Source organism: Variovorax sp. GW458-11-26-14-LB1 (assembly GCF_059423965.1).
In genome coordinates this window covers 1-55,846 of sequence record NZ_JBWKYW010000009.1, presented here as the reverse complement: position 1 = coordinate 55,846, position 55,846 = coordinate 1, and the positions used below count along the sequence as shown (strand labels likewise).

Genomic DNA, 55,846 nt, shown 5'->3' with positions numbered 1-55,846 from the left:
CCCGCGATCTGCAGGCCGATCGGCAGGCCGTTCTTTGCATGGCCGCAGTTGATCGAGGCGGCCGGTTGTTCCGACTGGTTGAACACCGACGTGAAGTGCGAGTCCTTCAGCAGGTTTTCCGAGCCGCTGTTGATGGCGTCCGCCGCGAACGGCAGCACCGGCGACACCGGCGACAGCACGTAGTCGAAGGGCTGCGTGGCCGCCACGGTGGCCGCACGCAAGGCCTGCATGCGCGTGAAGGCGCGGAAGGTGTCTTCGGGCGTGAGCGAGGCGGCGAACTCCGCCGCCTGGTGGATGTAGCCGGCCGCGAGCTTCGCGCGTTCGGGCGCCATCGCGGCCAGGTCGACGCGGCAGCGCATGGTGAAGAAGTGGGCCATGCCCATGCGCATGTCCAGCGTGGTCCAGTCGGCCAGCGGTTCGACGATGGCGCCGGCCTGCTCGAACAGGCGGGCCGCGGCCAGCACCGCCTCTTTCACTTCCGTATCGATCGGCCACCCGCCCATGGTGTCGGTCCACAGGCCGATGCGCAGGCCCTTCACGTTGCGTTCGAGCCGCTGCCACGCGAAGTCGTTCGGCGGCAGGCTCATGTAGTCGCGTGCGTCGGGGCGCGTCACCACCTGCATCAAGAGCGCGGCGTCGGCCACGGTGCGCGTCATGGGGCCGATCACGCGCGCCGCGGCGGGCGGGTCGACCGGAATGCGGCCGTGGCTGGGCTTGAGGCCGAACACGCCGCAGAAGCTGGCCGGAATGCGCACCGAGCCGCCGATGTCGGTGCCCAGGTGCAGCGGGCCGTAGCCCGCGGCGGCGGCGGCGCCGGCGCCCGAGCTCGAGCCGCCGGTGTTGCGGCCCAGGTCCCACGGGTTGCGCGTGAGCGCGTGGAAGCTCGACGGCGCCGCGCCGAGAAAGCCGAAGTCGGGCATCGTCGTCTTGGTCACGATCACCGCGCCGGCTTCGCGCAGGCGCGCGGCGGCGGGGGCGTCGGCCGCGGCGGGCGCCAGCACGGTGGCGGCGCTGCCGATGGGCGTGGGCGTGCCGCGCGTGGCGATGTTCTCCTTCAGCGTGACCGGCACGCCATCGAGATCGCCCTGCGGCTTGCCCTGGGCCCAGCGTGCCTCGGAGGCGCGCGCCGAGGCCAGCGCGGCTTCGGCGTCCAGCCCGTAGGTGGCGTGGATGTGCGGCTCCCAGCGCTCGATGCGCGCGAGCACGGCCTGTGTGACCTCGACCGGCGACAAGGCGCGGTCACGGTAGCGTTCGAGCAACTGGAGGGCACTGAGTTCGTACAGGGGTGTGGTCATGTCTTCGTTTCTTCTTGGGGTGGTGGGATGAAGGTGGGTTGAAAGAGGGGAAGAGGACGGCGCTCAGCCGCCCCCGAACGCATAGCCCTGGCCCGGCGCCGCGGCCAGCAGCGTGCGCGTGTAGGCCTCGCGCGGCGACAGCAGCACGTCGTGCGCGCTGCCTTGCTCGACGATGCGGCCCTTGTGCATCACGATCAGGCGGTCGCAGATCTGGCTGGCCACGCGCAGGTCGTGGGTGATGAACAGGATGCCGATCGACAGCCGCTGCTGGATCTCCGCGAGCAGCTTCAATATCTGGTCCTGCACCGACACGTCGAGCGCCGACACGGCCTCGTCGGCGATCAGCACGCGCGGCTCGCAGGCCAGTGCGCGCGCAATGCACAGCCGCTGGCGCTGACCGCCCGAGAACTCGCTCGGGTAGCGGTGCAGCACCTCGGGCTGCAGCCGCACCAGCGCCATCAGCTCCTCCGCGCGCTGCCAGGCCTTGGCATGCGGCACGCCGAAATTCACCGGCCCCTCGACGATCGACTGGCCCACCGTGCGGCGCGGGTTGAGCGAGCGGTTCGGGTCCTGGAACACGACCTGCACCATGCGCCGGAACGCCGAGCGCTGCGCGCCGCGCGAGCCCTCGATGCCCGGCACGCGGATGTCGCCGTCGGTCGGCTCGATGAGCCGCGCGATGCAGCGCGCCACGGTCGACTTGCCCGAGCCCGATTCGCCCACGATGCCGACCGTCTCGCTCGCATGCAGCTTCAGCGACACGTCGGCCGCCGCATGCACCGCGCGGCGCTTGCCGGGCCAGCTGCCCGTGCGGTAGACCTTGCCCACGCCGCGCGCATCGAGCAGCGGCGCCCGGGCGTCGATGGGCGCGCGCAGCACGGGCGCCAGCCGCGGCACGGCGTCGAGCAGCATGCGCGTGTAGGCCTCCTTCGGGCGGCGCAGCACTTCGTCCTTCGGGCCGCTCTCGACCTGCCGGCCCAGCTGCAGCACCACCACCTGGTCGGCGATGTCCGCCACCACGCCGAAGTCGTGCGTGATGAACAGCACGGCCGTGCCGTTCTCCTGCTGCATCTCGCGGATGAGCGCGAGGATCTCGGCCTGCGTGGTCACGTCGAGCGCGGTGGTGGGTTCGTCGCAGATCAGCAGGGCCGGGCGCAGGATCAGCGCGATGGCGATCACGATGCGCTGGCGCTGCCCGCCCGAGAGCTGGTGCGGGTAGGCGTCGTAGATGCGCTGGGGCTCGGGCAGCCTCACGCGCTCGAAGATGGCCAGCACGCGCGCGCGGCGCGCGGCGGCGCCCAGTGTCGTGTGCTCGGCCAGGATCTCGTCGACCTGCGCGCCGCAGCGCATCACCGGGTTGAGCGCGGTCATCGGCTCCTGGAACACCATCGCCATGCGGGCGCCGCGCAGGGCGCGCAGCCGCGCCGGGCTGGCCGCGAGCACGTCTTCGCCCTGCACCTCGATGCGCCCGGCCGAGGGCCGCAGCGACGCGGGCAGCAGGCCCATCGCGGCCTGCGCGATGACCGATTTGCCGGAGCCCGACTCGCCCAGCAGGCACACGACCTGGCCGGGCATGACGTCGAACGAGATGCCGTGCACCGCGTGCGCGCGGTCGGCGCCGGCGGGCAGGTCGATGGCGAGGTCGCGCACCACGAGGCAGGGCGCGGCAGACGTTGTGGAAGGGGTGGATGTCATGCTCAGCCTCCGCGTGCCTTGAACTTGGGATCGAGTGCGTCGCGCAGGCCGTCGCCGAGCATGTTCACGGCCAGCACCGTGAGCGCCAGGAAGAGGCCGGGCAGCAGCACGGTCGAGGGGTGCGAGGTGAAGTGCGTGCGGCCTTCGGACATGATGTTTCCCCAGGTCGGCACCTCGGACGGCAGGCCGATGCCGAGGAAGGACATCACGGCCTCCACCAGCATCGCCGCCGCGCAGATGAAGGTGCCCTGCACGATCAGCGGCGCCACCGTGTTGGGCAGGATGTGGCGCAACATCAGCTTCCAGGTCGGCGTGTCGAGCGCCACGGCCGCCTCCACGTACGGCTCTTCGCGCACCGACAGCACCACCGAGCGCACCAGCCGCGCCACGCGCGGCGTCTCGGGCACGACGATGGCCAGGATCACCGTGAGCAGGCTGGGCCGCCACACGGCCACCAGCACGATCGCGAACAGGATGCCGGGGATGGCCATCATCCCGTCCATCACCCGCATGATCACGCCGTCCAGGCGCCGGAAGTAGCCCGCCACCATGCCGACCACGAGGCCGAACGCGACCGAGCCCAGCGCCACCGCCACGCCCACCGACAGCGAGATGCGCGCGCCGTAGGCCGTGCGGCTCCACAGGTCGCGGCCCATGCTGTCGGTGCCCAGCGGGAAGAAGCGATCGAAGCTGTCGCCCGCCAGCGTGGTGAACTCGGCGCGCGCGCCGGGCGGCAGGTGCGAGTTCGCGGGGTCCATCGCGTTCGGGTCGATGGTGCCGAGCCAGGGCGCGGCCACTGCCAGCAGCAGCATCGCGGCCAGCAGGACGCCGCCGATGCGCACGCCGCCGTTGGCGAGCAGGCGGCGCAGCAGCGAGCGGGCCGGGGCCCGGGGTGCGGCGGGCGGAACCGCGGCAGAGGCAGGCGCATCGTCGCGCAGGGAGATCGAAGTCATGGCGGGGCTTTCGAAGGAAGGTCAGTACCGGATGCGCGGATCGAGCAGCAGGTAGCTCAGGTCCACCAGCAGGTTGACCACCACGTAGACGAGCGAGAAGAAGAGGGTGATCGCCTGGATCAGTGGGTAGTCGCGCGAGAGCACGGCGTCCACCGTGAGCTGGCCCAGGCCGGGGATCGCGTAGATCGTCTCGGTGACCACCACGCCGCCGATCAGGCCCGCCACGCTCAGGCCGATGACGGTGGCGATCGGCACGGCCGCGTTGGCCAGTGCGTGGCGCAGCAGCATGCGCCACTCGGCGATGCCCTTGGCGCGCGCGGTGCGCACGTAGTCTTCGGTGAGCGCCTCCGACACCGCCGCGCGCGTGACCCGCGCGATGAGCGCCGCGTACATCACGGCCAGCGTGACGCAGGGCAGCGCCAGGTGACGCAGCCAAGGGCCCACGCCGTCGCCGATGCGCTGGTAGCCCTGCGAGGGCAGCCAGCCGAGCTGCATCGAGAACAGCCAGATCATCACGTAGCCGGCCACGAACACCGGCACCGAGAAGCCGAGCACCGAGGCACCCATGATGAAGCGGTCGAGCCGGCCGCCGCGCCGCGAGGCCGCGAGCACGCCCAGCGGCACGGCGATCAGCACCGTGAGCACCACCGTCACCGCCGCCACCGAGAGCGTGGGCTCCAGGCGCTGGCCGATCAGGTCGGTCACGCGCATCCGGTAGAAGAACGAGTAGCCGAGGTCGCCGCGCAGCACCTGGCCGAGCCAGTGCACGAACTGCGTGACGATCGATGCGTCCAGGCCCAGCTGGGCGCGGATGCGCGCGATGTCCTGTGCGCTGGCCGCGTCGCCGGCGATGGCCGCCGCGGGGTCGCCGGGCGTCATGCGCAGCAGCAGGAAGACGATGACGGCCACGATCAGGAGCACGGGCGCGGTGGCCAGTCCGCGGCGCAACAGGAAGTGGAGCATGTGAATCAGGTCCTTGACGAGGGGCCGGGCGTGTGGCGCGGGCAAAGGAAGTCCCGCCCGGCTGCCGCGCGAGGCGCAGCCGGTCAGGGGTGGCGATCAGAAAGGGGAGAGGGGCGGGCGCGCGGGCCGGCCTATGTCGCGGTCATGGCGATGGTGCGGACGTCTTGCGCACGTTCCAGTACAGCACCGCCGGCGACGGCAGCAGGCCGGTGATGGTGCCGCGGCGCACGGCCGTGGGCGCCTTGCCTTCGCCGAGCGGGGCGAGCACGCCGTGTTCGAGCACGACCTGCTGGATCTGCGTGGCGATCTCCTTGCGCTGGGCGAGGTCTGCGGTGGCGATGAACTTGGTCTTCAGCGCCTCGAGCTCGGGCACGACGGGCCAGCCGAAGTAGCCCTGGTCGCCGTTGCCGGTCAGCGGGCTGTAGCCGATGGGGCTGCTCGCGTCCACGCCGCCCCAGAAGGTGATGAAGGCGTTCCAGCCGCCGTTCTCGGGCAGGTCCTTCTTGGCGCGCCGGGTCACGAGCGTGGCCCAGTCGGTGGTCTGCACGTCGACGTTGAAGCCCACCTGCTTGAGCAGCTGGCCGTACACCGCGGGCAGCTTGTTCAGCGCGGGCGCATCGCCCGGCAGCAGGATCACCACGGGCTTGCCGTCGTAGCCCGATTCCTTGAGCAGCTTGCGCGCCTCTTCGAACTGCGGCTTGCCGGTGTAGAAGCCCGTCTTGTCGCTCGCGTAGAGCGAGCCGCACAGGTAGATCGAGGCGCAGGGCTTGTAGAAGTCGCGGAAGGTGACCTGCGCGCGCAGCATCGCCTCCTGGTTGATGGCCAGCATCGCGGCCTTCAGCGCCTTGGGGTTGTTGAAGGGCGGCACCTTGTGGTTGTAGAGCACGGTGAAGGGGCCCGCCGGCATCACGTCGACCAGCTCGATCTTGTCGTTGGTGCGCATGCCGGTGTAGCCCGACGAGGGCACGGTCTCGAGCATGTCGACCTCGCCGTTGAGCAGCGCATTGGTCTGCGTCTGCGGGTCGCGCAGCATCACCCATTCGACGCGGTCGACGTGCACCACCTTGCCGCCGGCCAGGCCCGAGGCGGGTTCCTTGCGCGGCACGTAGGCGGTGTTCTTGCGGTAGATGACGCGGTCGCCCGGGCGGAAGTCTTCCTTGGCGAGCGTGAAGGGGCCGGAGCCCACCAGCTCGTCGATCTGCTTGTCGGCGGGCGTGTCGGCCACGCGCTTGGGCATGATGAACGGCACCAGCGGGTTGGGCTTGCCGAGCGCGTCGAGCACCACGCCGAAGGGCTGCCTGAACGTCATGCGAAAGCCGTTGGGGCCGTCGGCGGCGATGCTGTCCATCGCCTCGTACATCTTCTGGCCCAGCGTGTCGCGCTTGGCCCAGCGCGCCAGCGAGGCGATCACGTCCTGCGAGGTGACCGGTGCGCCGTCGTGGAACTTCAGGCCCGGGCGCAGCGTGAAGCTCCACACCTTGTTGTCGGCGCTCGCGCTGTACTTGTCGACCATCTGCGGCTTGATGACGCCCTTCTCGTCCATCGCGAAGAGGGTGTCGTAGATCATCAGGCCGTGGTTGCGCGTGATGTTGGCGGTGGTCCAGATCGGGTCGACGATCTTCAAATCCGACGAGGGCACGGTGCGAAGCACGGTCTGCGCGGACGCGGTGGCGGCGAAGCACAAAGCGAGCGCCGACAGGGAAGCCGCCGCGACGCGGCGCGGTGAAAGGTGGATTGCCATGGAGCCTTACTTCTTTCGGGAGGGAGCGGAAGAACCGGGGGAGGAAGGGGGCGATTCCTTGCTTTCGCGCAGCTGCACCAGCAGGAATTCGAAGATGTCGCGCGAGCCTTCTTCGGCGTCGATGAGCTTGTGCATGATGCGGCGCAGGTTCTCGATGTCGGCGACGCTCAGGCAGTCGAGAAAGCGCGCTTCCATCTCGTGCCCGATGGGCTCGGCGCGCAGCACCATGTCGATGCCGGCCGGGCTCAGGCACAGACGGATCTGCCGCGCGTCCTCGGCGCCGATCTGGCGCTCGACCAGCTCGCGCTGCACCAGCGAACTCACCAGCTTGGAGACCAGCGTCTTCTCGATGGCGCAGGTCTGCACCAGCTGGCCCATGGTGATGCCGGGCGCGGCGCCGATCATGCGCAGCAGGCGCACGTCGCGGATCGACAGGCCGAGCTCGATCTCGTAGATGCGCGAGCCGCGGTCGCGCGTGCGCTGCGAGGCCAGGTCGAGCAGGACGTTGAGGTAGTCGTCTTTCAGGCGAAGCGGGGCGTGCATGGCGGGTTGGTAGAAGTCTTCAATAGTTGAAATGTTCAACTATGTGGGCAAACTACGCAAGCTCCGGGCCAGCTGCCGAGGGAAATCCCCTAGGCACGCACTGCCAGAGGGAAAGAGCGCAAGGGAGAAAGAAAAGCCGGGCCCATGAGGCCCGGCGTGTTCACCGATCCGGTGCTGCGCATGCACCAGGATGCGAAGGCCGGCGCCATGCAGGCGCCGCCGGGGTGCGAGGTGTCAGGCCGCGTCCTGGCGCACGATCACCTGCCCGTTGCGCGCGCCGCTGTGCACGCCGTGGCGCCAGGTGACGGCGCCGTTCACGATCACCGCGTCGATGCCTTCGGCCGGTTCGGTCGGCGTTTCGTAGTTCGCGGTGTCGCGCACGGTGGCGGCATTGAAGACCACCACGTCGGCGTGGTGCCCGACCTTGAGCGCGCCGCGTTCGTGCAGGCCGAAGTTGCGCGCCGTGAGCCCGGTCATCTTCCACACCGCCGTCTCCAGCGGGAACAGCCCCACGTCGCGGCTGTAGTGCCCCAGCACGCGCGGGAAGGTGCCCCACAGGCGCGGATGCGGCTTGTCGCCCAGCGGAATGCCGTCGGAGCCGATCATGGTTTCGTCGAAGGCGAGCACGCGCTGCACGTCGTCCTCGTCCATCATGAAATAGATGGCGCTGCCGGGCGACAGGCGCAGCGCGGCCTCTTCGCCCGACACGCCCCATTCGGCCGCGATGTCCTTCAGGTCGCGGCCCGCGCATTCGGGGTGCGGCACGCTCGAAGCAATGAGCACGCGGCCGTCCATCATTCCGCGGTCGGTGCGGATCATGGTGGAGCCTGCGGTGTACGGGTAGCAGTCGAGGCCGATGCACTGGTGCTTCATCGCTTCCTGGATGAAGGGCAGCGTCACCTTGGTCTTGCCGAAGTTCTGCGTGTTCTGCACCTTGTGGTGCGACACCACCACCGGGATGTCGAGCGCGCGGCCGATGTGGAAGGTTTCTTCCAGCGACTCCATCACGCGGTCGCTCTCGTCGCGCATGTGCGTCACGTACAGCGCCTTGCGCGCCGTGAGCGGGCGGCCGACCTCGATGATCTCCTCCGTGGTCGCCTTCACGGCCGGCGGGTAGAAGGTGCCCGTCGACAGACCGATGGCGCCGGCCTGCATCGCTTCTTCGACCAGCGCCTGCATGGCGGCGATCTCCTGCGCGGTGGCGGGGCGGTCGAGGTCGGACATGGTCACGGCGCGCAGGGTGGAGTGGCCGACCATCGCCGCCACGTTGACCGACGAGGGCGTGGCGCGCAGCGCGTCGAGGTAGGCCGCGAAGGTCGTGAAGCGGTCTTCCGGCGGCGTTTCGAGCAGGCTCAGCGGCATCGGCAGGTCCATGTCGGCACGCAGCGGTGCGGCGCTGATGCCGCAGTTGCCCGCCACCACCGTGGTCACGCCCTGCGACACCTTGAACGGCATCTGCGCGTGCGACAGCACGGCCTGGTCGTCGTGCGTGTGCGAGTCGATGAAGCCCGGCGCGACGATGCGGCCGGTGGCGTCGAGCGTCTGGTCGGCCGTGTGGCCCGTGAGCTTGCCGATGGCGGCGATGCGGCCATTGACGATGCCCACGTCGGCGTCGAAGCGCGGGGCCTTGGTGCCGTCGATCACGGTGCCGCCGTGGATCAAGAGGTCGTAGTGGGGTGTCTTGTCGGTCATGAGGGCAGTGCTTTCAACGGAAGTGGCAGGCGACCCAATGGCCGCCCTGGGAAGACGAAGGGCGCTCCGTCAGTTCGGGCGTCTTCTCCTTGCACACGGCCTGCGCCATCGGGCAGCGCGTGTGAAAGCGGCAGCCCGAGGGCGGGTTGGCCGGGCTCGGCGGGTCGCCCTGCAGCAGCAGGCGGCGTGCGGGCGTGCGCGGGTTGGGCACGGGCACGGCCGACAGCAGGATCTCGGTGTACGGATGGCGCGGCGCCGAGAACAGCGTGTCGCGGTCGGCGATCTCCACGATGTGGCCGAGGTACATCACGGCCACGCGGTGGCTGATGTGGCGCACCACGGCGAGGTCGTGTGCCACGAAGAGGTAGGCGATGCCGAACTCTGCCTGCAGGTCCATCAGCAGGTTGACCACCTGCGCCTGCACCGACACGTCGAGCGCCGACACGGGCTCGTCGCAGACGATGAGCTTGGGGTTCAGCGCCAGCGCGCGCGCAATGCCCAGGCGCTGGCGCTGGCCGCCCGAGAACTCGTGAGGAAACTTCTTCGCCGCCTCGGGTCGCAGGCCCACGCGCGAGAACAGCCACTGCACGCGCTCGCGCCGCTCGGCCAGAGACACGTCGCCGAAGTTGCGCAGCGGCTCGGCCACGATGTCGCCGGCCGTGAGGCGCGGGTTCAGCGAGGCGTAGGGGTCCTGGAAGATGATCTGCAGGTCGCGCCGGCGCTGGCGCATCGCGTTCGCGGGCAGGGTCAGCAGCTCTTCGCCGTTCAGTCGCACCGAACCCGAGGTGGGCTCGACCAGCCGCATCACCGACTTGGCGGTGGTGGTCTTGCCGCAGCCCGACTCGCCGACCAGCGACAGCGTTTCGCCGTGCCCGACGTTGAACGACACGCCGTCGACCGCCTGGATGGCCGGCCTGGTCGGTCGCAGCCAGCGGCGTGGCGAGGTGTAGTGCTTGCGCAGTTCGCGCACCTGCAGGAGCGGTGCCTTGGCGGATGTTGTCGTTGTCGTCGTCATGCGCTCACCTCGGCAGCCTCGTCGGTCCATTGTTCCTGCACTGCGAAGCAGGCGACCACGTGCCCGTCGCCCTGCGTGGACAGCGGCGGTGTCTCGCGGCGGCAGCGTTCGCGTGCCTGCGAACAGCGCGCGGCAAAGGCGCAGCCGCGCCCGAGCTCGTGCGCGGCGGGCACCATGCCCGGGATCTCGTGCAGCCGCGCGCTCGACGTGCTCATGGCGGGCATCGAGGCCATCAGCGCGCGGGTGTAGGGGTGCAGCGGGCGGTCGAACAGGTCGACCACGTCGGCCTCTTCCACCTTCTTGCCGGCGTACATGACCACCACGCGGTCGCAGCTCTCGGCCACCACGCCCAGGTCGTGCGTGATCATCACCACGCCCATGCCCAGTTCCTTCTGCAGCCGCTTGATGAGGTCGAGGATCTGCGCCTGGATGGTCACGTCGAGCGCGGTGGTGGGCTCGTCGGCGATCAGCACCTCGGGGTTGCAGGCCAGGGCCAGCGCGATCATCACGCGCTGGCGCATGCCGCCTGAGAGCTGGTGCGGGTACTCGTTCACGCGCCGCTCGGGTTCGGGGATCTGCACCAGGCGCAGCATCTCGACCGCGCGCAGCAGCGCCTCGGCGCGGCTGGCCTTCTGGTGCAGCTGCACCGTCTCGGCGATCTGCCGGCCCACGGTGAGCACCGGGTTCAGCGAGGTCATCGGTTCCTGGAAGATCATCGAGATGCGGTTGCCGCGGATCTGCCGCATCTCGCGTTCGCTCAGCTGCATCAGGTCGGTGCCGCGCAGGCGCACGGAACCCATGTGGCGGCCGGGCGGCGTGGGCACCAGCCGCAGGATCGAGAGCGCGGTCACGCTCTTGCCGCAGCCCGATTCGCCGACCACGCCGAGCGTGCGGCCCGCGCGCACGGTGTACGACACGCCGTCGACCGAGCGCACCGTGCCCGCGAGCGTGCTGAAGTAGGTGCGCAGGTTGTCGACCTCGAGCAATGGCTCGCCGGGGGCGAGGGTGGCCTGGGACATGGGGATGGTCATGGCGCGTTCCTCTTCACAGCTGCCGCGCCAGGCGCGGGTCGAGCGCATCGCGCAGGCCGTCGCCGAGCAGGTTGATGGCGAGCACCGTGGCCGCCAGCAGCAGGCCCGGGTACAGGATGATGTGGAACGCCACGGTCACGAAGTTGCGGCCCTCGGCCATCATGTTGCCCCAGCTCGGCGTCTGCGAAGGCACGCCCACGCCGAGGAAGGACAGCGCGGCCTCGGTGAGCACGGCGGCGGCGGCCACGAAGGTGGCCTGCACCACCAGCGGCGCCACGATGTTCGGCAGCACGTGCCGCACGAGGATCACCGGCAGCCGCGTGCCGACCGCATGCGCGGCCTCCACGAACAGCTGCTCGCGCAGCGTGAGCGCCAGCGAGCGCACCAGCCGCACCACGCGCGGAATCTCGGGCACGGTGATGGCGATGATCACGGTGGTGAGGCTGGCGCGCGTCACGGCCATGAGCGCAATGGCCAGCAGGATGCCGGGGATGGCCATGAGGCCGTCCATCACCCGCATGATCGGGCCGTCGGCCCAGCGCACGAAGCCCGACACCAGGCCCAGCGCGATGCCGAAGAAGGTGGCGAGCACGGCCACCGAGGCACCGACGATCATCGACACGCGACCGCCCCACACGGCGCGGCTGAACACGTCGCGGCCCAGCGCATCGGTGCCGAACCAGTGCTCGGCCGAAGCCGGCTGCATGCGCGCCAGCGGGTCGATGTCCTGCGGGTCGTGGGTGGCGATCCAGGGCGCGGCGATGGACAGCGCGGCCACCGCGATGAGCAGCAGCGCACCGACGATCAGCGTCGGGTGCTTGCGCACCCAGCGCCAGCGCGGCGGTACGAAAGGAGGGTCTTCGGCGGCGTCGGCAACGGCGGTGCTGGGCACCGGCGCATCGACCTCACGCAAGGGCAGGGCAGTGGACATGGCGTCGTGGGGCTCGTTCGTTGTTCTAGTACTGGATGCGCGGATCGAACAGGCGGTAGCTCAAATCGATCAGGAGATTGATCAGCACGTACACGCCCGCCGACAGCAGCAGCACGCTCTGGATCACCGGGTAGTCGTGGCGCTGCACCGAATCGATCACCAGCCGGCCCACGCCCGGAATGGCGAACACCGTCTCGGTGACCACCACGCCGCCGATCAGCAGCGCAATGCCTGCGCCGATGGTGGTGGCGATGGGAATGGCCGCGTTGCGCAGCGCATGGCCCAGCACCGGCAGCACGCCCAGGCCCTTGGCGCGCGCGGTGCGGATGTAGTCCTCGTGCAGCACTTCGAGCACGGTGGCGCGGGTCATGCGCGTCACCAGCGCGATGTACACCAGCGCCAGGTTCACGCAGGGCAGCACCAGCGCGCGCAGCCAGGCGCCGGGGCCTTCGGAGAAGTTCACGTAGCCCTGCACCGGAAACCACGGCAGCTGCACCGCGAAGGTGTAGACCAGCAGGTAGCCCACGAGGAAGACCGGCACCGAGAAGGCCAGCACCGCGAACAGCATCACGAGGCGGTCGACCCATGTGCCCGCGCAGTAGGCCGCGAGCGTGCCCAGCGGCACGGCCGTCACCAGCGTGATGAGCATGGTCAGCGCCGCGATCGACACCGTGGGCTCCAGCCGCTGGCCGAGCAGCTGCGTCACCGGCACCTGCGTGAAGATCGAGGTGCCCAGGTCGCCGGTGAAGATCTTGCCGATCCACAGCCCGAACTGCTGCCACAGGGGCAGGTTCAGGCCGAGCGCGGCGCGCAGCTTGTCGATGTCCTCGGTGGTGGCGAGGTCGCCCGCGATGAGCGCGGCCGGGTCGCCCGGCGACAGGTGGATCAGCAGGAACACCACCACGGCCACCACCGCCATCACCGGCAGCGTGGAAAGAAAGCGTCGAACGATGTAGCCCATGGCGGTGCGCGTGGCTTACTTGTCGAGCACCCAGACGGTGGGCATGCCGGCCCACATCTTGTCCAGCCCCTTGATGCTGGCGCGCGCAGCGAACGCGGCCGAGTACTGGCCGGCGTTGATGTACGGCACGGCCTCGTAGGCGCGCGACTGGAAGGCGTCGAGCAGTTCCTTGCGCTTGGCCGGCACGGTTTCCTTCAGCCAGGCGGTGCGCAGTTCGTCGAGCTTCTTGTCGCAGGGCCAGCCGGGCAGCGTGTTGCCGCAGGCCGCGCCCAGGTAGGCGTTGCTGATGGGCGAGTTCACGTCGAACTCGCCGGCCACCGTGACGTACATGTTCCAGCCGCCGGCGTCGGACGCGTCGCGCTTGGCGCGGCGCGCACCGATCGAGGCCCAGTCCATGGTCTGCGCATCGACGTTCAGGCCGATGCTCTTCATGGTCTGCGCGGCCATCAGCGCCTCGGCGTTGAGGTAGGGCACGTCGCTGGGCACCATCAGCACCACCTTCTCGCCCTTGTAGCCGGCGTCGGCGAGCATCTTCTTCGCCTTGGCGACGTCGGCCTTGCGGAAAGGCTCCGCGCCGGCCGAGGTGTCGTTGGGGCTGCCGCAGATGAACCAGGTGGCGCAGTAGGCCATGCGCATGTCCAGCGGGAAGCCCATGGCCGCGACGAAGCGTTCCTGGTTCACGGCCTGCAGCAGCGCCTGGCGCACCTTCGGGTTGTCGAAGGGCGGGTGCAGCTGGTTCATCACCAGGAAGCCCTGGTAGGCACCGCCGGAGCCGATCTTGATGTTGCTGTCGGTGCGCAGCGGCGTGATGTAGTCGGGCGCCAACTGCTCGATGTAGTCGACCTCGCCGCGCTTGAGCGCCGAGATCGCGCTGTTGGCGTCGGGCAGGTAGAGCCATTCGACGCGGTCGAGGCTGGTCTTCTTGCTGCCGGCCAGGCCGCTCGGCGGCTCGCTGCGCGCCACGTAGTTCGGGTTGCGCACGAACACCGTCTTGTTGCCCGGCACCCATTCGTCACGCTTGAAGATGAAGGGCCCCGAGCCGACGACCTCGGTGAGGGGCGCGGTGGCCGGCAGCTTGGCGATGCGCTCGGGCAGGATCACCGGCGGAAAGCCCGAGGGCTTGGCCAACGCGTCGAGCACCATGCCGAAGGGCTCGTTGAGCGTGAGCGTGAGGGTGCGCGCGTCGGTGGCCTTCCACTCGGCGCCGACGGCCGTCATGGCGCGGCCCAGGCTGTCGCGCGCCGCCCAGCGCTGCAGCGAGGCCACGGCGTCGGCCGAGGTCACGGCGGCGCCGTCGGAGAACTTCAGGCCGGGGCGCAACGTGAAGCTCCACTGCTTGCCGTCTTTCGAGGTCGTGTACTTCTCGACCATCTGCGGCTGCGGCTTGCCGGTGGCATCCTGCGCGAACAGCGTGTCGTACACCATGTGGCCGAAGTTGCGCGAGATGTAGGCCGTGGTGAAGGTCGGGTCGAGGATCTTCAGGTCGGCATGCGCCACCACCTTGAGTGTCTTGGGCGGCGTCTGGGCGAGCGCGGGAAGGCTGGCGGCCGAAAGGGCCAGGGCAGCGAGGGCAGCAAGCGTTCGTCGGGTCATCGTCGGTTCTCCGGTCGGTGGGGCGAAACAAAAAAGAAGAAGAGGGAGTTCAGGCGGCGACGCCGATGGGCCACTTCGGCAGGCGAGCCTTGCGGTACGGCAGGGTGGTGAGATCGAGCGTCACGGCGCCCGGTGCGCCGGCGTAGATCACGTGCTTGGCCACCTGGGAGTACGACGCGTAGAAGTGCTGCGACGACTTGACCACGACGATCTTCTTGGCCGCCAGGTCGCAGCCCAGCTGCGTGAACATGTCGGTGCCCATCGCCTGGTTGCGCCGCGTGATCAGCACGATGTCGATGCCGTTGACCTCGACCAGCGCGCAGTCGCCCATGGCGGTGGGCGTGTTCGACAGGCCCGTCATCACCAGGTCTTCCTGCAGCGCCTTCACGGTGCATTCGAGGTCGAGCGGATCGCCCGACAGCGGGCTGATCTTGCCGCCGATGCGCATCTGCAGCCTGGCGCCCACGCCGGCGTCGAAGGCGATGCGCACGGCGATCGGGTCCCACATCGGGCCCAGCGCGGCGTTGGTGATGCCGCGCTCCAGCATGCGGCGCAGGATGAAGGTGGAGTCGCTCGCCGCGCCGCCGCCGGGGTTGTCGGCGCCGTCGGCCAGCACCACGGGGCCGCCATCGAAGGCCAGGGCCTCGTCGAGCGAGTCGTCGATGCTGGGGTAGTTGACCGTGAGGCCGTCGCGCATGGCGATGACTTCGTCGGCCAGCTGGCGTGCGAGTGCATTCGCCTTCGCTTGGTCGCCGTCGGTGTAGACCAGCACCTTGGTGCCCATCTCGGGCACGTCGCCCCACGAGAAGCCGTGCGTGAGCGAGACCGAGAGCACGCCGTCCTTGCCTTCGAGCGCCTGCATGCGCTGCACGAAGCTGCGCGCCGGTTCGCGCGAGGTGTGGACGGTGACGATGATGTCGCAGTCGACCATCGCGACCACCGGCTTGACCTTGCCTTCGACGGCCGCGGCGCAGATGTCGACCAGCTCCAGCCCGCGTTCGAGCACGTCGGTGTGCGGGTACTCCTTGAAGGAGACCATCACGTTGGCGTTGTCCACCATGGCGGGCGTGAGGTGGTTGTGCGGATCGAGCTCGGCGCCGATCACCACGTCCGGGCCCACGATCTGGCGCACGCGCGCCAGCATGTCGCCTTCACAGTCGTCGTAGCCGTCGGCCACCATCGCGCCGTGCAGGCCGAGAAGCACCATGTCGACCGGCAGCGCGGCGCGCAGGTCGTTCAGCATTTCGTCGCGCAGGGTTTCGTAGGCATGGCGCGTGGTGATGCCGCTGGGCTGCGCGCCCGCCACCATGCCCTCAAGCAGCGTCCAGCCCTTTTCCTTGCCGCGGATGCGCGCGGCCCACAGCGGGCCCGAGTAGATCGTCAGCGCATCGGGATGCTGGCCGGCGGGAAAGTAGCCGCGGTCCTTGAAGGAGGCGATGCCGGTCGGCATCGGGCCGAAGGTGTTGGTTTCGGTCGCGAGGGAAGCACTGAAGACACGCATGGGATGGTCTCTTGGGGTTGTGGGTTGTTCTTGTCAGGCGGCAGCGGCAGTGCGCAGTCGCTGCGGGCCGAGCATCTCGGCCGTGAGCCCGAAGCCCGCGATGCGCTCGGGCAGCGGCAGGCCGCGTGCCAGCGCGGCGCAGGCCTCGCCCATGGCGGCCGAGGTCTGGATGCCGTAGCCGCCTTGCGCCGCGACCCAGAAGAAGCCGGGCGCGTCGGGCGCGAAGCCGCCCACCAGGTCGCCGTCGGCCACGAAGGAGCGCAGGCCGGCCCAGGTGCGCGTAGGGCGGCGGATGGCGAGCGTGGTCGCCTCCTCGATGCGGTGCATGGCGATGGCGATGTCCATCTCTTCGGGCTGCACGTCCTGCGGCTCGACCGGGTCGGCGTTGGCCGGCGAGCCCAGCAGCATGCCGGCGTCGGGCTTGATGTACCAGCCCTCGTCGGCGGCGAACACCATCGGCCAGTGCGCCACGCTCTGGCCCTCGGGCGGCGCGAAGATGAAGGCCGAGCGACGGCGCGGCTCGATGCCCAGCGGACGCACGCCCGCCAGTTGCGCGATGGTGTCGACCCAGGCGCCGGCTGCGTTGAGCACCACGGGCGCTTCGTACACCGCGTCGCCGGCCGTCACGCGCCAGCGTTCGCCCACGCGTTCCATGGCCGTGACCTCGGCATCGCACACCAGCTTGCCGCCGGCCTGGCGCATGCCGCGCAGGTAGCCCTGGTGGATGGCGTGCACGTCCATGTCGGAGGCGTCGGGTTCGTACACCGCGCCGGCCACCTGCTCGGGGCGCAGCGCCGGCACCATCTCGCGCGCCTGCTCGCCATCGAGGCGCTGGGCGCCGACGTCCATGGCGCGCAGCAGCTCCCAGTGCGCTTCGAGCTCGTGCAGGTGCTCGGTGCCCGCGACCATCATCGCGCCGCGCGGCGTGAGCAGCGGGTGCTCGGCAAAGCCTTCGGGCGGGTGTTCGAGGAAGGCGCGGCTGGCCATGGTGAGGGCGCGCACCTGCGGCGTGCCGTAGCTCTCCATGAAGAGCGCGGCCGAACGGCCGGTGGAGTGGTAGCCCGGCTGGGCTTCGCGTTCGAGCAGGATCACGCGGGCATGCGGGGCGAGCCAGTGGGCCACCGAGGCCCCGGCGATGCCGCCGCCGATCACGAGGTAGTCGGCCACGACGGGAGTGGTTGTGCTTGTTGTCATCGCCGAAAAGTGTAGGTAGAAATTTGCGGATACGCAAATTGATTTGCGCCAACCAAGGGGAAACCATGGGTGCACCACCGAGGTGAAATTTGCGTACACGCAATTTGCGCATACGCAAAACGCATGCCGGGGCTGTCGCGCCGTGCGTGGCCGGCCGGGCGCGGGGCTGGCAGAATCACCCGGCATACCTAGAGAAAGCCAAGCGTGACTCCACACACAGGGAACCGGGGCGGGGCGAAGCCGAAGGAAGAGCCGCCCACGCTGGACCGCACCACTTTCGGCCATCGCCTGCGCACCGCGCGCAAGCGTTTCGGCTGGACGCTGGCGCAACTGGCCGAGCGCTCCGGCGTGTCGATCACCACCATCTCGCGCGCCGAGCGCGGCCAGCTCGCGCTCGGCTACGAGAACTTCACCGCGCTGGGCCGCGCGCTCGAGATGGACATGAACGCCATGTTCGCGGGCGCCGGCGTCAAGCCCGAGCAGCTCGACGGCCCGGTCGTCACGCGCGCGGGCAAGGGCGTGGTCTACAAGGGGCTGGCCATCGCCTACGAGTTCCTGGGCACCACCGCCGCCGGCAAGCAGATGAGCCCCATCGTCGGCACCGTGCACGCGCGCCGCATCAACGGCCCCGAGGACTTCGTGCGGCACACGGGCGAAGAGTTCGCCTACGTGCTGTCGGGCGAGATCGACGTGTACTTCGACAACGGTGAGGTGGTGCGCCTGGCGCGCGGCGACTCGCTGTACTTCGACAGCCGCCTCGGGCACGCCTACGTGAGCGTGAGCCGCCAGCTCGCGAAGATCGTGGGCATGACCTCGGGGGAGAGCGGGCACATGAAGTCGGCGCGCGAGGCGCCTGCGATGAAGCCGGCGCGCAAGACCGTGGTGGCGAAGAAAGCCGCGGGTGGCCGCAAGGGCTGAGCGCCCGCGTCAGCCTGCGGCCCGACTTGAAGGAGACATGACGATGTCAGAGCACCGGATCTTCGCGATGCCGTTCGCCAAGGTGTACCCCATGTACGTCCAGAAAGCGGAGCGCAAGAATCGCACGAAGGAAGAGGTAGACGAAGTCATCTGCTGGCTCACCGGCTACGACGCGGCGGGGCTGCAGCAGCAGATCGACCAGCAGAACGATTTCAGGACCTTCTTCGCCCAGGCCCCGGCGCTGCACCCGAACCGTGCGCTGATCAAGGGCGTGGTGTGCGGCGTGCGCGTCGAGGAAGTCGAAGACCCGCTGATGCAGAAGATCCGCTACCTGGACAAGCTGGTCGACGAGCTGGCCAAGGGCAAGGCGATCGAGAAGATCCTGCGGACGTAGTGCGAATGGGGCCTGCCTAGCCCGTCGCCACGATGACGTGCGCCTGGACCTTGCCCGCCACCGGCCCGGTGCCATGCCGGCTGGCAATCGCCTCCTCCGCGCGGTCGGTCGCGAGCTGGAGCAGGCTCGCGTCGCGCGCCTCGATCTCGTTGCGCAGCGGCGTGCCCTGGCAGTAGGCCACCGCCACCTCGCGTGCCGAGGGCGAGCGGCTCAGCTTCTCGTGGGTCTGGACCTCGATGTCGGTGAACCCCGCGCGGCGCAGGTCGTCGCGGATCTGCGCGACGTCGTGGTAGCCGTGTGGCGTGCGTGCGAGAAAGCGCGGCGGGTCGTCCGGGAACACGGTGGCGACGGCGCGGGTGACGTCGTCGGCGAAGGCGTTGTCTTCGATGCGGTCCCAGACGCTGAACACGAAGCGCCCGCCGGGCTTGAGCACGCGGCGCGCCTCGCTGTAGCCGGCGACCCGGTCCGGGAAGAACATGGCGCCGAACTGGCACAGGACCACATCGAAGGAGGCGTTCTCGAACGGCAGGGCGAGCGCGTCGGCCTGCCGCCATTCGATGCGGTTGTCGGTTGCCTGGCGGGTGACGGCGTAGTCGAGCATGGCGGGGTTGAGGTCGGTCACCACGTAGCGCGCACCGGCACCGAGCTGGGGTGCCAGCATCCGCGTGACCGCGCCGCTGCCGGCCGCCGTTTCCAGCACCGCGCCGGGCGAGAACGCGGCGACCAGGGCGGCCGCGTCGACGGCGTAGCCCTCGAAGATCAGGGGGACCATCAGCGTGTCGTAGAACGTCGGGATCGAGCCCGCGAACACCTTGTCGCTTTCGTCGGCCATGGGAACTCCTTGAAAGCTCTGAACAGAGCGGGCCTGCTCCCTTGCTCCAACGAGTCCGTTGCCTGTTTGGGCATGCGTGACGGGGACGATGGGCCATGGTGGCCCTGCCAGGCATCGTCGTCAACGCCGTTGCGCGGGCGTCCTCCCCTGTAGTGGGTACCGGAGATGTTGCCGGGCGTTTCGGGCGCGCTGATCGGTCGACCCCTCCCTAACGGCCGCGGTCCCCATCGCGCACCGATTCGATCGTGCCGTTGTAGATGCGCACGATGCCGAAGAAGGTGCCCGGCCCGCGGTCGTAGGTCCATTCCTCCATCGGGACGCATTGATTGGCGAGCACGGCCTCGGGGCTGCCTGGCCGATACGGCGTGAGGACCCAGCCGAGCTGCACCATCGGCACGCAGACGGCTTGCCGGTAGACCGGCTCGCCGCAGGTCTGGAGCAAGGTCGCGGGCGACGCCCCTTTTCCGACGAGGTAGCCGTTGCAGGCGAGGGACTGGGCTGCCGCGGAACTGGCGATCAGCAAGGCGGCCGCTGCGATCGAAACCCCGGTGACCAGGCGTGCGCAACGAGGCGTGCCCCGCATCATTGACCCTCTTGAATGCTTCATGTGCGCATCACTCACTCACGAACCAGCTGGGCGTACCGCCAGAGGCCCCAGATCGCGCCGACGGTGATGCCGATGCCCACGCTCCAGCCCGCCGGCACATCGAATCCGAGCGCCAGGATCAGCATCAAGCCGACGCTGACCAGCGCGATGAAAGTCAGCGTGACGAAATCGAAGCGCGCGACCTCGACGGTGTCTTCCGCCACGCTGCGGTTGCGCTGGCCGTGCTTGCGGCGCAGGCCGCGGAACAGCAGGACATCGAGAACGAAATCGAAGATGCCGACGACAAGGTCGGCCAGGATGCTCCACATCGGGACGCTCCATTTGCGGTGACACCCTGGGTTGTCGCTGTGCGCTCAAGGGTCCGACCCGGGTGGTGCGGCGGAGCCGGGCGAAATGTTAGCGTGCTTCCGGCAAGGCAGGCCATCGTCCTCCGTGTTCGTCAGTCGTTCGTCGATCCGTTTCAACCCGGTATCTTCGGCGGCCAGTTGTGCGTCTCGCCACGGCCCTCGCTGCACCAGGCATAGAGCGCGTCGTACATCACGAGCCCGTGCTGCAGCATGACGTGGTCATCGGCGAACACGCGCGACAGGCCCAGCGAGATCGCGTAGAGCCCTGCCGACTGCGGCGTGAGGTCGAGCCGCGAGGTGTCCGCCCCGCGCACAATGTCGGCCAGCTGGTGCAGCGCAGGCTCGGTGAGCCGGTACTTCGCGAGGAAGGCGTCGAAGCTGCAGCGCTCGCCGACGTGGCTCATCGCCACGCCCGGAATGTCGTAGGGCGTGGCGCCGGTGCTTTGCGCCATGGCCAGCACGTCCGCCGGCGGCACGTAGAGAAACTCGGCCTCGCGGTCGATGAAGCGCAGGATCAGCCACGGGCAGGCAATGCGGTCGATCTTCGGGCGTTCGCGGGTGATCCATTTCATGGCGTTACTCCTGGGTCGGCAGGCTTGGGCTGGAGCGGCCGGCCGGCGGCCTGCCAGCCGTCGATGCCGCCGCGCAGATAACGTGCGTCCAGGCCCGCGGCGCGCAGCCGCAGGGCCGTGCTGCGTCCCACCTCGTGGCCGTACACGCAGTAGACGACCAGCGCGCGATCGGCCGGGAGTTCGGCGGCCCAGCGATCGACCGCGGCCGGGTCGCGCCAGCGGGCGCCGGGGAGCATCGACGCGGCTTGCGCGAACACGCCGGCACGGCGCACGTCGAGCAGCATCGAACCGGCCACGTCGTCCTGCGCCGCGCCGAAGGGTTCGCTGGCAGCGTGCACCGCCTGCTGGTAGCGCGTGTACACCGGGGCCCAGTCGATGTTGGCCATGAAGGCATCGACGTACGCGCCGGCGGCGGCGCCGTGGTCCAGGTGGTAGGCGTGCTCGTACATGTCCAGCGCCAGCAGGGGCGCGCCGCCCGCCAGCGCATGGGTGTGGTCAGCAGCCCATTGGTTGACCAGCGTGCCCTCGCGCGGCTGGAAGCTGAGCAGCACCCAGCCCGAGCCGCCGCCAAGCGCCTTGCCCATCGCTGCGAATTCCTCGCGCCATCGATCGACGCTGCCGAAATTTGCCGCCAGGGCGAGCGCCATGGCGGGCTCCATCGTCCGGCCATCGCCACCGAGCGATGCGAAGTACAGCTCGTGCAGCAGCATCGAGTTGGTGGCGATGAGTTCTTCGCGCTTGAGGCCGTTGAGCGCGAAGCCGGGCATGGCGGTGAACGATGCCGTGGCGAGCTGCGCGCGGATGGCGTTGAGGCGCTTGACGGCGCCGCCATAGTTGTTCTGGTGATGGCTGTTCAGAAGCTTCTGCGACAAGCCGCGCAGCGTGGCGGGGTCGAAGGGCAATGGTTGGGGCCGGGCGTCCATGGGAACTCCTTCAGCGCGGCAGGGCAGACAGCCACGTGAGCGCCAACCCGATGGCCGCGCAGGCACCGAGCAGCGTCATCACGCCGACCTTGAAGCGGAACAGGGCGATGGCCGCGGCCACGGCCATCACCGCCGAGATCGCGTCGAAGCGGCCTGCGAAGCCGTGCGGCCAGAGCACGTGGTACGCGAAGAACAGCGCCAGGTTCAGGATCACGCCCACCACCGCCGCGGTGATCGCCGACAGCGGCGCCGTGAAGCCCAGCCGGCCGTGCGTGGCCTCGATGGCGGGCCCGCCGGCCAGGATGAAGATGAACGAGGGCAGGAAGGTGAAGAAGGTGACGACCGTCGCGGCCAGCGCGCCGGCGAGGAACAGCAAATCAGGCCCCAGCACCTGGGTCAGCCAGCCGCCGACGAAGCCGACGAAGGCCACGACCATGATGAGCGGCCCCGGCGTGGTTTCTCCCAGCGCCAGCCCGTCGATCATCTGCGCGCCGGAGAGCCAGTGGTACTGCTCGACGGCCCCCTGGTACACGTAGGGCAGCACGGCATAGGCGCCGCCGAAGGTCAGCAGCGCGGCCTTGGTGAAGAACCCGCCCATCTGCGTGAGCGTGCCATGCAGGCCCTGGGTCGCGACGAGCACGCCCATGGCCAGCAGCCACAGGCCCAGGCCGATGCCCAGGATCTTCAGCAGGTGCGCGCGGGAAAAGCGCGCGTGCGCCGGCGTGGGCGTGTCGTCGTCGATCAGCGCCGGGCCGTAGTGTTGTTGCGCGCTGCCGTGGCCGCCGCCGAGTGCGAACACCTCGGGCGCCCGTCGCGCGCCGAAGTGGCCGATGAGGCCGGCCGCCAGCACGATCGCCGGAAACGGCGCGTCGAACGCGAAGATGGCGATGAAGGCCGCGGCGGCGATGCCCCACATCCACCGGTTCTTCAGCGCGCGGCTGCCGATGCGGTGCGCCGCATGCAGCACCAGCGCGGTGACCGCGGGCTTGATGCCGTAAAAGATGCCGGCCACCACCGGCACGTTGCCGAAGCGCAGGTAGACCCACGACAGCGCGATGAGGATGAACAGCGAGGGCAGCACGAACAGGGCGCCGGCCACGAGGCCGCCGCGCGTGCGGTGCATGAGCCAGCCGATGTAGGTGGCCAGCTGCTGCGCCTCGGGGCCGGGCAACAGCATGCAGAAGTTCAGCGCATGCAGGAAGCGCTTTTCGCTGATCCAGCGCCGTCGCTCGACCAGCTCCGCATGCATGATCGCGATCTGCCCGGCGGGCCCGCCGAAACTGATGAAGCCGAGCTTGAGCCAGAAGCGAAGCGCTTCGGCAAAGGAAATGGGCGTGGGGGGCGCAGGAAGCGCAGAGGGGGCGTCAGGCAAGGCGGTGTCCACGGAAAACTCCGTTGAGGGTCACCAGCGCTTGGACGGGACACCGTCTTGCTTTGCAGCGCGGGAGGCTGTTTTCCCGCGGAAGGGCATCGTAGCAGTGGCCGTTCCTGCTGGCAACGCAGGGCCCTCAGGCCCTCTTCACGTTGCTGGAAAGCGCCTGTGCATTTTTTGGTCAGCGCACCTGCGCGCACACGCGCTTGAACACGATCCCGCTCACCGTGGTCGGGCCGCCCACGGGCTTCCAATCGCTGCGACGGGCGAGGTCGATGTCGTGCACTTCCAGCGGCCCGTTGTGGCTGACGACGCGGCGCATCTTTTCGCGCCGGCCCTTGCAGTCGTAGTCGTAGAGATAGCGCGAGGTGCGAAACGGGGTCTTGCCCACGTCGGTCTGCTGCTCGTCGTAGCGGTAGAGCGTCCACGCTTCCACGGCATCGCCATGCGGCTTGATCGAATCGCGTTGCAGCAGCACCTGCTTGCGCGGGGTGGTGGCGATCTCGGTCCAGGTGTCGGCGGCGTGTGTGGCAACTGCAGTCAGCAAGGTCGCTGCAGCGAAGGCGGAGGCGACGAGGTGGCATGCCAGCACGGCGCGGTGCTTGGGCAGACGAGGCTTCATTGGTTTCACTCCCTGTGAATCGGTGGCAAGCAGGCGAAGAATGCCATGCATCGCCGCGGGCGAGAACCTGCGCCTCAGGCCGCGATGAACGCCGAAGGCTTCTGCCCCAGCCGCTTGCGGAACATGGTGGAGAAGGCGCCCGGGCTGTCGTAGCCCAGCTGAAGCGCCACCGCGGTCACCGGCCGGCCCATCGCCAGCTGGGCCATGGCCGAGAGCAGGCAGGCCTGGCTGCGCCATTCGGCGAACGCCATCCCGGTGTGCTGGCGGAAGAACCGGCTGAAGGTGCGTTCGCTCTGGTGCAGCTGCTGCGCCCAGGCCAGGGGCGAGGTGCGCACGTCGGGCGCGTGCAGGAAGGCGATGCACAGCGCCGCCAGTCGCGGCTCGCCCGGCAGCGGCGCAAAGAAGGGCAGGGCCGCCGCGCGGCCGACCTCCTGCAGCACCAGCGACATCAGCAGGCCGTCGCGGCCGCGCTCGTCGTACAGCGCCGGCACGTCGATGGCCTCGATCAGCAGCTGCCGCAGCAGCGGCGACACCGCCAGCACTTCGCACTGCGGACCACCGCGCGGCACAGCGGCCGGCTCGATGTAGAGGCTGCGGGTGCTGACGCCCACCATCCGCACCCGGTGCGGCTTGCCGGCCGGAATCCAGACGCCGCTGTGCGGCGGCACGACCCAGGCGCCGTCGTCCGTGCCCACCTCCATCAGCCCGGTCGCGCCGTAGAGAAACTGGGCGCGGCGGTGGCTGTGCATTTCGAGCAGGGTGCCGGGCGCGTAGTCGGTGCCGATGGCCAGCACGGCGCGGGGCGTGGGGTCGAGGGTGTCGAGAGGCTGGTTGCGCACGGCAGCGGATCGGTGGGTTGGCCGGAACGCAAATATTGTTGACCGAACATCGCAAGCGCGCCAGCCCCTCGAACTCTAGCCTCGAGGCTTCTTTCCGTGTCGATGGAGTGCCTTGTGTCGTTGTATGTGATGTTGGTGGTGTGCGGATGCCTGACGGGCGTGACCACCGTGCTGTTCGGTTTCGGCGGCGGATTCGTCGTGGTCCCGTTGCTCTACCAGCTGCTGTCCCAGCTGAATGCGGCCGACAGCGCCGTCGGGCAGTCGGCCGTGCAGATCGCGGTGGCCACGTCCACCTGCGTGATGGTCTTCGGCGCGCTGCTGGCCACGTGGCGCCATCAGCGAGCGGGGACGCTGGACTGGTCGCACATCCGGCCGCTGCTGGGCGTCATCGGCGCCGGTGCGGTGCTGGGGGCGCTGGCCGCCACCGCGGTCCACGGGGAATGGCTGCGCTGGGCGTTTGCGGCGTACCTCGCGCTGACCATCGTGGACTGCTGGCTGCGCCCCGGCTTTCTTTCGCCGATCGTGGCGAGCAAGGCGGCGCCCTCTCTCGCGGCCACGACGCTGTCGGGCCTGGCGATCGGCTGGATTGCGGCGTTCCTCGGCGTCGGCGGCAGCGTGATGACGGTGCCGCTCATGCGCCGTCGCGGCATCGAGATGCGCCGTGCGACGGCCATGGCCAATCCGCTGTCGCTGCCGGTCGCGCTGGCCGGCACGGCCACCTACGTGGCCCTGTCCGCCACCTCGACGCCGGCGTTCGGGCCGTGGCATGTGGGGTATGTCGACGTGCGCGCGGCGGCGGCGCTCGTGGTGGGTTCGTGGATCGGCATCCGCGTCGCCGCGCTGTGGATCGGGCGCATTCCGGACCGCATCCACGCCAAGGTGTACCTGGCCTTGCTGATCGTGGTGTTCGGGGCGATGGTGGTGCGCTGAGCGCGCGGCACCGCCCCGCTTCACGCCATCGACGCGCCCAGCAGGAAGTCCGTGACCTCGTCCGAGAACACGCTGCGCCGCGCACCGATGAGCACACCGTTCGCGTCCTGCGGGTCGGGCCGCGCGGGAGGCATGCCGTGCGCCACCAGGGCCTGGGCGCAGCCGACCCAGTCGCCGCCTTCGACGGGCTCGTTGAGCGAGGCCCACGACAAGGTGCCGCAGGCGTTGTCGCCGAAGCCGTGCGGCGCCTGCCAGTCGGCACCGTGTGCGAGCAGGAACCGGGTGAGCGCCGCATCGCCGCAGAACACGGCGTGGTTGAGCGCCGAGGCGTCCCAGTCGCCGCCACGGACTTCGAGCGGCCAGCCGAGCGTGACCATCGCCTTCACCGCATCGCTGCAGCCCTGCGCTGCGAGCTCGGGCAGCAGGCGAAGCTGCGTGGGGTCGAGCGAGCCGATGAGGCCAGGGTGCCGCACCTGCAGCGCTCGCGCCGTGGCTTCGTCGCCGCGCGCGCATGCGGCGATGAAGGCTTCGCTGGTGGGGAGCGGCACCGGGTCGCCGCTTGCGGCCTGCAGCAGCCGCGCGACCTCGGTCAGCCCGAAGCGCAGGGCGACGGTGTGGGCGGGCGTGCCATCCGGCGTGCACGCGTCCGGTCGCGCGCCGGCGGCCAGCAAGGCCTCGATATGTGCGGGCGAGCGGCGGCGGCGAAGGGCCCACAGCAGTGGCGAACCCCAGTCCGAGATGGGCGGGCCCTGCGGCGGCTCGTTCGCGTCGCCGCCGTGTGCGAGCAGGAGGCGCAACGTCCCGACGTCGTCCAGGTCGAGCACCCGGTACAGCGCGTTCGAACCCGTCACGCGCGCACCGGCTTCCAGCAGCAGCTTCGTGCAGGCGGGCTGGTCCAGCGAGTGGTACAGCGATTCGCCGTCGTTCGGGTCGGCCCCGGCGTCGAGCAGCAGCTTGGTCAGTTCGGGGCCGTGGTTCTGGCCGGCCGCGCCGTACAGCGCGGAAAGCCGCTCGGTGTCGGCGGGCGTTTCGAGCGATGCGGGAGGCCAGCGGTTGCCTGCCGATTGATTGGGGGACGCACCGGCGTCGAGCAGGAACTTCGCACACGCGTGCAGGCGTTCGCGATTGTCCGGTAGTTGCATCAGGCCGGAATGCGTGACGGCGACGAGCGGCGGCAGGTGCAGCGGGCCGCCCGCGCGATGGACCCATGCCGGGTCTTGCGCGGTGGCGTGGCGCAGCGTGGCTTCATCGCCGATGGCGCAGGCCACCCAAGGGTCGCCACCGGCCACCAGGGCGGGGTTCTCGTCGCGCATGCGCAAGGCCGCCGCGGGCCGTGCGCGGTTCGTGCCGCCGGCGATGTCGCCCGCGTACACGAGGCACAGCCAATGGAGCACCGCTTTGGCCGGCTCATCGACCTGCGCCCTGCGGGCGAGGACAAAGCCCTGCAGGTCGGCCCACGACGCGAAGCCGTACTCGCGCGCCACGCACGACTGGGCATCGTGCAGACGCAAGCCCTGGGCTGCGAGGGCGCCGTCGGTCTTGCCCGTTGCGGCCGGCAGAGCGCTGCGAAATCGGTGAAAGGCCGTGGGATCGTTGCTGCGGTAGAGCGCCAGCAGTTCCTTGGCTTGCTTCTTCAGGTGGCCGATGTCGGGCCGGGCGGGAATGCGCTTCATGGAAACCTCCGTGCATCAGGCGCCGATGACCCGCAAATCCGGCTGCACAAAAGGCTGTGGATCGTCATGAAGAAGGCAAGTGGGTTCAACCCTTCCCGCGGGCCCGGGCGCGGCTTGCACCGCGGCTCGGATGGTAGCGGATTGGGGCAGGGCGACGCCGCGCGCCGAAGCCCGGGTCACCGCTTGCGCGCCACGATGAAGGGGCGGTTCTCGCCACCCTTCGTCGCGTGGTTCTCGCTCGCAAGGACCTCGAAGCCGGCGGCCTGCAGATGCGCCCCCAACTCCGTCGCTCGGAACACGCCGGCATGCGGCGCCAGACCGATCGCGCGCATCGCGGGCAGCAAGGCCAGCCGCAGCAGAGGGGTCATGTCGCCGAGGCAGGGCGTCTTGGAGACGAACAGGCCCTGCGGCGCGAGCAGGGCGTGGATGCGGCGCAGCGTGCCGGGCAGGTCGCGCACCAGGTGGAGGTAGTTGAAGCCCAGCACGGCGTCGAAGGGGCCTTCGCCCGGTGCCAGCGTCTCGGCGGTTGCCACGCGGAACGCCAGGCCGGGGACCGGGGCGGCGGCGTGCTTCTCTTCGGCGATGGCGATCATGCCTTCGGCGATGTCCGTCGCCAGGTACGCGCGGGCGTGGCCCGCGAGGCGCAGGGCCGTCGTTCCGGTGCCGCAGCCCAGTTCGAGCACGCGCGCGTCGGGCTGGAACAGGGCGCGGGTCCGCTCGAGCGTGCGCGCGTAGCCGGCCTCGTCCGCGATGGCGCTCTTCGCGTAGCGGCGCGAGCTGCGGTCCCAGAATCTGGCGTCGTTCGCGAGGCTCATGGTCTTGGATCGGCGGCGTGTGGAAGGGTGCGGCGCACTGTAAACCGCCGCCCGGGCGCTGTCGCCGATTTGCGCCGCTTCGCCCGCCATGTCGCTATGCTGGCGCCCGCCAATCACTCCAGGAAAAGAGACTCTCATGACCATGCGTACCTCGTCTTTCTTCTCCCTGCGTTCCGTCGCCCTGGCCTGCGGCCTGGCGCTCGGCGCCGCGGCCACCGCGCAGGCGGCGCCCGATGCGAAGCTGCTCGCCGCTGCCGAGAAGGCGCAGCCCGCCGTCATCGACAACCTGAAGGAGATGGTGTCCATCGAGTCGGGCAGCCTGAACGTCGAGGGCCTGATGAAGATGGCCGACGTGATCGAAGGGCGCCTGAAGGCGGCCGGCTTCAAGACCGAGCGCCGCAAGGCCTCGGCCGGCGCGGGCGCAGACATCGTCATCGGCACGATCAAGGGCACGGGCAAGCGCAAGATCATGCTGCAGGGCCACATGGACACGGTGTACGCGCCGGGCATCCTGAACAGCCAGCCCTACAAGGTGGACGGCAACCGCATCTACGGCCCCGGCATCGCCGACGACAAGGGCGGCCTCGCGGTGATGATGGCGTCGCTGAAGATCCTGGCCGACGCGGGCTGGCGCGACTACGACACGCTCACCGTGCTCGTGAACCCCGACGAAGAGGTGGGCTCGGTGGGCTCGGGCGAACTCATCGCCACCACGGCCGACCTGCACGACACCGTGCTGTCCTTCGAGCCGACGGCCGCCAAGGCCGTGGCCAAGGGCGAGTCGCTGCTGCTCGGCGCGGCCGGCATCGCGCAGGCCACGCTCGAGGTGAAGGGCCGCGCGGCGCACGCCGGCGCTGCGCCCGAGCTGGGCCGCAACGCGCTGTACGAGCTGTCGTACCAGATGCTGCAGACCAAGGACCTCGCCAAGGACATCCCCGGCGTGACGCTGAACTGGACCGTGGCGCGCGCCACCGGCCCGATCAACCAGATCACCGAGAAGGCGCAGGCGCTGGGCGACATCCGCATCACGCAGCCCGGCGCCGAGAAGAAACTCACCGAGGCGCTGCAGGCCAAGATCGCCAGCGGCAAGCTGATTCCCGACACCGAGACCACGGTGAAGGTCGAGGTGGGCCGCCCGGCCTTCGTCGCGGGCGCCAAGGGCCGCGCGCTGGCCGAGAAGGCGCAGGCGATCTACAAGGAGCTCGACCGCGAACTGGCGCTGACGCCGATGACCGGCGGCGGCACCGACGCCGGCTTTGCGGGCCGCTCGGGCAAGGCCACGGTGGTCGAGAGCTTCGGCCTCGCGGGCTTCGGCTACCACGCGCGCGACGAGTACATCGAAGTCGACTCGATCGTGCCGCGCCTGTACCTCGTGACGCGGCTGCTGACCGAGATCGGCAAGAACTGAGTTTGTAGCGCGCAGTGCGCCCGCGGCAGGGGCCGCGGGTTCACTGCGGTGCGTTGGGATCGCCCGGGCGGCGGCGATGGGCGGCAGCCGCCGCCGCTGCGGCCTGAGCCTGGGCTTGCTGCTGTTGCGCCTGCTGGCGTTGCATCTGTTCCTGCTGGTGCTGCTGCTGACGGGCCTGGTTTTGTACGGCCTGCTGGCGCTGCATCTGCTCCTGCTGCTGGCGTTGCTGGGCCTGGGCGGCTTGCTGCTGTTGCATCTGCATCTGGCGCGCCTGTTCCATCTGGGCCTGGCGTTGCTGTTGCGCGGCTTGCGCCTGTGCCTGTTGTTGCTGTTGCAACTGCTGCTGGCGACGGGCCTGCTCCTGTTGAGCCTGTTGCTGCATCTGCTGCGCTCGCTGGGCCTGTTCCTGTTGAGCCTGCTGCTGCATCTGCTGCGCGCGCCGGGCCTGTTCCTGCTGCGCCTGCCGTTGCTGTTGCTGGGCGGCCTGGGCCTGCTGCTGTTCCTGCTGGTGACGTAGCTGTTCCTGTTGCGCCTGTTGCTGCTGCATCTGCTGGCGACGGGCTTGGTCCTGCGGGTCCTGGCGTTGACGCAGTGTCTGCTCCTGTTGCGCTTGCTGCTGGCGTCGTGCCTGTTCCTGCTGCGCCTGTTGTTGGCGTTGCTGGTCTTGCGCGGCCTGCTGTTGCTGCATCTGTTGTCGACGGGCTTGCTCTTGCGGGTCTTGCCGCTGACGCAGTGCCTGTTCCTGCTGCGCTTGCTGCTGGCGCCGTGCCTGCTCCTGCTGGGCCTGTTGTCGACGCTGCGGGTCTTGCGTGGCCTGCTGTTGCTGCATCTGCTGGCGACGGGCTTGTTCCTGCTGATCCTGGCGTTGGCGCAGGGCCTGGTCCTGCTGCATCTGCTGCTGACGCCGTGCCTGCTCCTGCTGCGCCTGTTGTTGACGTTGCTGGTTCTGTGCCGCTTGTTGCTGCTGCATCTGCTGTCGACGGGCCTGCTCCTGCTGGTCCTGGCGCTGGCGCAAGGCCTGTTCCTGCTGCACCTGTTGCTGGCGCCGAGCCTGTTCCTGTTGCGCTTGCTGTTGTTCGCGCAACTGGTTCTGGGCCGCCTGCTGCTGCATCAGCGCTTGTTGTTGTTGCTGCTGTTGCTGGGCACGCGCCTGTTGCTGCAACTGCTCTTGCTGCTGAGCTGCCTGCCATGCCGCCGCACCGGTCGGCGGGCTGCTGCGATCGCCTGCGTAGTTGTTGTTGTAGACGTTGCGCACGTTGTTGACGACGGTGGTCGAGCGCGACACATACGTGCTGTTGTTGTAGACCACCGCGGGCCGGTAGGCCGGTGGCGGCGGTGCCGCGCGGTCGCGCCAGCGCGGCGCGCCCCAGTTCATGTTCCAGGCGTTCCAGCCCCAGCCGTGGCGCTCCAGCGCCGAGCCGACGATCACGCCGCTGCCGAAGGCCAGCGCGCCCACCGCGGCCACCTGGCCGCGGCTGTAGCCGGGCTCGACCACCACCGGCGGCGGTGCATAGGCATAGCCGGGGTAGACGGCCACGGGCGTGTCGTACACGACCTGCGGGTCGTAGCGCGGCACGTACACCACGTCGGGCTGCACGGGCTCGATGGTGATGAGTTCCTCGGGCGGCTCGATCACCAGAGGGCCCGCGTACATCGGCTGCATGTCGGGCGCGGGCGTGTAGTTGGGCGGCGTCGCGGCGCGCGCCACGCGCAGCTTGTCGTTGTTCTTGAGGCGGCCGGCCTTCGATGCGCGCTGGCGCATCACCTGGATCGCGTTCATCACGTCGGCCGGGTCGTTGTAGTAGGCCTTGCCCAGCGAGGTGGTCCACGCGATGTTGCCGGCCATCTGGTCCATCACGGGCCGGAACGCAGTGAGCGACTTCACGCTCGGGTCCCACGGCTGCTGGTTGGCGGCATCGGCGAGCGGGCCGGCCTTGAGCGTGGGGTTCTGCTGCAGCCAGCCGTGGGCCGCGGTGATCTGATCGGGGTAGGTGGCACCGGCCAGGATCTGCGCGACGAGCTTGTCGGGGTACAGCGCGATGGGCGCGACCAGCTGGTAGAGCTGCTCGGCCGAGGGCGGCGTGTAGGCGGCCGGCACCGGCGCGGCGGCGGGCGCGGGGGCTGGTGCCTGGGTGGCCGGTGCTTCAGCGGCGGGAGGCGGTGCTGCGGGCTTGTCGCAGCCTGCAACGAACAACGCTGCGACGCACAGCGAAGCCATGAGGCGCCGCTGAAGGAGGGGGCGGTGGGGAGAGGGTGTCATCTGGCATGTCCTGAAGACGCCGGCAGGGTGCCCGGAACTCCTTCAACGGCGGGCCAGAGCAGGCGATGACACAGCCTGCGCCCCGGATGCAACGGTCTGTGTCGGCGGTGCGCCGCCTGTGCTGTCGGCGCAGGACCACGAGACCACCGGGCGACGTGGCGATCGCCCGGGGAAGAACCTCTGTGTCGTTACTTGGCGCCGCCCGAGTACTTGGTGACGCTGCTGGCCTTCACGTGGTACCCGCTCACGCCCATCATCGAGTCGTTGCGCAGCGTCTGCAGCTTGCCGGTGACCCACACGGTGTCCATGGCGCGGAACTTGGCGCCCTTTTGCGGAATGACGTGCAGGATCTGGTTGGCCGGCGGCGGCGGCGTGTGGATGCAGGCGCCGAAGTAGGGCACGAGCAGGAACTCGGTGACCTCGCCCTTGGCCTCTTCGAGCGGCACGATGAAGCCGGGGATCTTCACTTCCACGCCGTTGAGCGCGGGGTTGGTGGGCGCGTTGTTCGACACCTCCTGCATCTTCATCAGCAGTTCGTTGGCGCGCGGGTCGCCGTCGTCGAGCGTGCTCAGGTCGATGCCCTTGAAGGCCTTGGCCGGGTCCCAGTCCTTGGGCACCAGCTCTTCCCAGCTGATCTGGCGCGGCTGGCCCGACGCGGCCTGCGGCGCGGTGGCGGCCGGCTTGCCGCCCAGCGGGTTGGTCGCGGTGGTGTCCTTCGGTGCGGGCTCGGCGGCCCAGGCGGCGGCTGCGAGGCCGGCGCCGGCCAGCAGCATCGACAAGGCGGTGAGCACGCGGGGAGTGGAGGTCTTCGTCATGGTCAGATTCTCGGAGAAAGGCCGTCGGCCAGCGACAGTCGATAGGCCCGGATGCCGGGCAGCAGGCTCGCGAGCCAGCCGGCGACCAGCAGGCTCGCCGTCAGCAGCCATTCGTTCAGTGTAGGTTCGGACAGGCTCAGCGTCAGGCCGAACTGCGCCTGCAGCCATGGCGAGAGCAGGGCGATGCCGAGCACCGCCATCGTCACGCCCAGCAGCACGCCCAGCACGGTGACCAGCGCGCCTTCGAGCGCCAGCAGCGCCAGCACGTGGCGCAGGCCCGCGCCCACGGCGCGCAGCACGGCGAGCTCGCGGCGGCGTTCGTTCAGGCCCGCCATCACCACCGACACCAGCCCCGCCAGGCTCACGAGCGCGACCAGGGCCGACATCAGCAGCAGCGCGTTCTCGCCGATGCCGATCACGCTCCACAGCTCGTCGAGCGCCACGCCGGGCAGGATGGCCATCAGCGGTTCGCCGGTGTAGGTGGAGATCCAGCGCTGCACGCCGAACACGGCGGCGCGGTTCTTCAGGCCCACGAGCGCGGCCGTCACGTTCTTGGGCGTGAGGTCGAACTTGCGCACCTGCTCGGCCGGAATCTTCACGCCCGGCATCGGCGCGCCGCCCACCCATTCGAGGTGGATGGCTTCCATGGCCGCCAGGCCGATGTGCACCGTGCGGTCGACCGGCGTGCCGGTGCGCGCGAGCACGCCCACCACGGTGAAGGGCTTGTCGGCATGCTCGGCCACGTTGAGTTCGCCGCTGCCGTGCGCCAGCGTGATCTTCTGGCCCACGTGGTAGCCCAGCTTGTCGGCCACCTCGGCGCCGACCACGGCGTCGAACAGCGCGTCGAAGGGCTGGCCTTCGCGCAGCTTCAAGGTCTGGCGGTCGCCGTAGCGGAAGTGCGAGAAGTACTCGGGCGTGGTCGCGAGCACCGAGAAGCCGCGGTGCGAATCGCCGAGCGACAGCGGCACCACCCAGTCGACGCCGGGGTGCGCCTGCAGCGCCTGCACGCTCTTCCACGAGATGTTGTTGGTGGCCGCGCCGATGCGGAACACCGAGTACAGCAGGAGCTGCGTGGAGCCGGTGCGCGCGCCCACGATGAGGTCGGTGCCCGAGACCGACGAGGCGAAGTTCTCGCGCAGCTCGGTGCGGATGCGCTCCACGCCCAGCAGCAGGAAGGTCGACAGCGCGATCGAGAACACGGTGAGCGCGAGCGTGAAGCGGCGGTTCCAAGCGCTGCGCCATGCGATGGAAAACAAGGCTCTCATGCGTCCACCGCCATCGCGCTCGATGCCGCACGGTTGATCTCCGGCAGCAGCACGTGCCGCGCAAAGCGCTGCGCGATGCGCTGGTCGTGGCTCACGAACACGAGCGCGCTGTGGTTCACGGCGCAGGCTGTGAGCAGCACGTCGAGAAAGGCTTCGCGCCGGTCTTCGTCGAGCGCGGAGGTGGGCTCGTCGGCGATGACGACCTCGGGCTGGCCGATGAGCGCGCGCGCCGCGGCCACGCGCTGCTGCTGGCCCACGGACAGCTGCAGCGCCTGGCGCTTCCACAGCGCGCGGTCCAGGCCCATCTGGTCGAGCAGGTGCTCGGCTTCATCGCGCGAGCTGCCGTTGCGCGCCGCCTGCGCCTCGCGCCGTGCCGAGAAGCGGCAGGGCAGCAGCACGTTGTCGAGCACGCTCAGGTAGGGCAGCAGGTTGAACTGCTGGAAGATGTAGCCCACGTGCGCCACGCGGGCGCGGTCGCGCTGCGTGCCCGAGAGCTTGGCCCAGTCGTGGCCCAGCAGCGTGACGCGGCCTTCGTCGGCCACCAGCACGCCGGCCAAGAGCGACAGCAGCGTGCTCTTGCCGCAGCCGCTCGGGCCGTGCAGGAACACGGATTCACCCGCCGTGATGCGCAGGGCCTCGATGTCGATGCAGGGTGTCTTCACGCCGGGCCAGGTGAAGCGCAGGGCTTCGGCGGCGAGCACGACGCGCAAGTGCGTGGTCTCGGCCTGCGGGAGGGTGCTCACGCTGTCACTTGCCCAGCGTCAGGCGGGAAGGCTGCGCCGCCTGCGCGCCGCTCGGGCGCTTCAGCTGGCGCTTGAACTGGCCTTGCGCACTGGCGATCTGCACGTCGATCTGGCGTGCGCCCTTGAAGGCCGAGAACAGGTTCACGTCGATGAACTTCGCGGCGGCGGCCTGGGTGCAGTTGAAGGAGAAAGAGGCGTCGAGGTCGGCGTGCCCGCCCGATTCGGCGGGGTCGGGGTTGCCCAGGCCGAGTGCGCCGGAGCGCAGGTCGACGGGGCCGAGCTTGCAGTTGGCGGCGGGGTCGATGGTGAAGAGCTTGTCGGCCGCGCGCAGCTGGGCGATGGCGGCCTCGACGGTCTTCTTCTCGGCGTCGGTCTTGGGTGCGCGCTCGAAGCCGACGATGTTGTCCAGCGGCGATTCCATGGCGATCACGATGGTGGGCCCGTCGATGGCCACGTCGAGCTTGAGCTGGCCGTGCACATGCGCGTGCTGTTGCTGGGCCTGTGCGGGAAGGATGGCGGCCGCGAACAGCGCGGCGGCGGTCAGTGCGAAGCCGGAGGACGTGCGTCGAAGTCGGGTGTGCAGGGTGTGCATCATGGTTCTGCGCCTTGCCGGGTCGGCAGCCCCGGCGTGTTGCTCCATTCGCTCCAGCTGCCGGCATAGAGCGCGGTCGTCCCGAACCCCGCGATCTGCATCGCGAGCAGGTTGGGCACGGCGCTCACGCCGCTGCCGCACTGGTGGACGACGGTCGCCGCATCGCGCCCCGCGAGCAGCGCTTCGAACTCGGCGCGCAGTTGCGCGGCGGGCTTGAACTTGCCGTCGGGACCGATGTTGTCGGCGAAGGGCCGGTTCAGGGCCCCGGGGATGTGACCCGCGATCGGGTCCAGAGGTTCCACCTCGCCGCGGTAACGTGCACCGGCACGCGCGTCGATCAGGTTCTGGTCAGGCTGGCCGAGCCGGCGCACCACGGTGTCGGTGGTCACGAGCCTGGCGATCGGCTCGCCCTGTACGAAATTCGACTGGAAGCGCGCGGGCTCTTCGCGGTCGGTCACTTCGCCGCCCGCGGCCTGCCAGGCCTGCAGGCCGCCGTCGAGCACGGCCACGGCGTCGTGGCCCATCCACTTGAGCATCCACCACAGGCGCCCGCAGTAGTTGGCGCCGTTGCGGTCGTACACCACGGCCTGCATCGTGTTGGAGAAGCCCACGGACGAGAGCCAGGCCGCGAACTTCTCGCGGCTGGGCAGCGGATGGCGTCCGCCCGAGGCGGGCACGCCGTCGTCCTGCGCCACCACCACGTCGCCGCGCGCGCCGGGCAGGCCGTGTTTCGCGCTGAGGTCGGTGTCGAGGTTGGCGTACTGCGCGCCCGGGATGTGCGCGGCGGCGTACAGCTGTGCGCCGGCCTCGGGCTTCATGAGGTCGAAGCTGCAGTCGAACACCATGAGGGGCGAGTCGCCCTCGCGCAGCTGCCTGAGTTGTTCGACGGAGATGAGGGTGGTGTACATGGCGGAAGCTCCTTCGAAAAATGGTTCGGCGATGGGTGCCGTGGCTGCAGCGTTCAGTGTTCCTCGGCTGGCGCCTTCGGCACGGCCCGCTGCCGCAGCACGGTGGCCGCGATGCCGCTGGCGATGATCAGCGCCATGCCGGCCCAGCCGGCGGCGTCGATGCGGTCGTCGAACAGCACCACGCTGTAGAAGGCCGCGAACACGATGCCCGAATATTGCAGGTTCGCCACCACCAGTGTGCCGGCCTGGGTCTTGGCGGTGGCGTAGGCGCGGGTCATGCACAGCTGTCCGAGGGCGGCCAAGAGGCCGATCGGCAGCAGCCACAGCGCATGCTGCCACGTCCACGAGCTGCCGCCCGAAAACCCGGTCGCGGCCGTGGCGAAGGCGCCGGCCACGGCCGAGCCGACCGCGAAATAGAAGACCGTGCGCAGCTCGGGCTCGCCGATGCGCGACAGCGCCACCACCTGCATGTAGGCAAAGGCGGCCGTGACGCCCGACAACAGGCCCAGCATGCCCGCGAAGCCGTCGCCACCGCCCACCGTGGGCTTGAGCATGAGCACCACGCCGGCAAAGCCCGCGAGCACGGTCATCACCAGCGGGCCCTGCAGCGGCGGGCGCTCGATGCGGCCGTCGCGCCCGGGCACCGGCACCCAGGCCAGCAGCGCGCCGCCGACCAGGAAGGCCGCGACCCACACGCTGCTCATGTAGTTGAGCGTGACGGCCGTGGCCAGCGGCATGTGGGCGATGGCGTAGAACCACGCGCCCAGCGACACCACGCCGATGGTGCTGCGCCAGGTGTGCATGCCGGGGTACTTGGTGGCGAGCGAGGTGCCGCGGTTGCGCGCCAGCAGCCAGAGAAACACGATGCCGATGAGGCCGCGCCCCAGGACCATCTCACCGCTGTTGAACCATTCGGAGGCCACCTTCACGACCACGCTCATGGTGGCGAACAGAAAGGCCCCGAGCACCATCCACAGCGCTTGCATCGATTGACATCCAGATCAGAAAAAAGAAAGCCCCGGCGGGTGCGGGGCGGGGCGGCGTTCAGGCGCGTGGTTGTTGCATCGCGTTGCGGTACCACTCGTGGAACTGCTGCATGCCGTCTTCCATGGGGCTCTGGTAGGGGCCGGTCTCGTTGTCGCCGCGCAGCATGAGCGCGCGGCGGCCGGCGTCCATGCGCTCGGCGATCTCGTCGTCCTCCACGCAGGTCTCCATGTAGGCGGCCTGCTGGGCTTCGACGAACTCGCGCTCGAAGGCGACGATTTCCTCGGGGTAGAAGAACTCGACCATGTTGAGCGTCTTGGTCGGGCTCACCGGGTGCAGCGTCGACACGGTGAGCACGTGCGGGTACCACTCGATCATCACGTGCGGGTAGTAGGTGAGCCAGATCGCGCCGTACTTCGGCGGCTTGCCGTCGCGGTACTTGAGCAACTGCTCCTGCCACTTCTGGTAGACCGGGCTGCCCGCGCGGCCCAGGCGGTTGGCCACGCCCACCGTCTGCACCGAAAACTCGGGCTTGAACTCCCAGCGCAGGTCGTCGCAGGTGACGAAGCTGCCCAGGCCGGGATGGAACGGGCCGACGTGGTAATCCTCGAGGTAGACCTCGATGAAGGTCTTCCAGTTGTAGTTGCACTCGTGCAGCTCGACGCGGTCGAGCGCGTAGCCCGAGAAGTCGAGGTCGGCCTGCGGGCCCAGGCCCGCCATGTCGGCCGCCACGTCACGGCCGCTGCCGTCGGCGTTCTTCTCGAACAGAAGACCGTTCCATTCGGTGAGCGGGTAGTTGTGCAGGTTCAGGCACGGGTCCTGGTCGAAATGCGGGGCGCCGATCAGCGTGCCGGTGGTGCGCGCGTCTTTGGCGGCGTAGGTCCAACGGTGCAGCGGGCAGACGATGTTGCCGCCGGTCTGGGCGTCGAGCTGGCCCCGGCCCTGCAGGATCAGGGCCTGGCGGTGGCGGCAGACGTTCGAGATGAGCTCCACGCCCTTGGGCGTGTGGACCAGCGCGCGGCCCTGGTGCTCTTGCGGCAGGGTGTGGAAGTCACCCGGCTCGGGCACGGCCAGTCGGTGCCCGACGTAGCGGGGCCCTCGCGCGAAAAGGTTCTGCATTTCGCGGGCGTACAAGGCCTCGTCGAAATACGCGGTAACTGGAAGTTGGCTCGCGGCCTGCTGCAGTTGAAGACTTAAATCAGACATGGAGGACCTGACCAAGCTCCCCACAGGGAGAAAAAAAGAAAAAAACGGAAGGCGCCGTCTGCAAGGGTGACGGCCCGAAGAGGTGTGCCGGTGCGACCGGCGGGGGAAGCGGGGATTGTACCCGGGGGGCATTTTTGCGCCCGCCGGGTTTTTGCCTCGCATGGCCGGGCGTCATACAGGGTGTTGCAAAGGGTCGCGCGCGCGTGCGCGGGCTGCCCGGCGGTTCGTTGCGCCCCCGCCCTAAAATGTTCCGTTTCATCCACGATTCGTTGCATGCCCAAGGTGCCTTCTCCTTCCACGACCAGCCCGGCGGCCACGCCCGATACCGGGCCGCTGCCCGCCAGCTACGAAGCCGGGCTCCAGGAACTGGAACAACTGGTTGCAGAACTCGAATCGGGCCAGTTGCCGCTGGACCAGCTGCTGGGCAGCTACCAGCGCGGTGCCGCATTGCTCGGCTTCTGCCGCGACAAGCTGCAGGCGGTCGAGGACCAGATCAAGGTGCTCGACGCGGGCAGCCTCAAGCCCTGGACGGCCGAATGAGCGCCGTCCCGATGACCTCCACCGCCACCACCCCCTGGGACGCGAAGACGCTGGCCGGCTGGGCCGAGCCCCACCTGGCCGCGGTCGAAGCGGCGCTGTCGCGCTGGGTCGGCGTCGATGCGCCGGTGCTGCTGGGCGATGCCATGCGCTATGCCGTGCTCGACGGCGGCAAGCGGCTGCGGCCGCTTCTGGTGCTCGCGGCCAATGAAGCGGTCGGCGGCAACGCCCACGCCGCGCTGCGTGCGGCCTGCGCCACCGAACTCATCCACGCCTATTCGCTGGTGCACGACGACCTGCCGTGCATGGACAACGACGTGCTGCGCCGCGGCAAGCCCACCGTGCACGTGAAGTTCGGCGAAGCCGACGCGCTGCTCGCGGGCGACGCGCTGCAGGCGCTGGCCTTCGAGCTGCTCGCGCCCGAGGGCGACGAGGTGCCTGCCGCCATGCAGGCCTTGCTGTGCCGCCTGCTGGCGCGCGCGGCCGGCAGCCAGGGCATGGCCGGCGGCCAGGCCATCGACCTGGCCAGCGTCGGCATCGCACTGAACGAAACCCAGCTGCGCGAAATGCATCGCCTGAAGACCGGCGCGCTGCTGCAGGGCAGCGTCGAGATGGGCGCCGCCTGCGGCACCGTGTCGCCGGCCGCGCTGGCGGCGCTGCGCGACTACGGCGCCGCCATCGGCCTGGCGTTCCAGGTGGTCGACGACATCCTCGACGTCACCGCCGACTCGCAAACCCTGGGCAAGACCGCCGGCAAGGACGCCGCGGCCGACAAGCCCACCTACGTGTCGCTGCTCGGCCTGGACGGCGCGCGCGCGCAGGCGAGCCAGCTGCTCGCCGACGCCGTCGCCGCGCTGAACAAGAGCGGCCTGGCCGACACCTCGGCATTGCGCGCCCTGGCCCACATGGTGGTCGACCGCGACCGCTGAGAAGAACAAAGAACCCACCTCCATGGCTCCGCTGCTTCCCACTCTCCACGACCCTTCGCCGATCCGCCAGTACGACCGGGCCCAGCTCAAGCAGCTGTCCGACGAGGTGCGCGCCTGCGTGCTCGACAACGTCTCGCGCACCGGTGGCCACCTGAGCTCCAACCTCGGCACGGTCGAGCTGACGGTGGCGCTGCACCATGTGTTCAACACGCCGCACGACCGGCTGGTGTGGGACGTGGGCCACCAGACCTACCCGCACAAGATCCTCACGGGCCGGCGCGAGCGCATGCCCACGCTGCGCCAGCTCGGCGGCATCTCGGGCTTTCCGCAGCGCACCGAGAGCGAGTACGACACCTTCGGCACCGCCCACTCGTCGACCAGCATCTCGGCCGCGCTCGGCATGGCCATGGCGGCCAAGCAGAAGGGCGAGAAGCGCCATGCCGTGGCCATCATCGGCGACGGCGCGCTCACGGCCGGCATGGCCTTCGAGGCGCTCAACAACGCGGGCGTGTGCGACTGCAAGCTGCTGGTCATCCTGAACGACAACGACATGTCGATCAGCCCGCCGGTGGGCGCGCTCAACCGCTACCTCGCGCAGCTCATGAGCGGCAATTTCTACGCCGCCGCCAAGAGCGTCGGCAAGAGCGTGCTGCGCAATGCGCCGCCGCTGTTCGAGCTGGCCAAGCGCCTGGAGCAGCATGCCAAGGGCATGGTCGTGCCGGCCACGCTGTTCGAGCAGTTCGGCTTCAACTACGTCGGCCCCATCGACGGCCACGACATCGACTCGCTGGTGCCCACGCTCGAGAACCTCAAGCACCTGGACGGCCCGCAGTTCCTGCACGTGGTCACGAAAAAGGGGCAGGGCTACAAGCTCGCCGAGGCCGACCCGGTGGCCTACCACGGCCCGGGCAAGTTCGATCCGCAGGTGGGGCTGGTCAAGTCGACCACGGCGGCCAAGCAGACCTTCACGCAGGTCTTCGGCCAGTGGCTGTGCGACACGGCTGCGCACGACGGCCGCCTCGTGGGCATCACGCCCGCGATGCGTGAAGGCTCGGGGCTCGTGGAGTTCGAAAAGCGCTTCCCCGACCGCTACTACGACGTCGGCATTGCCGAGCAGCACGCCGTCACCTTCGCGGCCGGCCTGGCCTGCGAGGGCCTGAAGCCCGTGGTGGCGATCTACTCGACCTTCCTGCAGCGCGCCTACGACCAGCTGATCCACGACGTGGCGATCCAGAACCTGCCCGTGGTGTTCGCGCTCGACCGCGCGGGCCTCGTGGGCGCCGACGGCGCCACGCACGCGGGCGCGTACGACATCCCGTTCCTGCGCTGCATTCCCAACATGAGCATCGCCTGCCCGGCCGACGAGCGCGAGTGCCGCCAGCTGCTGACGAGCGCCTACGAACAGAACCACCCGGTGGCCGTGCGCTACCCGCGCGGCGCGGGCGCCGGCACCACGCCGCACCTCACGCTCGACGCGCTGCCCTTCGGCAAGGGCGAGGTCCGCCGCGAAGGCCAGCGCATCGCCATCCTCGCGTTCGGCACCTTGCTGTACCCGGCGCTCACGGCAGCCGAGTCGCTCGATGCGACCGTGGTCAACATGCGCTGGGCCAAGCCGCTCGACGTCGAGTTGCTGTTGCAGGTGGCGGGCACGCACGACGCGCTCGTCACGCTCGAAGAGGGCGCCATCATGGGCGGCGCGGGCAGTGCGGTGGTCGAGGCCCTGCAGGCCGCCGGCATCCAGAAGCCGGTGCTGCAACTGGGCCTGCCCGACCGCTTCATCGAACACGGCGATCCGGCCAAGCTGCTCGCATCGATCGGCCTCGATGCTGACGGCATCGCCGCCGCGATCAAGAAACGCTTCGTTTGACAAGAGGTCGCAGGGTAAACCCCCGCCGGCCACCTGTAAGCGCGTTTTTACAATCAAAAGGACTCACAAAAGTCCCTGACGCGGTCACAAGCCGCGTTTTGTTTTTTCCAAAGCACTCGGAGTGAATTCAATGGATCGTCGTTCCCTCATCAAAAACGCCGGCATCGCGGGCGTTCTGGCTGCCGGCATCGCGCCCGCGGTTCACGCGCAAGCCACCGTTCGCTGGCGTCTCGCATCGAGCTTTCCCAAGTCGCTGGACACCATCTTCGGCACCGCCGAGGTGTTCTCGAAGAGCGTGAGCGACATGACGGGCGGCAAGTTCCAGATCTCCGTGCATGCAGGCGGCGAGCTGATGCCCGCCTTCGGCGTGGTCGACGGCATCCAGAGCGGCGCGGTCGAAATGGCGCACACGGCGCCTTACTACTTCTACGGCAAGGACCCGACCTTCTGCCTGGGTTGCGCCGTGCCCTTCGGCATGAACACCCGCCAGCAGAACGCCTGGATGTACGAAGGCAACGGCCTGAAGCTGATGCGCGCCTTCTACGCCAAGTACAACATCATCAACCTGCCGGGCGGCAACACGGGCGCGCAGATGGGCGGCTGGTTCCGCAAGGAAATCAAGTCGGTCGCCGACCTGAAGGGCCTGAAGTTCCGCACCAACCCGTTCGCCGGCAAGGTGCTCGAGCCCTTCGGCGTGATCCCGCAATCGATCCCTGGCGCCGACCTGTACCCCGCGCTCGAAAAGGGCACGCTCGACGGTCTCGAATGGGTCGGCCCGTACGACGACCAGAAGCTGGGCTTCAACAAGATCGCCCCGTTCTACTACTACCCCGGCTGGTGGGAAGGCGGCCCCGAGCTCGACTTCTACATCAACACCAAGGCATGGGAAAGCCTGTCGGCCGATTTCAAGGCAGTGGTCGAAGCGGCTGCCGCGCACGCCAACATCACGATGACGGCCAAGTACGACGCCAAGAACCCGATCGCGCTCAAGCAGCTCGTGGGCTCGGGCACCAAGCTGCGTCCGTTCTCGCAGGACGTGATGAACGCCGCCTTCAAGTCGGCCCAGCAGATCTACTCGGACCTGAACAACAGCAACCCCGAGTGGAAGAAGATCTACAGCGACTGGTCCAAGTTCCTGGCCGACCAGAACGCCTGGTTCCGCTACACCGAAGGCACCTTCGACCGCTTCATGCAACAGCAGAAGCTGTAAGTAAGGCACGCGGCGCCGCAACCCGGCGCTTCGCACCTCACAAGAAAAAAAGCCCCGCCGGTTTCGGCGGGGCTTTTTTCATTTGGACGCGGGGTCGGGGGAGGGCGGCGGCGCGGACGGCAGCGTGCGCATCGCCACCTGCTCGCCGAACGCGATCAGCACCTGCGGATCGTAGGCATGGAACCAGGTGATGCCGCCGAAGCGCCGACGCACCAGCAGGCGAGGCGCGATCACGCGCTCGAGCATGCGGATGTGCACCAGCTTGAGCTGCGCCACGTCCTGCGCGCTCACGCGCTTGTTCCACAGCCAGGTCTGCGTCAGCACGTCGCCTTCGAGGCGGGTGCGGCTGTAGACGATCCAGTAGCCGACCCAGATCACGCACAGGCCCGCCACGCCGAAGACGAACAGGCTGGTGGCCGACCAGCTGGTGGTGCGCAGCGACGGCAGGCTCCACAGCGCGAAGGCGAAGAGATCGACCACCAGCACCACCGCCAGCGTGCGCAGCAGCGGCGGGAAGGCGGCGCTTTCGAGCGGGCCGCCTTCTGTCGTCGCGGGGTGGTCGTTCGGGGCGTCGCCGGGGCGGGCGTCGCTCACGGCTTGGAAGCTTCGCCCGCCGCCGGGGCCGCCGGCGCCGGCGTTTCCTCGGGCGTCTTCTGGTTGCCGAACGGGTCTTCCATGTTCACGCCGTTGTCGGTGGCGGGCGGCGCGTTCGGGTCGACCGGCATGTCGAGGTTGACCTTGTCGATGTCGACGACCTTTTCCTTCTCGAGGAACACGGTCACCGTCTGCGGGAAGAAGATCACGATGGCCACCAGCAGCAGCTGCATCACGACCCAGGGCACGGCGCCCAGGTAGATGTCGCGCGACTCCACCTTCTTGGGCAGCGCCCCGTTCTTGAACAGGGTGTCGGCGATGCCCCGCAAGTAGAACAGCGCGAAGCCGAACGGCGGGTGCATGAACGAGGTCTGCATGTTCACGCACAGCAGCACGCCGAACCACACCATGTCGATGCCCAGCTTGTGGGCCACGGGGCCCAGCAGCGGCAGGATGATGAAGGCGATCTCGAAGAAGTCGAGGAAGAACGCCAGGAAGAACACGAAGATGTTGACCGCGATCAGGAAGCCGATCTGGCCGCCCGGCAGGCCCGAGAGCATGTGCTCGATCCACTTGGCACCGTCCACGCCCTGGAACACCAGCGAAAACACGCGCGAGCCGATCAGGATGAACACCACCATCGCCGTGAGGCGCATGGTGCCTTCCATCGCGTCCTTCATCAGCGCCCAGTTCAGGCGCCGGTGAATGAGCGCCAGCACCAGCGCGCCCACCGCGCCCATGGCGCCGGCCTCGGTCGGCGTGGCGATGGCCTTGTCCATGAAGGGCAGGCCGCCCATCGAGCCGAGCACCGCGAAGATCAGGATGGCCGAGGGGATGATGCCGCGCAGGCATTTGCCCCACAGCGCCCAGCCGTGCAGCGTGCGCGCCGTGGCGGGCAGGCCCGGCACGTAGTGCGGACGGATGCGCGAGACCAGGAAGGTGTAGATCGCGAAGATCACCACCTGCAGGATCGACGGGCCCCAGGCGCCCTTGTACATCTGGCCGACGTCGGTGCCGAGCTGGTCGGCCATGACGATCAGCACCAGCGAGGGCGGCACCAGCTGCGTGATGGTTCCCGAGGCGGCGAGCACGCCGGTCGAGTAACGCATGTTGTAGCCGTAGCGCATCATGACCGGCAGCGAGATCATCGCCATCGCGATCACCTGGCCGGCCACCGTGCCGGTGATGGCGCCGAGGATGAAGCCCACGATGATCACCGAGTAGCCCAGGCCGCCGCGGATCGGGCCGAAGAGCTGGCCCATCGAGTCGAGCATGTCCTCGGCGAGCCCGCATTTCTCTAACACCGCCCCCATGAGCGTGAAGAACGGAATGGCCAGCAGCGTCTCGTTCGACAGGATGCCGAACACGTTGAGCGGCAGGTTGGCCATGAAGCCGGCCGGGAACCAGCCCATCTCGATGGCGAAGAAGCCGCAGATCAGGCCGAGGGCCGAGAGCGAAAACGCGACCGGAAACCCGATCAGCATGATCACCACGAGCCCCGCGAACATGATCGGGGCGAAATTTTCCATGTGCATGATGTCTACGTGTCCTGCTGTGCGGGAAAGGTCGGGGCGGTCTGGCGAAGCGCGACGAACGCCATCACTGCACCGGCTTCTCGTAGTGCGTGTTCATCTCGATCAGTCCGCGCAGGTAGGCGATGCGCTTGATGATCTCGGCGACACCTTGCAGGAACATCGTGCAGAAACCCACGGGCATCAGCAGCGCGGCGGGCCAGCGGATCAGCCCGCCGATGTTGCCCGACATCTCGCCCGACACCCAGGTGTTCCAGAAGAACGGCCAGGTGAGGTAGGTCAGCAGGCCCATCACCGGCAGCAGGAAGAAGGTCAGGCCGAACAGGTCGACATACACCGGTCCGTGGCCCTTGAGCTTGCCGTAGATGATGTCCACGCGCACGTGCTCGTTGAAGCGCAGCACCACCGGCGCACCGAGCATCACGGTGGCGGCGAACAAGTACCACTGGATCTCGAGGAAGGCGTTGTTGCTGAAGTCGAAGCCGTACCGGACGAAGGCGTTGGCGGCCGAGATGAGCGACGCGGCCAGGACCGCATAGCCGGCAAATTTGCCGAGTTTTTCGCTGACCCAGTCCATGACGGCCGCGAATTTGAGGAATACAGACAAGGGGTGTCTCCCGCGAAGCCCAAGGTGAAGCGCCGGCCCCTGGTGGGGGCTGCGCGCAAAGCCCGCAATGGTATCTCGGTGAACCTTAGTATTGCCTTGACACAAACTCGGGTTTACCCGGAATCCGCGTCGGCAGAGGGCCTGTCGGGCGGTCGCCATAATGGCCCATGTCTTCGAGCCCGCCGCCTTCGACGCCCTTCGGTGCGGCGAGCCCGCCCCTGTCGATCGACTCGCCCGACATGCGCCGCGCCGGCCGCGACCTGCTCTCGCTGGCCCTCATCGACGCGCGCAACCACACGCTGCACCTGCTGTCCCTGTTCGAACAGGCGCTGGGCGAAGCCATGCGCGTGCCGCCGCAGCCGGGCGTGGTGCCGCCGGTCTGGCTGGCGGGCCACATCGGCTGGTTCGCCGAATGGTGGATCGGGCGCAACACCCAGCGCGCCTTCGGCATCGACTGCCCCGTGCGCCCCACGCGGCTGGCCGCCATCGACCCCGACGCCGACGACTGGTGGAACCCGGCCCAGGGCGCGGCCGATCGCTGCTGGTCGCCCGACCTGCCGGGCCTGGGCCAGACCAAGGCCTACCTGCTCGAAACTCTCGAAAGCACGCTCGAGCTGCTCGAGAACGCCGCCGAGACCGATGCCGGCCTGTACTTCTACCGGCTGGCGCTCTTCCATGAAGACCTGCGCGGCGAACAGCTCGTGGTGCTGGCGCAGACGCTGGGCCTGCCGCTGAACATCGAGCAGCCGCCCACCGCCGTCACGCGCGAGCCGCTGCTGCTGCCGGCCACACGCTGGGAGCTCGGCCTGCCCGAGCACAGCGGCTTCCTGTTTGCGCAAGAGGGCGCGGCGCACCGCGTCGACGTGCCCGAGTTCGAGATCGACGCCCAGCCCGTCACCTGGGACCAGTACATCGAGTTCGTCGACGACGGCGGCTACGACCGCGAGGAACTGTGGCACAGCGACGGCTGGCGCTGGCTCGCCGCGCAGACCGAAGGCCGGCGCGGGCCGCGCCATGTGGAGCAGATCGGCGTGTCGCGCAACGGCACGGGTGGCTCGGTGCTGCAGCAGCGCTTCGGCGTCACCGTGCGCGCGGCCGGGCACCACAGCGCCGTGCACCTGAGCTGGTGGGAGGCCGACGCCTGGGCGCGCTGGGCCGGCCGGCGCATCGCGACCGAGGTCGAATGGGAAATCGCCGCCCATACGGCCGCGCGGCGCGGCTTTCGCTGGGCCGACGTGCACGAGTGGACGGCAGGCACGCTGCAACCCTGGCCGGGGTTCCGGGCCGATCCCTGGAGCGCCGGTGGCGAGTTCGATCCGGTGGCCGCCTTCGGCCGCGCGCGCGTGCTGCGCGGCGCCTCGTTCGCGACGCGTGCGCGCCTGCGCTCGCCGCGCCGCCGTGGATTTGCGCTTCCCGATGCCGACGACGGCTTCTTCGGCTTCCGTACCTGCGCGCTGTAGCCGCCTTCAGGGCCGCTCGCCGCCGGCCTCCGACGACAGCGGCGGCGCCACTTCCTCCAGCGGCTTGCGCTCCGCATCGGCCGCGTAGCGCAACGCCAGCAGTCCCGCGACGATGACCAGCACGGCGCCGATCAGGTAGCCCACCATCACCGCGCCCCGGCTGCCGGTCTCGATCAGCAGGCCGAACAGCACCGGCGCCACGAAGCCGCCCGCGCCCATGCCGATGGCATAGAAGATCGCGATGGCCATGGCGCGCATCTCCAGCGGGAACACCTCGCTCACCGTCAGGTAGGCCGAGCTGGCCGCCGCCGACGCAAGAAAGAACACCGCCGACCAGCACAGCGCCTGGCTGCGCGCGTCGAGCCAGCCCTGCATGAAGGCCCAGCCCGTGAGCGCCAGGCCCACGCCGGCCAGCACATAGGTCAGCGCGATCATCCTGCGCCGGCCCACGCTGTCGAACAGCGGGCCCAGCAGCAGCGGCCCGAGCACGTTGCCCAGCGCGAACGGAAAGATGTACAGCGCCACGCGGCCTTCGGCCACGCCGTAGAAGCGCGTGAGCACCAGCGCGTAGGTGAAGAAGATCGCGTTGTAGAAAAACGCCTGCGACACCATCAGCGCCGTCGCCACCACGCTGCGCGCCGGGTAGCGCCGCAGCAGCACGCGCGCCACCTCGCGCATCGACGGGCTGTTCTGGCGCGCGGCGGTGTACATGACGTGGCCTTGCGCGGCGGGCAGCGGGCCGTGCTGCACTTCGACTTCGCGCTCGATGCCCGCGACGATGCGCTCGGCCTCATCCGCGCGTCCGTGCGCGATGAGCCAGCGCGGGCTCTCGGGCACGTGGCGGCGCACCAGCAGGATGGCCACCGCCAGCACCGCGCCCAGCGCGAAGCCCGCGCGCCAGCCCCACACGGGGCCGATCACGCGCGCATCGAGCAGCACGAGGCTCAGCGCCGCACCGAGCGCCGCACCGATCCAGAAGCTGCCGTTGATCGCGAGGTTGACGCGCCCGCGCACGCGCGCCGGAATGAGTTCGTCGATGGCCGAGTTGATGGCCGCGTACTCGCCGCCGATGCCCAGCCCGGTGACGAAGCGGCACAGCGCAAAGAAGGCGAAGTTGGGGGAGAAGGCCGTGGCCAGCGTGCCCAGCGTGTAGACCACCAGCGTGAGCAGGAAGAGCTTCTTGCGCCCGAGCCGGTCGGTGAGCCGGCCGAAGACCAGCGCGCCGATCACCGCGCCCGCGATATAGATCGAGCCCGACCAGCCGATTTCTGCGGCCGTGAGCCCGAGCGTGTCGGGCCGCTCCAGCACCGCGCCGATGGAGCCCACCAGCGTGACCTCGAGGCCGTCGAGGATCCAGGCCACGCCCAGCGCGATCACCACGCGCCAATGCCAGCGCGACCACGGCAGGCGGTCCAGGCGGGCAGGGATGTCGCTGCGCAGAACCGTCATGCGGGGCATTATGCGAAGCGCATCACCCCCGCGTTGTAGGACCGGCGCTGCAATGCGCCGGTCCGCTCACAGGGGCTTCAGGCCGCGACGGCCGCCGTCACCTGCCGGATGCCCATGGCTTTCAGCGTGTCGGCAATGGCCGCCACCGCGCCCGGGATGCCCGCGTCGCCGAAGTGCCCCATGCAGCCCACGCGGAAGGTCTCGACCTGCGTCAGCTTGCCGGGGTAGAGGATGTAGCCGCGCTTCTTCACCTCCTGGTAGAAGGTCTTGAAGTTGTAGTTGGCATCGTCGGGCGCATGGAAGGTGACGATGATCGGCGCCTGGATGGCCGGGTCGAGGAAGGGCCGGAAGCCCAGCGTGGCGAGGCCGTCGACCAGCGCCTTGCAGTTGCGCGTGTAGCGCCCGCCACGCGCGGGCAGGCCGCCTTCCTCGATGTACTGCGCAATGGCGGTGTCGAGCGCGGCCACCACGTGCGTGGGCGGCGTGAAGCGCCACTGCGTGGTCTTCTCCATGTAGACCCACTGGTCGTACAGGTCCATGCTCAGCGAGTGGCAGTTGCCTTCGCACTTTTCGAGCGTGCTGCGCTTGATGACCACGAAGCCCATGCCCGGCACGCCTTCGAGGCACTTGCCCGAGGCGGCGACCACGGCGTCGAAGGGCGTCTTGCGCGCGTCGATCTCCAGCGCGCCGAAAGAACTCATCGCATCGATGATCAGGCCGCGCCCATGCTTGGCGACGACCAGCGCGATCTCGTGCAGCGGGTTGAGCACGCCCGCGCCGGTTTCGCAGTGCACCACCGCGACGTGGGTGATGCTGGGGTCGGCCGCGAGCGCGCGGTCGACGTCGGCGGGCGAGACCTGCTTTTCTTCGGTGTAGTCGATGGTGGTGAGCTTGCGGCCCAGCACCTTGCAGATCTTGGTCAGGCGCTGGCAGTAGGCGCCGTTGCTCGGCACCAGCACATGGCCGTTGCGCGGCACGATGGTGCCGATGGCCGCTTCCACCGAGAAGGTGCCGCTGCCTTGCAAGGGCACGCATTCGTGCGTGCCCGTGCCGTGCACGATGTTGAGCACCTCCTTGCGGATGCGCGCCGTGATCTGGTTGAAGTCGGCGTCCCATGAACCCCAGTCGCGCAGCATCGCTTGGCGGGTGCGGTCCGAGGTGGTCAGGGGGCCGGGCGTGAGCAGGATGGGGTGGGCGGCTTGACTCATGGTGTCTCCAGGCAGGGAAAGGGAATGAGGGGCGAGAAGTAAAGGGTTCGTTCAGCCGCGGCCGAGGTTGCGCCAGGCCTGCGTGCGTGCGAGCAGCACGCGGGTGAGCAGTGCGTAGGCGATGCACACCAGCGTCGAGGTGACGACGATCAGGCTGGCCAGCGCGGCGGCCGGGCCGATGTCGCCGGCGTCGTCCAGGTGCATGATCGCGACCGACGCGAGGATGGTCTCCGGCGTGTACAGGAAGATGGCGCACGACAGGCTGGCCATCGACACCACGAAGAAGTAGCGCCCGATGTCCAGGATGGCTGGCAGGCACACCGGCACCGTCACGCGCAGGAAGGTCTTGAAGAACGGCACCTTCAGCGATGCCGACACGGCCTCGAACTCGTTGTCGATCTGCTTGAGCGCCGTCACCGCCGTGAGGTGGCTCGAGGTGTAGTAGTGCACCACCATCGAGATGACCAGGATCGCCATCGTCTGGTACAAGAAGTTCAGCGGGTTGGACGGATGGTTGAAGAACATCACGTAGCCCAGGCCCAGCACCAGGCCCGGCACCGCCATCGACAGCACCGCCATCAGGTGCATGCCCTTGCGCATGAGGCCCAGGTTGCGCGTCTTCTCGATCAGGTAGGCGCCCACGAACACGATGAGCGAGCCCGCCACCGCGGTGACCATGGCCACGAGCAGGCTGTTGCCGTAGGCGGCGGCCATGTCGCTTTCCACCAGCACGAAGTGGTAGTGCTTGAGCGTGAACGACAGGTCGTAGGGCCACAGCGAGATCGCCGAGGTGTAGGTCGCCATGCCGATGGTCGCCAGCAGCAGGCTGCAGACCACGGTGCAGAACAGCGTGAGCAGCGCATCGGCCAGCTTGCGGGGCTTGGGCGTGTAGGGCACCGAGCGCGCCGTGAGCTGCGCCTTCAGCTTGCGCCGCACCACGTAGTCGATCACGAAGGAAATGATCGACGGAATGAGCAGCAGCATGCCCACCACCGCGCCGATGGAGAAGTTGTGCTGGCCGACCACCTGCTTGAACACGTCGACCGACAGCACGTTGAAGTTGCCGCCGATGACCTTGGGCGCGCCGAAGTCGCTCACCACGTAGGTGAAGACCACGGTGGCCGCGCTGATCAGGCCGTACTTGCACGAGGGCAGGGTGATCGTCATGAACTGGCGCAGGGGCCGCGTGCGCAGTGCGGTGGCCGCCTCGTACAGCCGGCCGTCGGCCAGCGACAGCGCGGTGACCAGGATCATCAGCGCGTGCGGGAAGGTGTTGTAGACCTCGGCCAGGATGATCCCGGGCGCACCGTAGATCGAGGCGCCGCCCAGCAGGAACTTGAGTGCGCCCTGGTTGCCGAACCACTGCACGAACGAAATGGCCGACAGCAGCGAGGGCGCGAGCAGCGGAATGAGCGCGATGAGGCGGAACACCGCCTTCAGCGGCGCCGGCATGCGGCTGCGCGTGAGCGCATAGGCGAACACGAAGGCGGTGGGCACCGAGATCATCACCACCGCGGCCGACACCCACACCGAGTTCCAGGCCGCGCGCAGCAGGCTCGGCGTCTGGAAGTAGGTGATGAAGTGGGCCAGGCCGACGAAGCGGCCGTTCTTGTCCTGCACCGCGTGGGCCAGGATGGTGAGCAGCGGCGCGATGAGGAACACGAACAGCATCGCCATCACCACGAACAGGATGGCGCGCGCGATGGTCTCGTCGCGGCTCCAGCGCAGGGCGGGGCGTGCAGCGAGCACAGGGCGGGGATGTGCCAGCGTGTTCATGGCTTCGACGTGCGCGCGGCAAAGGCGCGGATGCGGTTGGCGCGCAGCGCGATGTCGATGGTGTTGCCCTCGCGGATGTCCAGGTCATGCAGCTGGTTCAGCGAGAAGTGCAGGCCCAGCGTCTGGCCGTGCAGCGCGTCGGCCGTCACTTCGGCAATGCACAGGCCGCCCAGGAACTCGACCTTCGTGACCTTGGCCTGCAGGCGGTTGGGCGTGTCCTCGCGCAGGTGTTCCACCGCGCGGTCTTCGGGCCGCAGGTACAGGTTGACCGCGTCGCCGGGCTCGAAGGCACCGTCGCAGGCGTCGCACTGCAGCTCCATGTCGCCGACCTGGAAGCGCTGGTTGCCCAGCGCCATCGCGCGCAGCACATTCACCTTGCCCACGAAGTCGGCCACGAAGGGCGTGGCCGGCTGCTCGTAGATTTCCATCGGCGTGCCGACCTGCTCGATCACGCCGTGGTTCATCACCACGATGCGGTCGGCCATCGACAGCGCTTCTTCCTGGTCGTGCGTGACCATGATGGTCGTGATGCCGACCTGCTTCTGCAGCCGGCGGATCTCGCCGCGCAGGCGGATGCGCTCCAGCGCGTCGAGCGCCGACAGCGGCTCGTCCAGCAGCAGCAGGCCGGGCCGCGTGGCGAGCGCGCGGGCCAGGGCCACGCGCTGTTGCTGGCCGCCCGAGAGCTGGCTCGGGTACTTGGCGCCCGAGGTCGGCAGGCCGACCAGCTTCAGCAGCTCGTCGACGCGTGCCTTGATCTCGCCCCGCTTCGCGCGGCTGTTGACGAGGCCGTAGCCCACGTTCTCGGCGATCGACAGGTTGGGAAAGAGCGCGTACGACTGGAACACGATGCCGTAGTCGCGCTTGTCCGGCGAGAGCCACGAGACGTCCTTGCCGTTCTGCAGGATCTGCCCGGCGGTCTGCGTCTCCAGGCCCGCGATGATGCGCAGCAGCGTGGTCTTGCCGCAGCCCGAGGGGCCGAGAAAGCACAGCATCTCGCCCGGGTTCACGCGCAGGTGCACGTCGCGCAGCGCGCTGAAGGTCTCGAAGTCCTTGCGAACACCGACGATCTCGAGGGCCGCGGGCGGGGCCGAGGTGGGAGTCAACTGGCTGGCGATGAAGCGGGTGTCGGTCATGTCCATTTTTCGCACTCGTCGTTGGAGGGCGTCACCAGCTGCGGCGGCACCCTTGAATTGAAAACCGGGGGATGCCGTCGGGCTTACTTGGGTTCGGCCTTGCCTTCGTAGCGCTTGCTCCATTCAGCGAGGATGCGTTCGCGGTTTTTCGCAGCCCAATTCAGGTCGTTCTTGGCCAGCAGCTTCTCGTAGTTGTCCGGAATGCCTTCCAGCTTGGAGACCACGCCCGGGTAGGCCACCACGGCCCACCAGCGCGCGCTGATCTGGTTGGCCTCCTTGCTCGCCATCCAGTCGGCAAAGCGCTTGCCCTGCGCCAGCTTCGTGCTGGTCTTCATGAGGCTGGTGGCCTCGATGTCCCAGCCCAGGCCTTCCTTCGGAAAGATCAGGTCGACCGGCGCGCCCGACTTCTTCACCTGGTGCGCACGGAACTCGAACGAGATGCCGATGGGGAACTCGCCCGCGCCCGCCTGCTTGCAGGGCTTGGAGCCCGAGTGCACGTACTGCGCGATGTTCTGGTGCAGCGCGTCCATGTACTTCCAGCCTTCGGCGTCGCCCATGTTCTGCAGCCAGTACGACACGTCAAGGTAGCCGGTGCCGCTGGAGGCGGGGTGCGGCATCGAGATCGTGCCCTTGTAGACGGGCTTGGTCAGGTCCTTCCAGCTCTCGGGCTTGGGCAGGCCGAGCTTCTTTGCCTCGACCGTGTTGAAGCAGATGGTGGCGGCCCACACGTCCATGCCGACCCAGGCGGGCGGGCGCGCGGCGTCGGAGTACGCGGGGTTCAGCTCCTTGAAGCCCTTGGGCTCATAAGGCAGCAGCATGCCTTCCTGCTGCAGCAGCGCCAGGCTGCTGGCGGCCAGGCCGGCCACCACGTCGGCCTGCGGGTTGGCTTTTTCGGCCAGCAGCTTGGCGGTGACGATGCCGGTGGAGTCGCGCACCCACTTCACCTCGATGTCGGGGTTGGCCTTCTCGAACGCGTCCTTGTACAGCTTCATGGCGTCGGTCTCGAGCGCCGTGTAGACCAGGAGCGGCGTCTTTTGCGCCCACGCACTGCCGGACATGAGGCCGAGGGCCGCAACACACAGGGCGGCCGTGAGACGGCGCGTGCTTTGTTTCATCGTCATCTGTTTCTCCTGAAAGGCTGGCTGTCACTGAAGAAGGGTGAGGGCTGGCGCCGGCGCGAGGGTGGGCAACGCCATCCGGTGTTTGCAATGTAGGTTGCTGATTGATGACTGTCAATAAAAAATTGTTGACAGTTGACGATCCTTCGGGAAAATACGCCCCATGGTCACCAGCAATCACTCCGCCGCCCTCGCGTTCCTCCAGTCCAGCTCGCTGCCGATGCTGATGCAGGAAGAAATCGAGCGTTTGATCATGACGGGCGAGCTCCCCGTGGGCAGCCGCATCAACGAGAGCGAGCTCTCGCAGCGCTTCAACACCAGCCGCGGCCCGATCCGCGAGGCGCTGCGCGCACTGGAAGAAGCGGGCCTCGTGCGCAACGAGAAGAACCGCGGTGTCTTCGTGCGCGAGATCGCGTTCGAGGAAGCCGACGAGATCTACGAGCTGCGCGAGGCGCTGGAAGAAATCATCGGCCGGCGCGTGGCGCTGGCGATCCAGCCCGACGCGGTGGAGCGCCTGCGCGCCATGGTCGACGCGATGCGCTCGGCGGCGCAGGCGCAGGACGTGGAGCAGTACGCACAGCTCAACCTGCAGTTCCACGAGATCCTGCTCGACACCGCCGGCAGCAAGAAGCTCACCGAAACCTACAAGCGGCTCGTCAAGGAGCTGCACCTTTTCAGAATGCGCGCGCTCGACAGCGGCGGCGGCCTGCGGGTCTCGGCCGACGAGCACAGCCACATCGTCGACGCCATCGCCAGCGGCAACCCCGACACGGCAGGGCGCGCACTGCGCGAACACGTGGCCGGCAGCCGCGCACGCATGCACAAGGCCTTCGGCCGCATCGACGCCGATGCGGCCACTTCCAGCAACACCACCGCTACCCCGAACCACCCACCCCAAAAGGAAGTCTGAAATGACACCGGAGACACTTGAAGTCAATGCCAGGAGCTATCGCTGGATGGCGCGTCCGATCGTGGTCGTGTGCGTGGACGGCTGCGAGCCGGCGTACCTCGACGCGGCCATTGCGGCCGGCGTGGCGCCCTACATCGCCCGCATGCGCAAGGACGGTGCCGACCTGCTCGCCGATTGCGTCGTGCCCTCGTTCACCAACCCCAACAACCTGTCGATCGTGACCGGCGCACCGCCGGCGGTGCACGGCATCTGCGGCAACTACTTCTTCGACCGCGAGCTGGGCCAAGAAGTGATGATGAACGACCCCAAGTATCTGCGTGCCGGCACCGTGCTGGCCGCCTTTGCCGACGCGGGCGCCAAGCTCGCGGTGGTCACGGCCAAGGACAAGCTGCGCAAGCTGCTGGGTCACAAGATGAAGGGCATCTGCTTCTCGTCCGAGAAGTCGGACCAGGTGACGATGAAAGAGAACGGCATCGACAACGTGCTCGACATGGTCGGCATGCCGGTGCCCTCGGTCTACAGCGCGGAGCTGTCGGAGTTCGTGTTCGCCGCCGGCGTGAAGCTCATGGAGTCGCGCCGCCCCGACCTGATGTACCTGTCGACCACCGACTACGTGCAGCACAAGGCCGCGCCGGGCAGCCCCGCAGCGAACGCCTTCTACCAAATGATGGACGGCTACCTCGCACAGCTTGATGCACTGGGCGCCACCATCGTGCTCACCGCCGACCACGGCATGAACGACAAGCATGGCGCCGACGGCTCGCCCAACGTGATCTACCTGCAGGATGTGCTCGACGGCTGGTACGGCGCCGAAAAGGCCCGCGTGATCCTGCCGATCACCGATCCGTACGTGGTGCATCACGGCGCGCTCGGTTCCTTCGCCACTGTGTACGCACCCGACGAAGCCAGCGTGTCGGGATGGATCGAACGCATCAAGGGCATTCCGGGCATGGAGCTCGTGCTCTCGCGCGCCGAAGCCGCCAAGCGCTTCGAGCTGCCGCCCGACCGCATCGGCGACATCGTGGTGGTGAGCGAGCAGAGCACCGTCATCGGCACCGCCGCCAGCCGCCACGACCTGTCGGCACTCGAAGTGCCGCTGCGCTCGCACGGCGGTGTTTCCGAGCAGAAGGTGCCGCTGATCTGCAACCGCCCGGTCGAAGGCATTGCCCCCGGCCGCCGGCTGCGCAACTTCGATGCGCTCGACCTCGCGCTGAACCACGCACGCTGAAGCCACACGGAGCAAGCACCCATGAGCCAAGCCATCCTGAAGCCAGGCACCGTCCACCGCGAAGCGCTGCGCATCGCCGGCGAGAAAGTCCACCGCGACCGCACCATCGAGGTCACCTACCCGTACACCGGCGAGGTGATCGCCACCGTGCCCAA

51 protein-coding genes (1 of these 51 cut by a window edge) are annotated in these 55,846 nt (G+C 68.8%); 11 read left to right on the top strand and 40 right to left on the bottom strand.

Going from position 1 to position 55,846, the window contains the following annotated elements; all coding sequences use genetic code 11:
* From AC07YS_RS08890 to AC07YS_RS08825, 14 genes are all read right to left on the bottom strand, one after another.
* On the bottom strand, positions 1–1,295 hold the 5' portion of the coding sequence (locus AC07YS_RS08890; protein ID WP_495268539.1) for an amidase. It extends 91 nt beyond the left edge of the window; the window shows 1,295 of its 1,386 coding nt (coding positions 1–1,295); its start codon is at positions 1,293–1,295; its stop codon lies beyond the left edge, outside the window.
* A gap of 63 nt (positions 1,296–1,358) precedes the next feature.
* Positions 1,359–2,990, bottom strand: a complete 1,632-nt coding sequence (locus tag AC07YS_RS08885) for a dipeptide ABC transporter ATP-binding protein (protein ID WP_495268538.1) — start codon at positions 2,988–2,990, stop codon at positions 1,359–1,361.
* Positions 2,991–2,992: 2 nt separating this feature from the next.
* A complete protein-coding gene (locus tag AC07YS_RS08880) occupies positions 2,993–3,943 on the bottom strand; it encodes an ABC transporter permease (RefSeq protein ID WP_070061793.1) in 951 nt (316 codons plus the stop codon).
* Between the two features lie 21 nt (positions 3,944–3,964).
* A complete protein-coding gene (locus AC07YS_RS08875; protein WP_062468895.1) occupies positions 3,965–4,906 on the bottom strand; it encodes an ABC transporter permease in 942 nt (313 codons plus the stop codon).
* A gap of 142 nt (positions 4,907–5,048) precedes the next feature.
* Entirely contained in the window at positions 5,049–6,647 is a 1,599-nt protein-coding gene (locus AC07YS_RS08870; protein ID WP_495268537.1) for an ABC transporter substrate-binding protein, read from the bottom strand.
* Between the two features lie 6 nt (positions 6,648–6,653).
* Positions 6,654–7,190 carry a MarR family winged helix-turn-helix transcriptional regulator gene (locus tag AC07YS_RS08865; protein WP_095946830.1) on the bottom strand — a complete coding sequence of 179 codons (537 nt, stop codon included), beginning with the start codon at positions 7,188–7,190 and terminating at the stop codon, positions 6,654–6,656.
* A 234-nt stretch (positions 7,191–7,424) separates the two neighbouring features.
* Entirely contained in the window at positions 7,425–8,882 is a 1,458-nt protein-coding gene (locus AC07YS_RS08860; protein ID WP_495268536.1) for an N-acyl-D-amino-acid deacylase family protein, read from the bottom strand.
* Between the two features lie 13 nt (positions 8,883–8,895).
* A complete protein-coding gene (locus tag AC07YS_RS08855) occupies positions 8,896–9,897 on the bottom strand; it encodes an ABC transporter ATP-binding protein (protein WP_495268535.1) in 1,002 nt (333 codons plus the stop codon).
* Positions 9,894–10,928, bottom strand: coding sequence for an ABC transporter ATP-binding protein (locus AC07YS_RS08850; protein WP_495268534.1), 1,035 nt, complete (start codon positions 10,926–10,928; stop codon positions 9,894–9,896). The genes AC07YS_RS08855 and AC07YS_RS08850 overlap by 4 nt, the downstream gene beginning before the upstream one ends.
* Positions 10,929–10,941: 13 nt before the next feature.
* Entirely contained in the window at positions 10,942–11,859 is a 918-nt protein-coding gene (locus AC07YS_RS08845) for an ABC transporter permease (protein ID WP_307694459.1), read from the bottom strand.
* A gap of 25 nt (positions 11,860–11,884) precedes the next feature.
* Entirely contained in the window at positions 11,885–12,820 is a 936-nt protein-coding gene (locus AC07YS_RS08840) for an ABC transporter permease (RefSeq protein ID WP_495268533.1), read from the bottom strand.
* Positions 12,821–12,835: 15 nt separating this feature from the next.
* Positions 12,836–14,413, bottom strand: a complete 1,578-nt coding sequence (locus tag AC07YS_RS08835; protein ID WP_447742232.1) for an ABC transporter substrate-binding protein — start codon at positions 14,411–14,413, stop codon at positions 12,836–12,838.
* Between the two features lie 49 nt (positions 14,414–14,462).
* Positions 14,463–15,914, bottom strand: coding sequence for a M81 family metallopeptidase (locus AC07YS_RS08830; protein WP_495268532.1), 1,452 nt, complete (start codon positions 15,912–15,914; stop codon positions 14,463–14,465).
* Between the two features lie 33 nt (positions 15,915–15,947).
* On the bottom strand, positions 15,948–17,108 hold the full coding sequence (locus AC07YS_RS08825; RefSeq protein ID WP_495268531.1) for an NAD(P)/FAD-dependent oxidoreductase: 1,161 nt from the start codon (positions 17,106–17,108) through the stop codon (positions 15,948–15,950).
* A 204-nt stretch (positions 17,109–17,312) separates the two neighbouring features.
* On the opposite strand from AC07YS_RS08825, the gene AC07YS_RS08820 reads away from it, so the two are divergent.
* Positions 17,313–18,026: a helix-turn-helix domain-containing protein gene (locus AC07YS_RS08820; protein WP_095946835.1), complete on the top strand. Its 714-nt coding sequence runs from the start codon at positions 17,313–17,315 to the stop codon at positions 18,024–18,026.
* Positions 18,027–18,069: 43 nt separating this feature from the next.
* Complete coding sequence (locus AC07YS_RS08815) at positions 18,070–18,420, top strand: DUF2200 domain-containing protein (protein WP_495268530.1); 351 nt, start codon at positions 18,070–18,072, stop codon at positions 18,418–18,420.
* A gap of 16 nt (positions 18,421–18,436) precedes the next feature.
* On the opposite strand, the gene AC07YS_RS08810 is transcribed toward AC07YS_RS08815, so the two are convergent.
* From AC07YS_RS08810 to AC07YS_RS08775, 8 genes are all read right to left on the bottom strand, one after another.
* On the bottom strand, positions 18,437–19,252 hold the full coding sequence (locus AC07YS_RS08810; RefSeq protein ID WP_495268529.1) for a class I SAM-dependent methyltransferase: 816 nt from the start codon (positions 19,250–19,252) through the stop codon (positions 18,437–18,439).
* Positions 19,253–19,460: 208 nt separating this feature from the next.
* Positions 19,461–19,775: a DUF2845 domain-containing protein gene (locus AC07YS_RS08805; RefSeq protein WP_495273697.1), complete on the bottom strand. Its 315-nt coding sequence runs from the start codon at positions 19,773–19,775 to the stop codon at positions 19,461–19,463.
* 95 nt (positions 19,776–19,870) lie between these two features.
* The gene (locus AC07YS_RS08800; protein WP_159274588.1) at positions 19,871–20,167 is read right to left on the bottom strand and encodes a hypothetical protein; all 297 of its coding nucleotides are present in this window, start codon (positions 20,165–20,167) and stop codon (positions 19,871–19,873) included.
* Between the two features lie 152 nt (positions 20,168–20,319).
* Positions 20,320–20,778 carry a chromate resistance protein ChrB domain-containing protein gene (locus AC07YS_RS08795; RefSeq protein WP_495268527.1) on the bottom strand — a complete coding sequence of 153 codons (459 nt, stop codon included), beginning with the start codon at positions 20,776–20,778 and terminating at the stop codon, positions 20,320–20,322.
* Positions 20,775–21,701, bottom strand: coding sequence for a Fe-Mn family superoxide dismutase (locus tag AC07YS_RS08790; RefSeq protein ID WP_495268526.1), 927 nt, complete (start codon positions 21,699–21,701; stop codon positions 20,775–20,777). Before AC07YS_RS08790 ends, AC07YS_RS08795 begins: the two co-directional genes overlap by 4 nt.
* Positions 21,702–21,711: 10 nt before the next feature.
* Positions 21,712–23,085 (bottom strand): chromate efflux transporter, encoded by a 1,374-nt coding sequence (gene chrA / locus AC07YS_RS08785; protein WP_495268525.1) that lies wholly within the window; start codon positions 23,083–23,085, stop codon positions 21,712–21,714.
* A 169-nt stretch (positions 23,086–23,254) separates the two neighbouring features.
* Positions 23,255–23,695 (bottom strand): surface-adhesin E family protein, encoded by a 441-nt coding sequence (locus AC07YS_RS08780; protein WP_495268524.1) that lies wholly within the window; start codon positions 23,693–23,695, stop codon positions 23,255–23,257.
* Positions 23,696–23,769: 74 nt separating this feature from the next.
* Complete coding sequence (locus tag AC07YS_RS08775) at positions 23,770–24,534, bottom strand: AraC family transcriptional regulator (protein ID WP_495268523.1); 765 nt, start codon at positions 24,532–24,534, stop codon at positions 23,770–23,772.
* A gap of 102 nt (positions 24,535–24,636) precedes the next feature.
* Here AC07YS_RS08775 and AC07YS_RS08770 point away from each other — a divergent pair, with 102 nt between their 5' ends.
* A complete protein-coding gene (locus tag AC07YS_RS08770; protein WP_495268563.1) occupies positions 24,637–25,464 on the top strand; it encodes a sulfite exporter TauE/SafE family protein in 828 nt (275 codons plus the stop codon).
* A 20-nt stretch (positions 25,465–25,484) separates the two neighbouring features.
* Here the strand turns inward: AC07YS_RS08770 and AC07YS_RS08765 are convergent, their stop codons facing one another.
* Both AC07YS_RS08765 and AC07YS_RS08760 read right to left on the bottom strand, forming a co-directional pair.
* On the bottom strand, positions 25,485–27,137 hold the full coding sequence (locus AC07YS_RS08765; RefSeq protein ID WP_495268522.1) for an ankyrin repeat domain-containing protein: 1,653 nt from the start codon (positions 27,135–27,137) through the stop codon (positions 25,485–25,487).
* A 176-nt stretch (positions 27,138–27,313) separates the two neighbouring features.
* Positions 27,314–27,952, bottom strand: a complete 639-nt coding sequence (locus tag AC07YS_RS08760) for a class I SAM-dependent methyltransferase (RefSeq protein ID WP_495268521.1) — start codon at positions 27,950–27,952, stop codon at positions 27,314–27,316.
* Positions 27,953–28,088: 136 nt separating this feature from the next.
* Here AC07YS_RS08760 and AC07YS_RS08755 point away from each other — a divergent pair, with 136 nt between their 5' ends.
* Positions 28,089–29,360: a glutamate carboxypeptidase gene (locus AC07YS_RS08755; RefSeq protein ID WP_492734511.1), complete on the top strand. Its 1,272-nt coding sequence runs from the start codon at positions 28,089–28,091 to the stop codon at positions 29,358–29,360.
* A gap of 40 nt (positions 29,361–29,400) precedes the next feature.
* Here the strand turns inward: AC07YS_RS08755 and AC07YS_RS08750 are convergent, their stop codons facing one another.
* The 8 genes from AC07YS_RS08750 to AC07YS_RS08715 form a co-directional block, all read right to left on the bottom strand.
* The gene (locus AC07YS_RS08750) at positions 29,401–31,620 is read right to left on the bottom strand and encodes a DUF3300 domain-containing protein (RefSeq protein WP_495268520.1); all 2,220 of its coding nucleotides are present in this window, start codon (positions 31,618–31,620) and stop codon (positions 29,401–29,403) included.
* Positions 31,621–31,808: 188 nt separating this feature from the next.
* On the bottom strand, positions 31,809–32,435 hold the full coding sequence (locus AC07YS_RS08745) for a DUF3299 domain-containing protein (RefSeq protein ID WP_095744294.1): 627 nt from the start codon (positions 32,433–32,435) through the stop codon (positions 31,809–31,811).
* A gap of 2 nt (positions 32,436–32,437) precedes the next feature.
* Complete coding sequence (locus tag AC07YS_RS08740) at positions 32,438–33,700, bottom strand: ABC transporter permease (protein WP_495268519.1); 1,263 nt, start codon at positions 33,698–33,700, stop codon at positions 32,438–32,440.
* Positions 33,697–34,443, bottom strand: a complete 747-nt coding sequence (locus AC07YS_RS08735) for an ABC transporter ATP-binding protein (protein ID WP_307584837.1) — start codon at positions 34,441–34,443, stop codon at positions 33,697–33,699. The genes AC07YS_RS08740 and AC07YS_RS08735 overlap by 4 nt, the downstream gene beginning before the upstream one ends.
* A gap of 4 nt (positions 34,444–34,447) precedes the next feature.
* Complete coding sequence (locus AC07YS_RS08730) at positions 34,448–35,038, bottom strand: DUF2796 domain-containing protein (RefSeq protein ID WP_495268518.1); 591 nt, start codon at positions 35,036–35,038, stop codon at positions 34,448–34,450.
* Positions 35,035–35,943, bottom strand: a complete 909-nt coding sequence (locus tag AC07YS_RS08725) for a sulfurtransferase (protein ID WP_062468825.1) — start codon at positions 35,941–35,943, stop codon at positions 35,035–35,037. The genes AC07YS_RS08730 and AC07YS_RS08725 overlap by 4 nt, the downstream gene beginning before the upstream one ends.
* 53 nt (positions 35,944–35,996) lie before the next feature.
* Complete coding sequence (locus tag AC07YS_RS08720; RefSeq protein ID WP_495268517.1) at positions 35,997–36,929, bottom strand: DMT family transporter; 933 nt, start codon at positions 36,927–36,929, stop codon at positions 35,997–35,999.
* A gap of 58 nt (positions 36,930–36,987) precedes the next feature.
* Positions 36,988–38,133 carry an aromatic ring-hydroxylating oxygenase subunit alpha gene (locus AC07YS_RS08715; RefSeq protein WP_095744298.1) on the bottom strand — a complete coding sequence of 382 codons (1,146 nt, stop codon included), beginning with the start codon at positions 38,131–38,133 and terminating at the stop codon, positions 36,988–36,990.
* Between the two features lie 273 nt (positions 38,134–38,406).
* On the opposite strand from AC07YS_RS08715, the gene xseB reads away from it, so the two are divergent.
* From xseB to AC07YS_RS08695, 4 genes are all read left to right on the top strand, one after another.
* Complete coding sequence (gene xseB, locus AC07YS_RS08710; RefSeq protein ID WP_062468817.1) at positions 38,407–38,673, top strand: exodeoxyribonuclease VII small subunit; 267 nt, start codon at positions 38,407–38,409, stop codon at positions 38,671–38,673.
* Positions 38,670–39,599, top strand: coding sequence for a polyprenyl synthetase family protein (locus AC07YS_RS08705; protein ID WP_495268516.1), 930 nt, complete (start codon positions 38,670–38,672; stop codon positions 39,597–39,599). Before xseB ends, AC07YS_RS08705 begins: the two co-directional genes overlap by 4 nt.
* A 22-nt stretch (positions 39,600–39,621) precedes the next feature.
* Positions 39,622–41,466: a 1-deoxy-D-xylulose-5-phosphate synthase gene (gene dxs / locus AC07YS_RS08700; protein ID WP_070061821.1), complete on the top strand. Its 1,845-nt coding sequence runs from the start codon at positions 39,622–39,624 to the stop codon at positions 41,464–41,466.
* Positions 41,467–41,596: 130 nt separating this feature from the next.
* Positions 41,597–42,676, top strand: a complete 1,080-nt coding sequence (locus AC07YS_RS08695) for a TRAP transporter substrate-binding protein (RefSeq protein ID WP_062468808.1) — start codon at positions 41,597–41,599, stop codon at positions 42,674–42,676.
* Positions 42,677–42,754: 78 nt separating this feature from the next.
* Here the strand turns inward: AC07YS_RS08695 and AC07YS_RS08690 are convergent, their stop codons facing one another.
* The 3 genes from AC07YS_RS08690 to AC07YS_RS08680 all read right to left on the bottom strand — a co-directional run bounded on the left by AC07YS_RS08690 (position 42,755) and on the right by AC07YS_RS08680 (position 45,409).
* On the bottom strand, positions 42,755–43,270 hold the full coding sequence (locus tag AC07YS_RS08690) for a hypothetical protein (RefSeq protein WP_495260550.1): 516 nt from the start codon (positions 43,268–43,270) through the stop codon (positions 42,755–42,757).
* Complete coding sequence (locus AC07YS_RS08685) at positions 43,267–44,805, bottom strand: TRAP transporter large permease (RefSeq protein WP_062468805.1); 1,539 nt, start codon at positions 44,803–44,805, stop codon at positions 43,267–43,269. The genes AC07YS_RS08690 and AC07YS_RS08685 overlap by 4 nt, the downstream gene beginning before the upstream one ends.
* 64 nt (positions 44,806–44,869) lie before the next feature.
* Entirely contained in the window at positions 44,870–45,409 is a 540-nt protein-coding gene (locus AC07YS_RS08680) for a TRAP transporter small permease subunit (RefSeq protein WP_070061823.1), read from the bottom strand.
* Between the two features lie 167 nt (positions 45,410–45,576).
* Between AC07YS_RS08680 and AC07YS_RS08675 the strand changes: the two genes are divergently transcribed.
* Complete coding sequence (locus tag AC07YS_RS08675) at positions 45,577–46,869, top strand: SUMF1/EgtB/PvdO family nonheme iron enzyme (RefSeq protein ID WP_307694435.1); 1,293 nt, start codon at positions 45,577–45,579, stop codon at positions 46,867–46,869.
* A 6-nt stretch (positions 46,870–46,875) separates the two neighbouring features.
* Here the strand turns inward: AC07YS_RS08675 and AC07YS_RS08670 are convergent, their stop codons facing one another.
* The 5 genes from AC07YS_RS08670 to AC07YS_RS08650 form a co-directional block, all read right to left on the bottom strand.
* Entirely contained in the window at positions 46,876–48,318 is a 1,443-nt protein-coding gene (locus tag AC07YS_RS08670; RefSeq protein ID WP_495268515.1) for an MFS transporter, read from the bottom strand.
* Between the two features lie 77 nt (positions 48,319–48,395).
* Positions 48,396–49,526, bottom strand: coding sequence for a 2-aminoethylphosphonate--pyruvate transaminase (locus AC07YS_RS08665; protein WP_495273696.1), 1,131 nt, complete (start codon positions 49,524–49,526; stop codon positions 48,396–48,398).
* A 51-nt stretch (positions 49,527–49,577) separates the two neighbouring features.
* A complete protein-coding gene (locus AC07YS_RS08660; protein WP_495269412.1) occupies positions 49,578–51,302 on the bottom strand; it encodes a putative 2-aminoethylphosphonate ABC transporter permease subunit in 1,725 nt (574 codons plus the stop codon).
* Positions 51,299–52,441: a putative 2-aminoethylphosphonate ABC transporter ATP-binding protein gene (locus AC07YS_RS08655; protein ID WP_095744307.1), complete on the bottom strand. Its 1,143-nt coding sequence runs from the start codon at positions 52,439–52,441 to the stop codon at positions 51,299–51,301. The genes AC07YS_RS08660 and AC07YS_RS08655 overlap by 4 nt, the downstream gene beginning before the upstream one ends.
* 77 nt (positions 52,442–52,518) lie before the next feature.
* Positions 52,519–53,556 carry a putative 2-aminoethylphosphonate ABC transporter substrate-binding protein gene (locus AC07YS_RS08650; protein ID WP_159277872.1) on the bottom strand — a complete coding sequence of 346 codons (1,038 nt, stop codon included), beginning with the start codon at positions 53,554–53,556 and terminating at the stop codon, positions 52,519–52,521.
* Positions 53,557–53,716: 160 nt separating this feature from the next.
* Between AC07YS_RS08650 and AC07YS_RS08645 the strand changes: the two genes are divergently transcribed.
* The gene (locus tag AC07YS_RS08645; protein ID WP_070061830.1) at positions 53,717–54,463 is read left to right on the top strand and encodes a phosphonate utilization associated transcriptional regulator; all 747 of its coding nucleotides are present in this window, start codon (positions 53,717–53,719) and stop codon (positions 54,461–54,463) included.
* A 1-nt stretch (position 54,464) separates the two neighbouring features.
* On the top strand, positions 54,465–55,691 hold the full coding sequence (gene phnA, locus AC07YS_RS08640) for a phosphonoacetate hydrolase (RefSeq protein WP_495269411.1): 1,227 nt from the start codon (positions 54,465–54,467) through the stop codon (positions 55,689–55,691).
* Positions 55,692–55,846 lie beyond the last annotated feature (155 nt).

Excerpts from the sequence above, each read along its gene's own strand:
- AC07YS_RS08645 (WP_070061830.1), top strand. The coding sequence starts at position 53,717 with ATGGTCACCAGCAATCACTCCGCCGCCCTCGCGTTCCTCCAGTCCAGC.
- AC07YS_RS08765 (WP_495268522.1), bottom strand. The coding sequence starts at position 27,137 with ATGAAGCGCATTCCCGCCCGGCCCGACATCGGCCACCTGAAGAAGCAA.
- AC07YS_RS08865 (WP_095946830.1), bottom strand. The coding sequence starts at position 7,190 with ATGCACGCCCCGCTTCGCCTGAAAGACGACTACCTCAACGTCCTGCTC.
- AC07YS_RS08880 (WP_070061793.1), bottom strand. The coding sequence starts at position 3,943 with ATGACTTCGATCTCCCTGCGCGACGATGCGCCTGCCTCTGCCGCGGTT.
- AC07YS_RS08705 (WP_495268516.1), top strand. The coding sequence starts at position 38,670 with ATGAGCGCCGTCCCGATGACCTCCACCGCCACCACCCCCTGGGACGCG.
- AC07YS_RS08825 (WP_495268531.1), bottom strand. The coding sequence starts at position 17,108 with ATGACAACAAGCACAACCACTCCCGTCGTGGCCGACTACCTCGTGATC.
- AC07YS_RS08810 (WP_495268529.1), bottom strand. The coding sequence starts at position 19,252 with ATGGCCGACGAAAGCGACAAGGTGTTCGCGGGCTCGATCCCGACGTTC.
- AC07YS_RS08715 (WP_095744298.1), bottom strand. The coding sequence starts at position 38,133 with ATGTCTGATTTAAGTCTTCAACTGCAGCAGGCCGCGAGCCAACTTCCA.
- AC07YS_RS08780 (WP_495268524.1), bottom strand. The coding sequence starts at position 23,695 with ATGAAGCCTCGTCTGCCCAAGCACCGCGCCGTGCTGGCATGCCACCTC.
- AC07YS_RS08815 (WP_495268530.1), top strand. The coding sequence starts at position 18,070 with ATGTCAGAGCACCGGATCTTCGCGATGCCGTTCGCCAAGGTGTACCCC.
- AC07YS_RS08655 (WP_095744307.1), bottom strand. The coding sequence starts at position 52,441 with ATGGACATGACCGACACCCGCTTCATCGCCAGCCAGTTGACTCCCACC.
- AC07YS_RS08685 (WP_062468805.1), bottom strand. The coding sequence starts at position 44,805 with ATGCACATGGAAAATTTCGCCCCGATCATGTTCGCGGGGCTCGTGGTG.
- AC07YS_RS08670 (WP_495268515.1), bottom strand. The coding sequence starts at position 48,318 with ATGACGGTTCTGCGCAGCGACATCCCTGCCCGCCTGGACCGCCTGCCG.
- AC07YS_RS08850 (WP_495268534.1), bottom strand. The coding sequence starts at position 10,928 with ATGACCATCCCCATGTCCCAGGCCACCCTCGCCCCCGGCGAGCCATTG.
- AC07YS_RS08770 (WP_495268563.1), top strand. The coding sequence starts at position 24,637 with ATGGAGTGCCTTGTGTCGTTGTATGTGATGTTGGTGGTGTGCGGATGC.
- dxs (WP_070061821.1), top strand. The coding sequence starts at position 39,622 with ATGGCTCCGCTGCTTCCCACTCTCCACGACCCTTCGCCGATCCGCCAG.
- AC07YS_RS08745 (WP_095744294.1), bottom strand. The coding sequence starts at position 32,435 with ATGACGAAGACCTCCACTCCCCGCGTGCTCACCGCCTTGTCGATGCTG.
- AC07YS_RS08885 (WP_495268538.1), bottom strand. The coding sequence starts at position 2,990 with ATGACATCCACCCCTTCCACAACGTCTGCCGCGCCCTGCCTCGTGGTG.
- AC07YS_RS08855 (WP_495268535.1), bottom strand. The coding sequence starts at position 9,897 with ATGACGACGACAACGACAACATCCGCCAAGGCACCGCTCCTGCAGGTG.
- AC07YS_RS08860 (WP_495268536.1), bottom strand. The coding sequence starts at position 8,882 with ATGACCGACAAGACACCCCACTACGACCTCTTGATCCACGGCGGCACC.
- AC07YS_RS08720 (WP_495268517.1), bottom strand. The coding sequence starts at position 36,929 with ATGCAAGCGCTGTGGATGGTGCTCGGGGCCTTTCTGTTCGCCACCATG.
- AC07YS_RS08755 (WP_492734511.1), top strand. The coding sequence starts at position 28,089 with ATGACCATGCGTACCTCGTCTTTCTTCTCCCTGCGTTCCGTCGCCCTG.
- AC07YS_RS08650 (WP_159277872.1), bottom strand. The coding sequence starts at position 53,556 with ATGACGATGAAACAAAGCACGCGCCGTCTCACGGCCGCCCTGTGTGTT.
- AC07YS_RS08750 (WP_495268520.1), bottom strand. The coding sequence starts at position 31,620 with ATGACACCCTCTCCCCACCGCCCCCTCCTTCAGCGGCGCCTCATGGCT.
- AC07YS_RS08795 (WP_495268527.1), bottom strand. The coding sequence starts at position 20,778 with ATGAAATGGATCACCCGCGAACGCCCGAAGATCGACCGCATTGCCTGC.
- AC07YS_RS08665 (WP_495273696.1), bottom strand. The coding sequence starts at position 49,526 with ATGAGTCAAGCCGCCCACCCCATCCTGCTCACGCCCGGCCCCCTGACC.
- AC07YS_RS08660 (WP_495269412.1), bottom strand. The coding sequence starts at position 51,302 with ATGAACACGCTGGCACATCCCCGCCCTGTGCTCGCTGCACGCCCCGCC.
- AC07YS_RS08740 (WP_495268519.1), bottom strand. The coding sequence starts at position 33,700 with ATGAGAGCCTTGTTTTCCATCGCATGGCGCAGCGCTTGGAACCGCCGC.
- AC07YS_RS08730 (WP_495268518.1), bottom strand. The coding sequence starts at position 35,038 with ATGATGCACACCCTGCACACCCGACTTCGACGCACGTCCTCCGGCTTC.
- AC07YS_RS08675 (WP_307694435.1), top strand. The coding sequence starts at position 45,577 with ATGTCTTCGAGCCCGCCGCCTTCGACGCCCTTCGGTGCGGCGAGCCCG.
- AC07YS_RS08870 (WP_495268537.1), bottom strand. The coding sequence starts at position 6,647 with ATGGCAATCCACCTTTCACCGCGCCGCGTCGCGGCGGCTTCCCTGTCG.
- AC07YS_RS08790 (WP_495268526.1), bottom strand. The coding sequence starts at position 21,701 with ATGGACGCCCGGCCCCAACCATTGCCCTTCGACCCCGCCACGCTGCGC.
- AC07YS_RS08695 (WP_062468808.1), top strand. The coding sequence starts at position 41,597 with ATGGATCGTCGTTCCCTCATCAAAAACGCCGGCATCGCGGGCGTTCTG.
- phnA (WP_495269411.1), top strand. The coding sequence starts at position 54,465 with ATGACACCGGAGACACTTGAAGTCAATGCCAGGAGCTATCGCTGGATG.
- AC07YS_RS08830 (WP_495268532.1), bottom strand. The coding sequence starts at position 15,914 with ATGCGTGTCTTCAGTGCTTCCCTCGCGACCGAAACCAACACCTTCGGC.
- AC07YS_RS08835 (WP_447742232.1), bottom strand. The coding sequence starts at position 14,413 with ATGACCCGACGAACGCTTGCTGCCCTCGCTGCCCTGGCCCTTTCGGCC.
- AC07YS_RS08760 (WP_495268521.1), bottom strand. The coding sequence starts at position 27,952 with ATGAGCCTCGCGAACGACGCCAGATTCTGGGACCGCAGCTCGCGCCGC.
- AC07YS_RS08845 (WP_307694459.1), bottom strand. The coding sequence starts at position 11,859 with ATGTCCACTGCCCTGCCCTTGCGTGAGGTCGATGCGCCGGTGCCCAGC.
- AC07YS_RS08875 (WP_062468895.1), bottom strand. The coding sequence starts at position 4,906 with ATGCTCCACTTCCTGTTGCGCCGCGGACTGGCCACCGCGCCCGTGCTC.
- xseB (WP_062468817.1), top strand. The coding sequence starts at position 38,407 with ATGCCCAAGGTGCCTTCTCCTTCCACGACCAGCCCGGCGGCCACGCCC.
- AC07YS_RS08840 (WP_495268533.1), bottom strand. The coding sequence starts at position 12,820 with ATGGGCTACATCGTTCGACGCTTTCTTTCCACGCTGCCGGTGATGGCG.
- AC07YS_RS08800 (WP_159274588.1), bottom strand. The coding sequence starts at position 20,167 with ATGTGGAGCATCCTGGCCGACCTTGTCGTCGGCATCTTCGATTTCGTT.
- AC07YS_RS08725 (WP_062468825.1), bottom strand. The coding sequence starts at position 35,943 with ATGTACACCACCCTCATCTCCGTCGAACAACTCAGGCAGCTGCGCGAG.